This window comes from Burkholderia sp. Ed8 (assembly GCF_040761425.1).
Taxonomy (GTDB): domain Bacteria; phylum Pseudomonadota; class Gammaproteobacteria; order Burkholderiales; family Burkholderiaceae; genus Burkholderia; species Burkholderia seminalis.
On sequence record NZ_CP142886.1, the window covers coordinates 1 to 56,859 of the forward strand.

Sequence of the window (56,859 nt, forward strand, 5' to 3'; positions counted from 1 at the left end):
TTCCGTCGCCGAAATGCAAAAACCCCCGCCTTTCGGGCGGGGGTTCTTGGCTTAGGGAGCCTGACGATTACCTACTTTCACACGGGAATCCGCACTATCATCGGCGTAGAGTCGTTTCACGGTCCTGTTCGGGATGGGAAGGGGTGGGACCGACTCGCTATGGTCATCAGGCAAAGAGGGTTGTTGCGTTGCTTCGCAGCGCAACCAATCTTGGAAGAAGCAGTAATTTTGGTGTTGTGCGTATCAGCACATCGCGGTCATTCAACCGCTGTCTGTAAAACAGACTTGTTATAGGATCAAGCCTTACGGGCAATTAGTATCAGTTAGCTGAACGCATTACTGCGCTTACACACCTGACCTATCAACGTCCTGGTCTCGAACGACCCTTCAAGGGGATCTAGTCCCCAGGGATATCTCATCTTAAGGCGAGTTTCCCGCTTAGATGCTTTCAGCGGTTATCTCTTCCGAACATAGCTACCCGGCGATGCCACTGGCGTGACAACCGGTACACCAGAGGTTCGTCCACTCCGGTCCTCTCGTACTAGGAGCAGCCCCCTTCAAATATCCAACGCCCACGGCAGATAGGGACCAAACTGTCTCACGACGTTTTAAACCCAGCTCACGTACCTCTTTAAATGGCGAACAGCCATACCCTTGGGACCGGCTACAGCCCCAGGATGAGATGAGCCGACATCGAGGTGCCAAACACCGCCGTCGATATGAACTCTTGGGCGGTATCAGCCTGTTATCCCCAGAGTACCTTTTATCCGTTGAGCGATGGCCCTTCCATACAGAACCACCGGATCACTATGACCTGCTTTCGCACCTGCTCGACTTGTCGGTCTCGCAGTTAAGCACGCTTATGCCATTGCACTATCAGCACGATTTCCGACCGTACCTAGCGTACCTTCGTACTCCTCCGTTACGCTTTGGGAGGAGACCGCCCCAGTCAAACTGCCTACCATGCACTGTCCCCGACCCGGATCACGGGCCAAGGTTAGAACCTCAAACAAACCAGGGTGGTATTTCAAGGACGGCTCCACCGAAACTAGCGTTCCGGTTTCATAGCCTCCCACCTATCCTACACAGATCGGTTCAAAGTCCAATGCAAAGCTACAGTAAAGGTTCATGGGGTCTTTCCGTCTAGCCGCGGGTAGATTGCATCATCACAAACACTTCAACTTCGCTGAGTCTCGGGAGGAGACAGTGTGGCCATCGTTACGCCATTCGTGCAGGTCGGAACTTACCCGACAAGGAATTTCGCTACCTTAGGACCGTTATAGTTACGGCCGCCGTTTACCGGGACTTCAATCAAGAGCTTGCACCCCATCATTTAATCTTCCGGCACCGGGCAGGCGTCACACCCTATACGTCCACTTTCGTGTTTGCAGAGTGCTGTGTTTTTATTAAACAGTCGCAGCCACCAGTTTATTGCAACCCCTTCACCCTCCTGGCGCAGGCCAGTCAAGCTACAAGGGCGTACCTTATCCCGAAGTTACGGTACCAATTTGCCGAGTTCCTTCTCCCGAGTTCTCTCAAGCGCCTTAGAATACTCATCTCGCCCACCTGTGTCGGTTTGCGGTACGGTCATCGTTAGACTGAAGCTTAGAGGCTTTTCTTGGAACCACTTCCAATTGCTTCGCTCCCTAAGGAGCTCGCGCCACACCCTTGAATTGCGCACCCGGATTTGCCTAAGTGCCTTCTCCAATGCAGCGACCGGGACTTCCAACACCCGGACAACCTTCCGCGATCCGTCCCCCCATCGCATCTAACAATGGTGCAGGAATATTGACCTGCTTCCCATCAGCTACGCATTTCTGCCTCGCCTTAGGGGCCGACTCACCCTACGCCGATGAACGTTGCGTAGGAAACCTTGGGCTTACGGCGAGGGGGCCTTTCACCCCCTTTATCGCTACTCATGTCAGCATTCGCACTTCCGATACCTCCAGCACGCTTTTCAACGCACCTTCGCAGGCTTACGGAACGCTCTCCTACCATGCGAGCAAAGCTCGCATCCGCAGCTTCGGTATATAGCTTAGCCCCGTTACATCTTCCGCGCAGGACGACTCGATCAGTGAGCTATTACGCTTTCTTTAAAGGGTGGCTGCTTCTAAGCCAACCTCCTGACTGTTTTAGCCTTCCCACTTCGTTTCCCACTTAGCTATATTTGGGGACCTTAGCTGGCGGTCTGGGTTGTTTCCCTCTTGACACCGGACGTTAGCACCCGATGTCTGTCTCCCGTGATTGCACTCTTCGGTATTCGGAGTTTGCTATGGCGGGGTAATCTGCAATAGACCCCCCAACCATGACAGTGCTCTACCCCCGAAGGTGAGACACGAGGCACTACCTAAATAGTTTTCGGAGAGAACCAGCTATTTCCAGGTTTGTTTAGCCTTTCACCCCTATCCACAGCTCATCCCCTAACTTTTCAACGTTAGTGGGTTCGGACCTCCAGTACGTGTTACCGCACCTTCATCCTGGCCATGGATAGATCACCTGGTTTCGGGTCTACGCCCAGCAACTGAACGCCCTATTCGGACTCGCTTTCGCTACGCCTGCCCTATACGGTTAAGCTTGCTACTGAACGTAAGTCGCTGACCCATTATACAAAAGGTACGCCGTCACCCCTTACGAGGCTCCGACTGTTTGTATGCATGCGGTTTCAGGATCTATTTCACTCCCCTCCCGGGGTTCTTTTCGCCTTTCCCTCACGGTACTGGTTCACTATCGGTCGATCACGAGTATTTAGCCTTGGAGGATGGTCCCCCCATCTTCAGACAGGATTTCACGTGTCCCGCCCTACTTGTCGCACACCTAGTTCTTTCATACTGTTTTCGCCTACGGGGCTATCACCCGCTATGGCCGCACTTTCCAGAGCGTTCGGCTAACAATACAAATAAAGAGTGCAAGGCTCATCCCATTTCGCTCGCCACTACTTTGGGAATCTCGGTTGATTTCTTTTCCTGCGGTTACTTAGATGTTTCAGTTCACCGCGTTCGCTTCGCATGGCCTATGTATTCAGCCATGGATACTCCAAAAGGAGTGGGTTTCCCCATTCGGACATCTACGGATCAAAGCTCGTTTGCCAGCTCCCCGTAGCTTTTCGCAGGCTACCGCGTCCTTCATCGCCTGTGATCGCCAAGGCATCCACCACATGCACTTGTTCGCTTGACCCTATAACGAGTCTGTCTCTCGACAGCCGCTACAGGTTGAGTTCTCGCGTTGTGCCGTATTCCAATTGAGTCAAACATAGAGTTCGAATCATCTTGAGATACATCGATACAATCACAACCCGGATAGTTTCCACGTCCATCTCAAGACGCTTCCGCTATCCAAATTACTTACTTCTTCCAGATTGTTAAAGAACGACAGCCGATATCTGTTGATATCCTCTGACTGGCTCAATCGCCAATGCAAAATTCTCGGTTCAGCGTGTGAACCAAGCACTTAGCGTTGGTGATTGGTGGAGGCAGACGGGATCGAACCGACGACCCCCTGCTTGCAAAGCAGGTGCTCTCCCAGCTGAGCTATGCCCCCATTGAGTACAGATGCCTCAGGTACCTACCGCCAGACAATGGTGGGTCTGGTTGGATTCGAACCAACGACCCCCGCCTTATCAAGACGGTGCTCTAACCGACTGAGCTACAGACCCCTGAGTCTGTCTTTAAATTTACAGCCGATAAGCGTGAGCGCTCAACTTTGCGAGAAGCTCTGGAAAGGAGGTGATCCAGCCGCACCTTCCGATACGGCTACCTTGTTACGACTTCACCCCAGTCATGAATCCTACCGTGGTGACCGTCCTCCTTGCGGTTAGACTAGCCACTTCTGGTAAAACCCACTCCCATGGTGTGACGGGCGGTGTGTACAAGACCCGGGAACGTATTCACCGCGGCATGCTGATCCGCGATTACTAGCGATTCCAGCTTCATGCACTCGAGTTGCAGAGTGCAATCCGGACTACGATCGGTTTTCTGGGATTAGCTCCCCCTCGCGGGTTGGCAACCCTCTGTTCCGACCATTGTATGACGTGTGAAGCCCTACCCATAAGGGCCATGAGGACTTGACGTCATCCCCACCTTCCTCCGGTTTGTCACCGGCAGTCTCCTTAGAGTGCTCTTGCGTAGCAACTAAGGACAAGGGTTGCGCTCGTTGCGGGACTTAACCCAACATCTCACGACACGAGCTGACGACAGCCATGCAGCACCTGTGCGCCGGTTCTCTTTCGAGCACTCCCACCTCTCAGCAGGATTCCGACCATGTCAAGGGTAGGTAAGGTTTTTCGCGTTGCATCGAATTAATCCACATCATCCACCGCTTGTGCGGGTCCCCGTCAATTCCTTTGAGTTTTAATCTTGCGACCGTACTCCCCAGGCGGTCAACTTCACGCGTTAGCTACGTTACTAAGGAAATGAATCCCCAACAACTAGTTGACATCGTTTAGGGCGTGGACTACCAGGGTATCTAATCCTGTTTGCTCCCCACGCTTTCGTGCATGAGCGTCAGTATTGGCCCAGGGGGCTGCCTTCGCCATCGGTATTCCTCCACATCTCTACGCATTTCACTGCTACACGTGGAATTCTACCCCCCTCTGCCATACTCTAGCCTGCCAGTCACCAATGCAGTTCCCAGGTTGAGCCCGGGGATTTCACATCGGTCTTAGCAAACCGCCTGCGCACGCTTTACGCCCAGTAATTCCGATTAACGCTTGCACCCTACGTATTACCGCGGCTGCTGGCACGTAGTTAGCCGGTGCTTATTCTTCCGGTACCGTCATCCCCCGACTGTATTAGAGCCAAGGATTTCTTTCCGGACAAAAGTGCTTTACAACCCGAAGGCCTTCTTCACACACGCGGCATTGCTGGATCAGGCTTTCGCCCATTGTCCAAAATTCCCCACTGCTGCCTCCCGTAGGAGTCTGGGCCGTGTCTCAGTCCCAGTGTGGCTGGCCGTCCTCTCAGACCAGCTACTGATCGTCGCCTTGGTAGGCCTTTACCCCACCAACTAGCTAATCAGCCATCGGCCAACCCTATAGCGCGAGGCCCGAAGGTCCCCCGCTTTCATCCATGGATCGTATGCGGTATTAATCCGGCTTTCGCCGGGCTATCCCCCACTACAGGACATGTTCCGATGTATTACTCACCCGTTCGCCACTCGCCACCAGGTGCAAGCACCCGTGCTGCCGTTCGACTTGCATGTGTAAGGCATGCCGCCAGCGTTCAATCTGAGCCAGGATCAAACTCTTCAGTTTAAACCTGTTACTGTTTTCGGTTCGGTTAAGAACCGGTCGCTCACTCAAAGCTGACAGGAATATGAATCACTTCATAAACCTGACTTACTTTAGTGTGAGACTCTTGATACTTTCGCTATCTGATCCGAGGATCAGCTCGCTGTCATCAAGCGCCCACACTTATCGGCTGTTAATTTTTAAAGAGCAATCTGCGAGGAACTTCGTGTTTCCCGGCAGCGCTGCGTTTTCAGCAGCAGAGAAGCGAGATTATGAACCGTGTTTCGCAGCTCGTCAACAACTTTTTGCACTACGTCGTTGCGACCGCGGGGCTCAACTTCCGTACCGTCGGGGCCGTTCCTGCCAAGCCTCAACCGCACTGCTTCCCTTCCTTCCGCGCCGCGTTTCCGTGAGCGCGAAAGAGGCGTGATTCTATGCACCCGTCGGCAATCGCGCAAGGGGCTCGACGCAACTTTTTCTACGAAAGCCGCATTTCGGCCCGCCACGCATGTCCCGGCACGAGACCGCTTATGGTGCACAGAACGGACTAGAATGTGAGGTTCTTCGCCTCTTTCTATATACGTCTTTAATATGCGCCAGCGAATCGCCAAACGCCTCCCCCCCGATGCCGACAAACTGGTCGGTCTGTCGCTTGCGCTCTTCGCCTCGGGCAGCCGCATCGAGGATCGCTTCTGGGAAGCGAAGCTCGATGCGCTGCTCGCCAAGATTGTCCGCAACGGCAACCAGACCACGCTCGACGCAGCACTCGATCATCTTCAGCAGAATCACCCCGATGCGTACGGTGCACTGGCCGACATGGCCGAGACGCACAGCGAGTCGATGGTGATCGAGCACGACGGCCAGCCGTACGATGCGCTGCTGGTCGCGGTTCCGGTGCTCGCGTGGACGCGCTACATGATTCCGTCGGGTCCGCTCAAGGGCGACGTTACCGACGCGCTGCGAACGCACCTGCAGGCACACGTCCTCGCGAACGGCACGCTCGTCGGGCTGGCGCCGTTCCTCTACAGCATCGACCAGCTGCCGCGGCACCACGTCGAGACCTACCGCCTTGCGCAGCAGCTCGCGCATGCGGCGATCGGCCAGCACACGCCCAAACTGGGCTTCGGCGACCTGCCCGAAACGTCGCCGATCCTGGCCGATCCCCGCTTCCTCCTTGCGGTCGTCGCCGCGCCTGCCGGCGCGCCGCTGTTCCGCTGGCAGGAAGAGGAGAACGGCAGCCGGATCGAACGCGGCCAGTGTCTCGAGCAGTGGACGGCCCAGGGCGGCCCGAACCTGTCGATCGCCCTGCCCGGCTGCGAATTCGAATGCCTGCTTCCGGACGCGTACTACTCGGCCTGCCGCGATGCGGACGAGCGTATCCGTCCGCACACGGTACGAACGGCCATTCGTTATCTGTTTGACACACTTGGTGCGGCGCCGCAGGAGTTGCGCGCGGTGGTCGCCGGCTTCGGCGAACGCCGCATCGACGAGTATCGCGTCGGCTTCACGCGGCGCGCCAGCAACGACGTGATCTACGGCGTCGTCTGGCCGCTGTACGGCCGCGAAAACGGCGACGTGTCGATCGACAACGCGACGCTCGAAGACGAAGCGCCGATGGAAGGACCGCTCGAGGAAATCGTGAGCCTGCTGAAGGAATGCGGCGTAACCGACGTCCGCAGGCACGCGGGCCGCTTCGAACCGGAATACTGCGACGACTGCGGCGTGCCGCTCTACGCGGATCCGCTCGGCGAAATCGTCCATGCGGAAATGCCGGAAGACGCATCGCCCGCCCAGCCGCACTTCCACTGATCCGACGCCGCAGGCCGCCACGCGCCTGTCGGTCCGAAGCCGCTCCCGGTTCCCGCCGGAGCGGCTTTTTTTCTTGTCCGATCCTTTTCCGCCCGAAATTTCGGACAACTCCTAAGCCTTTCAGCCTAGCAGACATCGTGTAAGGTCTTTGTCATGATCGGAATCAACGCATGCCCGACAGCAATCAATGACTCAACCTAACGGAGATTGAATATGCGGTTCCTGATGCTCAATTCAGACGCCGAGCGGCGTGATGGACTGAAGGCCCTGCTGCGGCAGATCGACCGTCACGCCAGCATCAACGATGCGCCCGACAGTTTCCAGGCGCGCCGCCTGCTGCGTGCCCAGCGCTTCGACCTCGTCGCGATCGACTGGCTCGACGTAGGCCGGCTCGGCGAGCTTCAGGCGATCTGCAGCGCGTGCTCGCCGACACCGGCCGCCGTACTGGTCGACGAAGCGCCACCCGATGCCGTCCAGCGCTTCTTCAACCATGGTGTCGCGGGCGTGATCCCGCACTCCACGCGGCCGCACCTGATCGTGCGGGCGCTCGAGATCGTGCTGCTGGGCGGGCACTACATTCCGCCGAGCGCGCTGAGTCTGCTGCCCTCCGTGGCCGCGGCACGCCACGATGCCCATTTCCAGACGCTTGCCGGATCGCTTCCCCGCCGCCCGCCCAGCGGCCTCCTGTCGCCGCGGCAAGCGCAGATCATGCGCTTCGTCCACATGGGCAGCACGAACAAGATGATCGCCCGGACGCTCGGCATCAGCGAAGGCACCGTGAAGATCCACCTCGCCAGCATCTTCCAGCAGCTCGGTGCCGCAAACCGCGCCGCCGCGGTCGCGATCTACAACGGCTGGCTCTCGCCGCACCTCGAGGTGCTGCTGGCGAACCGCAACCGCGCACGCAAACCGAACATCGGCGAACGCGGTCCGGTTCCGCTGCGTGCACAACGGAACGACCATCCGTACCCATTGCCGGCCGTAAACGCCGGCACGCAAGACCTGCCACTCGCCGCCGAGCCACCGGCATGGTTCCGGCGCGGGCGCTAGGCAAACAGTCTCGATATTGCGACGGTCGGTATGTGTGGATTCCCACCTTTGATGCTCAACGAGTAATATGAACGCATGGGTTTTCTTTTCACACCGCTTCCGCTCTGGGTTGGCATCGGTGGCTGGATCGCCGCCGCGGCCCTGCTCGCGCTCGCGATCTGGAATCGCCCGTTCGTACGCCTGCAGGATGCCACGCTGCAGCACGTGTGGCTCGCGCTCGTCACCGCAATTTCGGTCCTCTGGGCATCGAATGCCTGGCTCGAAGACGGCATCGTCATGCATCTGCTTGGCGCCACGCTGCTCGTCACACTGTTCGACTGGACACTCGCGCTGATCGCAATGGGCGCCGTCACGGCGGTTGCCGCGATCATCTTCGACGCGCCGTGGCAGGGCATTGGCCTGACCTATCTGATCTACGGGGCGCTCCCTGTCGCCGTGTCGGCGTTGCTGCAGCGCGCCGCGCTCGCGTGGTTGCCGCACAATCTCGCATCGTTCATCACCGGGCAGGGGTTCCTGTCGCCGGCCATCGCGATCGTCGCGGTCGCCGCAGCGGCGGCCGGTGTCCAGCTCGCGCTCGCGGACGGCGTGCCCGTCGTCATTCCGGCCGGCTATCTGCTGAACACCGCGCTGCTCGCGCTCGGCGAAGCGTGGTTCACCGGCATGGCGACGGCACTCATCGCCGTCTACCGCCCTGCGTGGGTCACGACCTTCGACGTCCGGCGCTATCGCCTCGGCGGCCCGCGCGCCTGAATTTCCTCCGGATTCACACACGGTCCACGCATGCCGCACGCCTCTTCCGCGGCGCGGCAGAACAGGCCGTCTACTGCCGCACAACTTTTTTACGCTAAGATTGAACTCCTGTTCTTCATCGGGCATCTATAGGAGCCCGATGTCTCATTCGCTCCTCACCAATAACCAGATGGACAGCTCACCTGCCTCGCTCCGGATTTTCCGGGCGCTCGGCAAGCTGGCAGCCTGTATCGCGGGCCTGTCGCTTGCGCTTCCCACACCGGCATTCGCCGACCTGCTCGACCAGCGCTCCGAACTGATCAACAAATTCGTCAACGAGATGCATGCCGATCCGCTCGCCGCCGATTGTGCGGCGCACGGCAGCTTCATCGCCAGTACCTCGACAGCGTTCGACCGCGTCGACTTCGCGCCGAACGCATTCGACAGCGGCAACGCGACGATCACGCCGTGGAACGACTCGTTCGACCAGGGCAAGCAGCGCGTGAAGGTCGACAACATCGTCACGGTCGACGGGCAAGGCATTCACAGCGACGGCAGCGACCCGACGCCGCTGAAATTCCGTTGCGGTTATGTCGGCCAGCAAATGCTCGCGTTCAGCTGGAACGACCCCGTCCCACCGCTGAAGCCGCGCGTGGAACGCTCGTCGTCGACGAAGAAGTTCAAGGGCAAGTCGCACCGCGGCAAGGCCAAGGCGAAGGCATCGGGCCGCACCGGCAAGAAGGCCGTGACCACGAAGAAATCGAGCGGCCAGAAGAAAGCCGTCAAGAAAAAAACCGCGAAGAAGTCCTGATACGACCGAGCGGCAACGACAGACGCAAAAAAGCCGGGGCATCCTGTGATGCCCCGGCTTTTTTCATATGACGACGATACGCTTACGCGAACGTGTCGACGTGCACCAGAATCGCGGCCAGCATCGCCGCGCCAAGCGCCGCGCTGCGCTCGCCGTTCCAGCCGACGCGCTCGTCGGGCAGGTTCGCGTTGTCCTTGAACGGCATCTCGAGCGTCAGCGACAGGCAACCGAACTGGTGGCCGATGTATTTCGACGCCAGCTTGAGCGCATCTTCCTTGTACTTGCTTGCCGCATAGCCGTGCTCGGTCTGGAAGTCGGGACTCGCGACCTTGAACGCGTCGATGAACGCGGCCTGTTCCTTGCCCTGCTGCGCGGTAAAGCTCGGCAGCATCTCCGAACCGGCGACGAACACGTACGGCAGATCCTCGTCGCCGTGAATGTCGAAGAACATGTCGCAGCCGATCGCATGGATCGCGTCACGCACGGCCAGCACTTCGGGGCTGCGCTCGGCATCCGGCGCCATCCACTCGCGATTCAGGTTCGCGCCTGCCGCATTGGTGCGCAGGTTGCCATACACGCTGCCGTCCGGGTTCATGTTCGGGACGATGTGGAACGTCACGCGATCGTAGAGCTTGCGCGCGACCGGATCGCCAGCCCAGTCGCCCCATCCCGCCAGCCGCTTGACGAGGCCCTCGACGAACCACTCGGCCATCGACTCGCCCGGATGCTGGCGCGCGATGATCCATACCTTCTTCTTCGGCGCGTCGCCGGTTTCCGGCGTGCCGAGCGTCAGCAGCGACATCGGACGGCCTTCGACCGTACGGCCAAGTTCGACGACGCTCGCCTGCGGCAGCTGCTGGACCGCGCCGAGAAACGCCGCATGACGCTCTTCCGAATACGGCTCGAAATACGCGTAGTAGATGCTGTCGAACTCCGGCGTATGGTCGATGGTCATCGTCTTGCCGTCGAACGTCGTCGGCACGCGAAACCAGTCGACCCGATCGTAGCTCGCCACCGCCTGGTAGTTGCGCCAGCCCGACGGATACGCGCATTCGGCCGCGTTCTCGAACGTCATCACGCACCGCTCGCCGCGCGCGCCCGTCAGCCGGTAGTAAAACCATTGCGCGAATTCCGAGCGATTGTCGCCGCGCACGCGCAGCCGGATCGCGTCGGGGCTGTCGCACGACACGACGTCGATCGCGCCTGCGTCGAAATTGCTGGTGATCGAAAGGGCCATCTGTCTCTCCTTTGTCGATCGGCGTGAGCGCTTTGACGCTCGCACCGGTCCCATGTAAAGCGGGCGGCCGAACGCACGGTATGCCGCGCGCCGGGCCTCATGCATGTGCCGGCCGTCTCGTGAACGGCCGGCCGGGTCACTCGCCGACTCGCCGGCGATATACGTACGTCGAATCGTTCGACGCAGCCGCGTCGAACGCATAGCCTTCCGTCGCAAAATCCTTCAGTGCCTTCGGGTCGGCAATCCGGTTCTCGACGACAAAACGCGCCATCAGCCCGCGCGCGCGCTTCGCATGGAAGCTGATGATCTTGTAGCGGCCGCCCTTCCAGTCCTCGAACACCGGCGTGACGACCGGCGCGGCCAGCAGCTTCGGCTTGACCGACTTGAAGTATTCGGTCGACGCGCAGTTGACCAGCACACGCGCCGCGCCGCTGCGCGTCTCGAGCTGCTCGTTCAGCGCCCGCGTGATGCGGTCGCCCCAGAACGCGTACAGATCCTTGCCGCGCGCGTTCGCGAAGCGCGTGCCCATCTCGAGCCGGTACGGCTGCAGCAGGTCGAGCGGACGCAGCAATCCGTACAGGCCCGACAGCACGCGCACGTGCTGCTGCGCATAGTCGAGATCGGCCGACGACAGCGATTTCGCGTCGAAACCTTCATAGACGTCGCCGTTGAACGCGAGCACGGCCTGCTTCGCATTGGCCGGCGTGAAGGACCGCGACCAGTCGGCATAGCGCTGGAAATTCAGGCGCGCAAGCGGATCGGAGATATCCATCAGCGTCGCGATGTCCTGCGGCGACAGCTTGCGCAGGCCGTCGATCAGCTCGGACGCGTCGTCGACGAATGCAGGCTTCGTGTAAGACTGGACGTGCGCGGGCGTATCGTAGTCGAGGGATTTGGCTGGAGAGAGAACGATTATCATAGAGGCTCGCTGGCACGCCGTGCCTTGCGGTCAGACGAAAACCACCGATTGTAACGAATGACCCGCTCTCTCGCCCCGCACGCCGCGCATCGCGTCGTGCTCGACTCGAACGTCTGGATCGACATCCTCGTATTCGACGACCCCGCTACGCGCCCGATCCGGGCCGCGCTGGAAAGCGGCGCGCTTGCCGCCGTGATCGACGGCCGCTGCCTGACCGAGCTCGAATACGTGCTCGACTATCCGCAGTTCCAGTCGCGCGCGATCGACAAGGCGGCCGCACTCGCGACCGTCGCCCGCCTCGCGAGCCTCGTCGAGCCGCCGCCTGTCGACGCCGACGCGCCGCCGCTGCCGAAGTGCAAGGACCGCGACGACCAGAAGTTTCTCGAACTTGCCCGCGCCGCACAGGCCGAGTGGCTCGTATCGAAAGACCGCGCGCTGCTGAAACTCGCGAAGCGCACCGCACGCGACTTCGGCTTCCGGATCGCGCAGCCCGCGCCGTTTGCCGAGGCCTGCGCGCTCGACGCCGCACCGGACACGACGACCACGCCGGCCTGACCTGCGCCGCACCACCCGAATCCGACCGTATCGATGAACGCTCCTTCAGACATGCCAACGACTCCCGTTTTCCCCTCGCGCCTGCCGAACGTCGGCACGACGATCTTCACGGTCATGAGCGCGCTTGCCGCCGAAAAAGGCGCGGTGAACCTCGGCCAGGGCTTCCCGGATTTCGATTGCGATCCGCGCATCGTCGATGCGGTCGCGACCGCGATGCGCAACGGGCACAACCAGTATCCGCCGATGGCCGGCGTCGCACCGCTGCGCGACGCGATCGCCGACAAGATCGCGCAGGTCTATGGCCGGCGCTACGATCCGGCCACCGAGATCACGGTGACGGCCGGCGCGACGCAGGCGCTGCTGACGGCGATCCTGTGCGCGGTGCATCCGGGCGATGAAGTGATCGTCGTCGAACCGACCTACGACAGCTACCTGCCGTCGATCGAGCTCGCGGGCGGCAAGCCCGTGTTCGTCACGCTCGAGGCGCCCGATTATGCGATCCCGTTCGACCGCCTCGCGGCCGCGATCACGCCGAAAACGCGAATGATCCTGATCAACACGCCGCACAACCCGACGGGTACCGTGTGGCGCGAGGCGGACATGCGCAAGCTCGCGGACATCGTGCGCGGCACCAACGTGCTGATCCTGTCCGACGAAGTGTACGAGCACATGGTCTACGACGGTGCACGCCACGAAAGCGTTGCGCGCTACCCGGAACTCGCCGCACGCAGCTTCATCGTGTCGAGCTTCGGCAAGACCTATCACGTGACGGGCTGGAAGGTCGGCTACGTCGCGGCGCCTGCCGCGCTGACCGCGGAATTCCGCAAGGTCCACCAGTTCAACGTCTTCACGGTGAACACGCCGATGCAGATCGGGCTCGCCGACTACCTGCGCGACCCGGCACCGTATCTGTCGCTGGCCGGTTTCTACCAGAAGAAGCGCGACTTCTTCCGTGCGGGCCTCGAGCGCACGCGCTTCAAGCTGCTGCCGTGCACGGGCACGTACTTTCAGTGCGTCGATTACTCGGCGATCAGCGACCTGCCCGAGGCGGAATTCTCGAAGTGGCTCACGTCGGAGATCGGCGTGGCCGCCATTCCGGTGTCGGCGTTCTATCACGAGCCGCATGAATCGGGCGTCGTACGCTTCTGCTTCGCGAAGCAGGAAAGCACGCTCGCGTCCGCGCTCGAACGGCTCGCCCGCCTGTAAACCCCGTATGGGCGGCCCCCGCCGCCCTGCCGGAACCGCGCTTACGAGCGCGCGACGCGCGTCGCTTCGATATATGCCTTGCGCTCGGCGGCCACGCGCTGCGCGGCCGGACGCTCGCCGACCTGCTTCGCGTGCGCCTTCCAGTCGATGCCGGCGTCGAGCAGGAAATCGCGCCCGAATATCGCCTTCGTCGCCATCCCGATGACCGGCAGATGAACCCACGCGGCGATGTCCGCGAGGCCGAACGTCTCGCCGAGCACATACGGCGAAAACCGCGTCATCTGCTTGAACGCATCGATCGCACGCGGCAGGCGCTTCTCGACGTGCGCCTTCGTCCCGTCGCTGACCTTGCCGCCGAAAAATGCCTCCGTATAGACCTCGCGCGTCATCCATTCGAGATACAGCTCGAGCGTCTCGACCAGTTCGCGCACCTTCGCGGCCGCGAACGGACTCGCCGGGAAAATGCCTTTTTCGGGATAGCGCGCGGCCAGGTATTCGACGATCGCCTGCGACTCGAACAATGCGCCTTCCTCGGTCTTCAGGAACGGAATCTTGCCGAGCGGCGAATCGACGAGCCGGGCCGGATCGCTGATCGGCAAACCGCACACCGACTCCTCGAACGGAATGTCGTGCTCGAGCAGCACGAACTTCACCTTGTTGTAATAGTTGGACAACGGCATACCGCACAGCTGTAGCATCAGGGTCTCCTTCCTTGCTGAAGCGCGGCCGTAACGGTGCCGGCCGCATCGAGATTCGTCGCGCCGAAAAGCACGTTCGTGCTAGTCTAAAGCAAGTTTTGCGTTCGTCACGACAACATTACATCCGCTGCGGCAGCCATTCCGGCTGTTCGCGCAACATGCGCGGCGCAGCCGCCCCGCCATCCGATGGAGACACGCTCGCATGAGTGCTGAACTGCTGGCCTCGCGTCCGCCCGAGAGCGATTCGACGCTCGTCCTCACGCTGTCCAATCCCGGCGCGCGCAATGCGCTGCATCCCGACATGTACGCGGCCGGCATCGAGGCGATTGCCACCGCCGATCGCGATCCCGCGATTCGAGCAGTCGTCCTGACCGGTGCCGATCGCTTCTTCTGCGCGGGCGGCAACCTGAACCGGCTGCTCGAGAACCGTTCGAAGGATCCGTCCTACCAGGCCGACAGCATCGACCAGCTCGCCGCTTGGGTCACGGCGATCCGCGCGTCGACGAAACCGGTGATCGCAGCCGTCGAAGGCGCCGCGGCCGGCGCGGGTTTCTCGCTCGCGCTCGCGTGCGACCTGATCGTCGCCGCGCACGACGCGAAATTCGTGATGTCGTATGCGCGTGTGGGCCTCACGCCGGACGGCGGCGGTTCGTGGTTCCTCGCGCGCGCACTGCCGCGCGCGATGGCGGCCGAACTTCTGTTCGAAGGCAAGCCGGTCACGGCCGAACGCCTGCATGCGCTCGGCGTCGTCAACCGGCTCGCCGTGCCCGGCGCGGCACTGACCGACGCGCTCGCGTGGGCCGACGCACTCGCCGGCATCTCGCCGAACGCCCTCACACGCATCAAGTCGCTGCTCGACGATGCGACGACGCAATCGCTCGAACCGCATCTCGGTACCGAGCGCGATCATTTCGTCGCGTCGCTGCATCATGCGGACGGGCTCGAAGGCATCACCGCGTTTCTCGAGAAACGCCAGCCGCGTTACAAGCGCTGATCGAGCCAGCCTTCTCCCGTGACGACGCGACGCCGCCCGGTCGTAACGGCGCTCGATACCGCGCAAGAAATGCACTGACGCACGTCGCGCCCGACGTCGGCGGCGCGCTTCACGCCGCCTGCGCACACGCATCGCCAGGCACGTTTCCGTCGCCAGCAGCCCGCGTCGATCCATGCTCTAATGTCCGCCTGTCGCGGCGCCCCCGGCGCCGTTTTCGCGCATGCAACCGAGGAGTTGACGATGATCGACGTCTATAGCTGGGCGACCCCGAACGGCCACAAGGTGCACATCATGCTCGAGGAAACGGGCCTCGCATACCGTGCACATCCGGTCGATATCGGCGCAGGCGACCAGTTCAAGCCCGACTTCCTGAAGATCAGCCCGAACAACAAGATCCCGGCCATCGTCGATCCGGACGGTCCCGGCGGCAAACCGATCTCGCTGTTCGAATCGGGCGCGATCCTGATCTATCTCGCGGAGAAGACCGGCAAGTTCCTGCCGACCGATCCGGCCGCGCGCTATGCAACGCTCGAGTGGCTGATGTTCCAGATGGGCGGCGTCGGCCCGATGCTCGGGCAGGCGCACCACTTCCGCCTGTACGCGCCGGAGAAGATCGAATACGCGGTCAACCGCTACACGAACGAAGCGAAACGCCTGTACAACGTGATGGACAAACGCCTCGGCGAATCCGAATATCTCGCGGGCGACGCGTACACGATCGCAGACATTGCGACGTTCCCGTGGACGCGTTCGTGGCAAAACCAGGGCATCGTGCTCGACGAGTTGCCGAACGTGAAGCGCTGGTACGACGCGATCGCCGCGCGACCCGCCGTGCAGCGCGGCGTCGAGGTGCTCGCGTCGATGCGCAAGGCACTGCAGGACGACAAGGCTCGCGAAGTGCTGTTCGGCGCGACGCAGTACGCGAAGCACTGACACGCAGGGACGGACGGGGCGGCAAGCGTGCCTGCCGCCCCGCGCGTCAGAAGTAGTGCAGCGTGATGAACTCCGCCGCGCACACCAGCAGCGGCGCATCGGGACGCTCGACCTGGATCGACACCGACCACGTCACCTGCACCCCGCCCTGCGCGGCGCCGGCGGTTTCCTTCACCGCGAACAGCGCACGCACGCGTGCACCGACCGGCACCGGCTTCAGGAATCGCACGCGATTCAGCCCGTAGTTCACGCCCATCTTCTGCTCGAAGCACATCGCATCGGTCATCAACGCGGGAATCAGCGACAGCGTCAGGAACCCGTGCGCGATCGGTCCGCCGAACGGCGACTCGCGTCGGGCGCGCTCGGGATCGACGTGAATCCATTGATGATCGCCGGTCGCGTCGGCGAAACCGTCGACGCGATGTTGGTCGATCGCGATCCAGCCGCTCGCGAGCGGCTCCGCGCCGACCCGTGCCTGCAACGCCTCGGCCGACGCGATCAGCGGCAAGGTCACGTCCGTCATGCGCTCGCCCCTCCCGGATGGCGCAGCCCGAAAAGCACCTTCGTATGCACGCTGATCACCGTCTCGCCGGCTTCGTTCACGCCGACCCACTCCGTCGACACGATGCCGCAGTCGGGCTTGCTCTCCGACACCCGCTTGTCGTGAACCTTCTGGTACATCGTGATCGTGTCGCCGGCCCGCACCGGCTTGAGCCAGCGGATCGAGTCGATGCCCGGCGAGCCCATGCTGGTCGAATCCGGCCCGAGCTTCCGGACGAGCAGGCTCATGAACACCGAGCACGTATGCCAGCCGCTCGCGACGAGGCCGCCGAAATGCGATGCCTTCCCGGCCGCCTCGTCGAGATGGAACGGTTGCGGATCGTAGCGCTGCGCGAACGCCTTGATGTCGTCGGGCTCGAACGTGTAGCGGCCCACTTCGGTCGTGCTGCCGACCACCAGGTCTTCGTAACTGATACCCACTTGCAAGTCTCCTTGTCTGGCGCGCTCGCGCGTCGCCGTCATGCCGCGTCGGCCTGCGCGAAATCGGGCAGCGCCGCGATCCGGGCAAGATGATGGTCGGTGTCGCCGAGCGTCGTCTCGATGATCGTCAGCCGCTTGAACAAATGCGCGGCGGCGACCTCGTTGGTCACGCCCATGCCACCATGCAACTGAATGGCCTGCTGCCCGACGAAACGCGCGGCCGCGCCAACACGTGCCTTCGCGGCGGACACGGCCTTGCGCCGCGCATCGGCGTCGCCGCTCGCGTAGCGCACCGCCGCCAGATAGGTCAGCGAGCGCGCCTGCTCCGCATGGATCAGCATGTCGACCATCCGGTGCTGCAGTGCCTGAAAACGCGCGATCGGCACGCCGAACTGCTCGCGCGTCTTCGTGTATTCGACCGTCGCGCGATTCAGCTCGTCGAGTGCGCCGACCGCTTCCGCGCACAGCAGGAACGTCGCGTAATCGGCAACCTGCTCGAGCGCCGCCGCGTCGCGCGCACCGCCCGTCAGCAGCCGGGCCGGCGTTGCGTTGAATTCGATCGTCGCGGCACGCTGGCCGTCGATCGTCCGGTAGTCGGTCACCTTCGCGTTCGCCGCGTCGCGTTCGACGACGAACAGGCCGATGCCGCCGCCATCGACACGCGCGGGCACGATCCACGCATGCGCCTGTGCGCCGTGCTGAACGACCGACTTGATGCCGGTCAGCCGGTACGTGCCGCCGTGCTCGCGCGCATGCGTGTCGAGCTCGTACAAATCGTAGCGCGCCTGCGGCTCATGGAACGCAACCGCCAGCCGTTTCTGTCCCTGCGCCACCGCCTCCAGCAACGCGGCATCGTCGCCCGCGCCGGAGCCGGCGATGCGCAGTGCCTCGACGCCGACCGCCGTGGCCCAGTACGGCTCGATCACGAGCGCGCGGCCGAGCTCCTGCATCACGACCAGCATGTCGACCGGACCGCCGCCGAAGCCGCACTGGGCGTCGGGCACCGGCAATGCGGTCAACCCCAGTTCGGTGAATGCGCGCCATTGCGCGTCCGAGACGCCCGTGTCGCCGCGCACGATCGCCTGACGCGCGTCGAAGCCGTATTGCTCGCCGAGATACCGGCGCAGCGCGTCGGCGAACTGCTGCTGCTCATCGGTAAAGCTGAAATCCATGGTTGTCTCCGTTCCCTGATCACAGCCCCAGAATCATCTGCGCGATGATGTTCTTCTGGATCTCGTTCGAGCCACCGTAGATCGACGTCTTCCGGTAGTTGAAGTAGTACGCGGCAAGCGGCGCCGCATCGTCGTCGCCCGCGATGCTGTGCTCGCGCTCGCCGTCGAGGAACGGCACGTCGAACGGCGCGGCGAGCGGGCCGATCGCATCGACCATCAGTTCGGTGAGCGCCTGCTGCACCTCGGTGCCCTTGATCTTCAGCATCGATGCCTCGGGGCCGGGCCCCTTGCCGCTCGTCTCGCGGCTGACGACACGCAGCACCGTCACCTCGAGCGCCATCAGCTCGACTTCGAGCGCCGCGACCTTCGCGGCAAATACCGGATCGGCGAGCAACGGCTTGCCGTTCTTGCGCTGGTTCGACGCCACGCGCTTCAGGAACGCGAGCTCGCGTTTCGACGCGCCGACGCGTGCGATGCCGGTGCGCTCGTGGCCGAGCAGGTATTTCGCGTAGGTCCAGCCGCGGTTCTCGTCGCCGACGAGGTTCTCGACCGGCACCTTCACGTCCTCGAAGAACACTTCGTTGACCTCGTGGTCCTCGTCGAGCATGACGATCGGGCGCACGGTGATGCCGGGCGTCTTCATGTCGATCAGCAGGAACGAGATGCCCTCCTGCTTCTTCGCGGCCGGATCGGTCCGGACGAGGCAGAACATCATGTCGGCGTGCTGGCCGAGCGTCGTCCAGGTCTTCTGGCCGTTGACGACGTAGTGGTCGCCATGGCGCTCGGCGCGCGTGCGCAGCGATGCGAGATCGGATCCCGAACCGGGCTCCGAGTAACCCTGGCACCACCAGTCGGAACCGTCGAGTATGCGCGGCAGATAGTGGCGTTTCTGCGCCTCGCTGCCGTACTTCATCAGCACCGGTGCGACCATCGACACGCCGAACGGCAGCACGGTCGGCGCGCCGATCCGCGCGCACTCCTCATCCCAGATGTGTCGCTGCGTCGCGTTCCAGCCCGGGCCGCCGTATTCGACGGGCCACGCGGGCGCGGACCAGCCGCGCTGGCCGAGAATCCGGTGCCAGCTCGCGAAATCCTCGCGGTCGAGTCGTTTGTGATCGAGTACTTTGGCGCGCAGCGCGTGAGGCAGGTTGGCCTCGAGCCAGGCGCGGACGTCGGCGCGGAACGCGTCGTCGGCGGGGGAATAATCCAGATCCATGCGCAGTGTCTCCTGTCGGCCGGAGTGCGCGCTTCAGCGGTTGCTCCGGTCTCATGCAGACGCTCGCCGCGGCCGTCCGCCCCGGCAAGGATCCGCTGCATGCGTCATTGCAGCGGTTCTTTCAGCGCGGCAGGAATCGGCAGCGGCATCACGTCGATGCCTTCTTCGGCCAAGGATTGCGCATCTTCCGGCGTCGTGACGCCACGAATGCTGCGTGCGGGCGCCTCGTTGTAATGGATGCGCCGCGCTTCCTCGGCGAAGCGCTCGCCCACATTCTCGGTTTTCTCCAGCACCTCGCGCAGCGCACGCATCACCTGCGCCTGCAGCGCACGCGGGTCGGCCGGCCGGGCCTGCGTCGCGCCCGACAAGTTCAGGCGCGGCGCCGACGGCAGACGGTTGACCTCGGTCGTTCCGCACACCGGACATTCGACCAGCTTGCGGGACAACTGCGCTTCGAATTCATCGGCGGAAGCGAACCAGCCTTCGAACCGATGACCGTGCGGGCACTGTAAATCGAGGACCTTCATGCTGAATCAGGGCGTGTGACGAGTGTAGCGCAAATTGCGGTTTTGTGAACGATCGTGCTAAATCGCGATCGCGCGGGACGAATGCACCGCGTCACCGGATTGTAACGCGGCGCCCCGCTCGCCGTTGGCGCGACGCTCAGGGCGTCAGGACCGGCCCGAGCGGCCAGGCGCCGGACAGCACCTTGTCGAGCCACATCATGCCGATGATCGTCTTCACGTCGGTGATCTGGCCCGTGCGCACCCACTCCTGCAGGTCCGCCTGCGTCGCGGTGAAGGTCTCGAGGAATTCGCCTTCGTCGAGCTTGCGCTCGCCGGCCGTCAGCCCACGCGCAAGGTACAGGTCGATGAATTCGGTCGAATAGGAAATGATCGGGTGAATGCGGGCCAGGAACACGTATTCACGCGCCGTGTAGCCCGTTTCCTCGCGCAGTTCGCGCACCGCGCACGCGAGCGCGCCTTCGTCCGGATCGAGCTTGCCGGCCGGGAATTCGGCCATCACCTTGCCGATCGGATAGCGATACTGGCTTTCCATCAGCACGCGGCCGTCGTCGAACAGCGGGATCACCATCACCGCGCCCGGATGCTGGACGTATTCGCGCGTGGCCTTCTTGCCGTCCGGCAGACGGACGGTGTCGCGCTTGAGCTTGAGGAACGCGCCTTCGAAAATCGCCTCGCTCTCGAGGCAGGTTTCGGTCAGTGCGGCGTCGTGATTGGGTAGTTCGGCCATCGGCGGCTCCTGGATGAGCACGACGGACGGCCGGGGGCCGTCAGCGTCGTTTGACGAGATACTGGAACGTGAAGCCGGGGAACGCGAACACGACGAACAGACTGAACGTGATCGCGTAAAACTGCCAGCCCTGTTCAAAGCGGTTGCCGGCACGCGATTCGAGCCAGAAGCCGAGCGCGCCGACGATGAAATACAGCACGATCAGCTCGCCGATCCGCACCCACGCGCTCTTCTTCGCCGCGCCGAACGGCACGACGGCGAAGAGGCGTTGGTTCAGGAACGGGAGGTTGGCGCATACGAGCGCCAACAGCACGATAAACCAGCCGGCTGCCGACATTACAGCGGCAGCGTGTGACGAATTGCCTGCAGGCAGGCCGTCAGCAGCGGGCTCGGAATCAGGCCGAGCACGACGACCGCCAGGCCGTTCAGCACGAGGATCGTGCGCTTGCAGAAATCACCCGTGATCGGCGTCGAATCCTGCGGTGCATCGAAATACATCAGCTTCACGATGCGCAGGTAGTAGAACGCGCCGAACAGCGACGTGATCACGGCCAGCACGGCCAGCCACGTGAGGCCCGCGTTGACGGTCGCCTCGAGCACGGCCAGCTTCGCATAGAAGCCGACGGTCGGCGGGATGCCGGCCAGCGAGAACATCATGACCATCATCACGAACGCGAACACCGGGCTGCGCTTGTTGAGGCCCTTGAAGTCGTCGATCGTTTCCGCTTCGAAATCGCGGCGTGCGAGCAGCATCACCACGCCGAACGAGCCAAGCGTCGTGATCAGGTAGACGATCGCGTAGAACATCGCCGAGCTGTAGGCGTTCGCCGGTGCCGCCGCGTCGCCCTTCACGATGCCCGCGAGCAGGCCGAGCAGCACGAAGCCCATGTTCGAGATCGCCGAGTAGGCGAGCATCCGCTTGATGTTGCGCTGGACGATACCGGTGATGTTGCCGACGATCAGCGACAGCGCGGCGAGGATCACGAGCGCGGTCTGCCAGTTCTGAGCGAGCGGCAGCAGGCCCATCACCAGGAAACGCAGGCCCCACGCGAACGCGGCAACCTTCGGGCCGCCGCCGACGAACAGCGTCATCGCGGTCGGTGCGCCCTGGTAGACGTCCGGCACCCACATGTGGAACGGCACGGCACCCAGCTTGAACGCGATACCGGCGACGATGAAGACCACGCCGAACATCAGCACGGCTGCGTCGGTGTTGCCGCCGACGGCCTTGTACACCTCGCCCAGCTCGAGCGAGCCGGTCGCGCCGTAGAGCATCGAGATGCCGTACAGCACGAAGCCCGACGCGAGCGCGCCCAGCACGTAGTACTTCATCGCGGCTTCGCTCGACTGCGCGGCGTCGCGGCGCAGCGCGATCACGGCATACAGCGACAGCGACATCAGTTCGAGACCGAGGTACAGCGTCAGGAAGTTGTTGCCCGACACCATGACCAGCTGGCCGAGCAGCGAGAACATGCCGAGCAGGAACACGTCGCCGCGGAACATGTCGCGATCTTCGAGGTACTTGCGCGAATAGACCAGCGAGACCGCGAAACCGAACGACACGACGGCCTTCATCGTGCTCGCGAACGAGTCGACGACGACCATCTTCGAGAAGAAGTAGTACTGCTGCGGGTCGAGTGCCTGCACCGCGAACCACACGCCCGCGACGACCGACGAAACGACCGCGATCAGATAGGTCAGGCGGCGGCCGGAAGCACCGGTAAAGGTGTCGTTCAGCCATGCGACGACGATGGCGGCCATCACCAGCGCGTCAGGCAACAGGACATTCATAGGAGCATTCATGATCTTGGTTTCCTCCGCTCGCGATTACTGGGCCAGCGGCAGCTTCGACTGCGCGACGTGGGAGAGGAGGTTTTCCACGGAAACGTGCATCACGTCCGTGAAAGGCTTCGGATAAAGACCCATCAGCAGCGTGAACGCGGCGAGCACGGCCAGCATCAGGAATTCGCGACGGCCGATGTCCTTCAGCTTGGCAACGTGATCGTTCGCCACCGCGCCGAAGTACACGCGCTTGTACATCCACAGCGTGTAGGCCGCACCGAGGATCAGCGTGAACGCCGCGCCGAAGGCGATCCAGAAGTTGTACTGGACGGCCGCGAGAATCACCATGAACTCGCCGACGAAACCCGACGTACCCGGCAGGCCGCAGTTGGCCATCGAGAACAGCATCGCGAATGCCGCGAACTTCGGCATCACGTTGACGACGCCGCCGTAATCGGCGATCTGGCGCGAGTGCACGCGGTCGTACAGCACGCCGATGCAGAGGAACATCGCGCCCGACACGAAGCCGTGCGAGATCATCTGGATGATCGCGCCTTCGACGCCGAGCTGGTTGAAGATGAAGAAGCCGAGCGTGACGAAGCCCATGTGCGCGATCGACGAATACGCGACCAGCTTCTTCATGTCGGCCTGCACCATCGCGACGAGGCCGATGTAGATCACCGCGATCAGCGACAGCGTGATCACGACCGGTGCCAGGAAGTGGCTCGCGTCAGGCGTGATCGGCAGCGAGAAGCGCAGGAAACCGTAGGCGCCGAGCTTCAGCATGATCGCGGCCAGCACGACCGAGCCGCCCGTCGGCGCTTCCACGTGCGCGTCCGGCAGCCACGTGTGCACCGGCCACATCGGCACCTTCACCGCGAAGGCGAGGAAGAAGGCGATGAACAACAGGATCTGCGGCGTCATCGCGATCTTCGCGTTCTGCCACGTCGCGAGGTCGAACGAGTGCGTTTCCGTGTACAGGTAGATCAGCGCGACCAGCATCAACAGCGAGCCGGCCAGCGTGTACAGGAAGAACTTGAACGCCGCGTACACGCGGTTCGGGCCGCCCCACACGCCGATGATGATGTACATCGGGATCAGGGTCGCCTCGAAGAACACGTAGAACAGCAGGCCGTCGGCCGCCGAGAACACGCCGATCATGATCCCGGACAGGATCAGGAACGCCGCGAGGTACTGCGCGACGTTCTCGGTGATCACTTCCCACGCGGCGATCACGACGATCACCGTGATCAGCGCGGTCAGCACGACGAACCACATCGAGATGCCGTCGACGCCGAGGTGATACGCGATGTCGAAGCGTTCGATCCAGGTCGACTTCTCGACGAACTGCAGCGCGGCCGTGCTCGAGTCGAAGCCCGTGATCAGCGGGATCGTGACCGCGAGACCGAGCAGCGAGCCGATCAGCGCGATCCAGCGGGCCGTCCCCGGATTTTTGTCGTTACCTACCGCGAGTACCAGGAGGCCGAAAACGATCGGCAACCAGATCGCGGTACTGAGAATCGGAAAAGCGTGCATTGTTCTTGTCCCCTCGCCTTATTTGCCGCCGAGCGTTACAAACAGGGTCAGGAGCCCCAGCATGCCGATGATCATGGCGAACGCGTAGTGATAGATGTAACCGGATTGGAGGAAGCGGATCACGCCGGCGAACCAGCCGATGAACCGGGCGCTGCCGTTGACGAGGCCGTCGATCACCACGACGTCGCCTTCCTTCCACAGGCCGCGGCCGATCGCCACCGAACCACGGGCGAACACCACTTCGTTGATCTTGTCCAGGTAGTACTTGTTGTCCAGCAGCGTGTAGATCGGGCCGAACGCGCGGCGGATCGACGCCGGCAGTTCCGGACGCTTCAGATACAGGAACCAGGCGACCACGACGCCGGCGAGCGCGAGCCAAACCGGCAGGCCCGACACCGAGTGCAGGCCCATGCCCACCCAGCCGTGGAACTCTTCGGCCATCTCGGCGAGCGCCGGGTGGTTTTCGCCGATGAAGATCACCTTGTCGAAGGCGACGCCGTGCTGGAAGAAATCGCCGAACAGCATCGGGCTGATCGCGATCGCACCGATGATCACCGACGGGATCGCCAGCAGGACCAGCGGCACCCACACGACCCACGGGGTCTCGTGCGGCTCGTGCGCGTGGTCGTCATGACCGTGGCCATGGCCGTGATCGTCGTGGCCGTGCGCGGCCGCCATGCCCATCGGCGACTCCGGATGCTTCGGCTTGCGGAAGCGCTCTTCGCCGTGGAACACCAGGAAGTACATGCGGAACGAGTACAGCGCCGTGACGAACACGCTCGCGACGACCGCGAAGTACGCGAAGCCCGAACCCGGCAGGTGCGACAGCTTCACCGCGTCGATGATCGAATCCTTCGAGTAGAAGCCCGAGAAGAACGGCGTGCCGATCAGCGCGAGCGAACCGACGAGCGACGTGATCCACGTGATCGGCATGTACTTGCGCAGGCCGCCCATGTTGCGCATGTCCTGGTCGTGGTGCATGCCCATGATGACCGAGCCGGCGCCGAGGAACAGCAGCGCCTTGAAGAACGCGTGCGTCATCAGGTGGAACACGGCGACCGGGTAGGCGGACACGCCGAGCGCGACGGTCATGTAGCCGAGCTGCGACAGCGTCGAGTACGCGACCACGCGCTTGATGTCGTTCTGGACGATGCCGAGGAAGCCCATGAAGAGCGCCGTGATCGCGCCGATCACCGTGATGAACGACAGCGCGGTATCCGACAGCTCGAACAGCGGCGACATGCGCGACACCATGAAGATACCGGCCGTCACCATCGTCGCCGCGTGAATCAGCGCCGAAATCGGCGTCGGGCCTTCCATCGAGTCCGGCAGCCACACGTGCAGCGGGAACTGTGCCGACTTGCCCATCGCGCCGATGAACAGGCAGATACAGGCCACGGTCAGCAGGCCCCAGTCGGTGCCCGGGAAGTGCAGGCTCGCGAGTTCCGCGCGCTTCGCGAACACTTCGCCGTAGTTCATCGAGCCGGCGAACGCGAGCAGCAGGCCGATGCCGAGCAGGAAGCCGAAGTCGCCCACGCGGTTCACGAGGAACGCCTTCATGTTCGCGTAGATCGCGCTCTCACGCGTGAAGTAGAAGCCGATCAGCAGGTACGACACCAGACCCACCGCTTCCCAGCCGAAGAACAGCTGCAGGAAGTTGTTGCTCATCACGAGCATCAGCATCGAGAACGTGAACAGCGAGATGTACGAGAAGAAGCGCTGGTAGCCGTCTTCTTCCGCCATGTAGCCGATCGTGTACACGTGCACCATCAGCGAGACGAAGGTCACGACGACCATCATCATCGCGGTCAGCGAATCGACGAGGAAGCCGACTTCGAGTTTCAGCGAGCCGACGTTCATCCATTCGTAGACGGTCGCGTTGAAGCTTGCGCCGCCCATCACGTCGAGGAAGACTTTCGCCGACAGGAGGAACGCGATCATCACGCCGAGGATCGTGATCCGGTGTGCGCCCTTGCGCCCGACTGCGTTCCCGAACAGCCCCGCAATCAGCGAGCCGACCAGCGGAGCGAGCGGAATCGCCAGCAGCAGGTTTTCATTGAGTGTCGTTGACATAACAGCGTTGCCTGAAATTAACCTTTGAGCTGATCGAGATCCTCGACATTGATCGTGTCGAGCTTACGGAACAGGGTCACCAGAATCGCAAGACCGATCGCGGCTTCCGCTGCCGCGACGGTCAGCACGAAGAACACGAAGATCTGGCCGTGCACGTCGCCGAGGTAATGCGAGAACGCGACGAAGTTGGTATTCACCGCCAGCAGCATCAGTTCGATCGACATCAGGATGATGATGACGTTGCGGCGGTTCAGGAAGATCCCGACGATCGCGATCGCAAACAGGATCGCGCCGAGCACAAGGTAGTGAGCAAGAGTCAGCATGATTTTCTTTTCCTCCGCTTAGCCGTTGGTGCCCGAACCGGCTTCGCTCTGCGCCGTTTCCGGCTGCGGCTTGTCCGCTTCCATCTTCACGAGGCGCACGCGGTCGTTGCGGCGCACCTTGACCTGATCCGACACGCGCTGGCGCTTGCTGTCCTTGCCCTTGCGCTCGGTCAGCCCGATCGCGGCGATGATCGCGACCAGCAGCACGAGACCGGCGATTTCGAACGCGAAGATGTAGTCGGTGTAGATGACCTTGCCGATCAGGCGCGTGTTCGACCAGTTGGCCATCTCGCCCGTCGCCATCGCATGCACGGTGTGCGTGTCGCCGTAACCGCGCCACAGGATCAGCGCGGTCTCGATCACGATGATCGCGCCGACCACGGTCGCCATCGGCACGAAGCGCTTGAAGTCGCGGCGCAGGTAGTCGATGTTGATATCCAGCATCATCACGACGAACAGGAACAGCACCATCACGGCGCCCACGTAGACCAGCACCAGCAGGATCGCGAGGAACTCCGCTTCCAGCAGCATCCAGATCGCGGCGGCGTTGAAGAACGCCAGCACAAGGAAAAGCGCAGACGCCACCGGGTTGCGCGAAGTGATCACCTTCAGCCCTGATACCACCAGGAGCAGCGCGAAGATGTAGAACAGTACGGTCGTGAATTCCATGATTACCGGTTCATCGTTAGGCCATAGTCAGGCGCGGCTTGCGGGACGCTCTCGCGTGCCGCACCCGTCGCGGCGGCTCGGCCCTGGCTGCGGGCCGGCACTGCAAACACAATCAACGATACGGCGCGTCGGCAGCCTTCGCCGCGGCGATGTCCTTCTCGTAGCGATCGCCCACCGCGAGCAGCATTTCCTTCGTGAAATACAGGTCGCCGCGCTTTTCGCCGTGGTACTCGAGAATCTGCGTCTCGACGATCGAGTCGACCGGGCAGCTCTCTTCGCAGAAACCGCAGAAGATGCACTTCGTCAGGTCGATGTCGTAGCGCGTCGTGCGGCGCGTGTTGTCCGCGCGCGTTTCCGATTCGATCGTGATCGCCATCGCGGGGCACACGGCCTCGCACAGCTTGCACGCGATGCAGCGCTCTTCGCCGTTTTCGTAGCGGCGCAGTGCATGCAGCCCGCGGAAACGCGGCGAGATCGGGGTCTTCTCTTCCGGGAACTGCACGGTGAACTTGCGCTTGAACGTGTAACGACCGGTCAGCGCGAGCCCCTTCAGCAGCTCGGTCAGGAAGAAGGTCTTAAAGAAGTGTTGGATAGCCGTCATGATTTCGTCCTTACTTCACCCAGATGTTCAGCGGCGACATCATCCAGCAGCCGACCACGACCACCCAGATCACCGTGACGGGCAGGAACACCTTCCAGCCCAGACGCATGATCTGGTCGTAACGGTAGCGCGGGAACGTCGCGCGGACCCAGATGAACACCGACAGCAGTGCGAATACCTTCAGCACCAGCCAGAAGATGCCCGGGATGAACGACAGGAATTCGAACGGCGCATCCCAGCCGCCGAGGAACAGCGTCGCAGCCAGCGCCGAGATCACGATCATGTTGATGTACTCGGCGAGGAAGAACAGCGCGAACGCCATACCCGAGTAGTCGATCATGTGACCCGCGACGATTTCCGACTCCCCTTCCACCACGTCGAACGGGTGGCGGTTCGTTTCGGCGATGCCCGAGATGAAGTACACGACGAACGCCGGCAGCAGCGGCAGCCAGTTCCACGACAGGAAGTTCACGCCGTGGCCGGCGAAGAAGCCGTGCTGTTGCGAACCGACGATCTCCGACAGGTTCAGGCTGCCGGCCGTCATCAGCACGAGCACCAGCGCGAAGCCCATCGAGATTTCGTACGACACCATCTGTGCCGCGGCGCGCATCGCGCCGAGGAACGCGTACTTCGAGTTCGATGCCCAGCCCGCGAGAATCACCGCGTACACGCCGATCGACGAGATCGCCATCGCGTACAGCAGGCCCGCGTTCACGTTCGCGAGGACCGCTTCGGCCTGGAACGGGATCACGGCCCACACGGCGAATGCCGGCACGACGGTCATCACCGGCGCGATCAGGTACAGCCAGCGGCTGGCGGCGCTCGGCTGAATGACTTCCTTCAGCAGCAGCTTCAGCACGTCGGCGATCGGCTGCAGCAGGCCGCCGGGGCCGACGCGGTTCGGGCCGAGACGCACGTGCATCCAGCCGATCAGCTTGCGTTCCCACAGAATCAGGTACGCGACGCACAGCAGGATGACGACGGAGACGACGAGGATGCGCACGACTGCCCACACCGTCGGCCACGCGAAGCCGAGAAGCTCGGCCCCGCCCGCGTTGATCGTATCGAACAAGCTCATTTACGCCTTCTCCACCACCAGTTCACCGGACAGGCTGCCGAGCGCTGCGCCGGCAGGCGTCGCCGCCGACACGCGAACGACCGTCTCCGCAAGATTCGCGTCGCGCACGGCCGGCAACTGCACCGCACGCTCGCCCTGGCGCACGCGCACGGCGTCGCCTTCCTTCAAGCCCAGCTTGTCGAACAGCGCGGCCGGCAGGGCTGCGGCATTCGCCGCCTTCGCGGCAGCCGTCAGGTGCAGCGCACCCGCGCGGCGCACGAGCGCGTCGGCGTGATAGATCGGCACATCGGCCAGGCGCTCGAAACCGCCGTTCGCGGCATTCGCCGCGGCACGCACCGGCGCGACCGACGTCTGGTTCGACAGACGGCCCGCGACGCCGGCGTCGCCGAGCGCGGCGAGACGCACTTCTTCCGCGGTCTCGTATTCGAAGTTCGGCAGGCCGAGCAGGCTGCCGAGCACGCGCAGCACCTTCCAGCCCGGACGCGTGTCGCCGAGCGGGCGCACGACGCCGTTGAAGCTCTGCACGGTGCCTTCCGCGTTCACGTACGTGCCGGCCGTTTCGGTGAACGGCGCAACCGGCAGCAGCACGTCGGCGTAGTCGAGACCGTGCTTGAACGGCGACATCACGACGACCATTTCCGCCTGGTTCAGCGCGGCCAGCGCCTGGGCCGGATCGGCCGTGTCGAATTCCGGCTCGACGTTCAGCAGCACGTAGCCCTTGCGCGGCTGCGCGAACGCTTCGCGTGCGTTCAGGCCGCCTTCGCCCGGCAATGCGCCGACGACGTGCGCGCCGACCGTGTTCGCCGCTTCCGTCAGGAAGCCGAACGTGGCGCCGGTGTTGTCGGCGATCCACTTGGCGACGGCATGCAGCTTCGCGAATTCGGGGTGGCGGACCGCGACGTTGCCGAGCAGCACCGCGCGGCGTTCGCCGTTCGACAGCGACTGCGCGACAGCCTGCGCGGCCGGCGACGCGGTGACGCCTGCCAGCGCGTCGGGCAGCGCGACGCCGCGCAGTTGCGCGACGGCCGCGGCGATGCCGGCCAGCTCGTCGAGCCACGCGGACGGTGCGGCCACGATGCGTTGCGCGGTCGGGATCAGTGCGTCGTCAGCGGTCGCGTGCAGGAAATGCAGCTTCGCGCCGTTCTTCGCGGCCTGACGCAGGCGCGACGCGAACAGCGGGTGGTCGCGGCGCAGGAACGAACCGACGACGAACGCGGCGTCCACGTTCGACAGGTCGGCGATCGGCATGCCGAGCCACGGCGCGCCCTGGACCGGCGCCGAGAAATCCTGCTGACGCAGACGGAAGTCGACGTTCGGCGTCTTCAGTTCGTTGGCGAGCTGCTTCACGAGGAACAGCTCTTCAGCGGTGCTGTGCGCGCTCGCGAGCATCGCCAGCGCGTTCGCGCCGTGATCCGCGGCGATGCCCTTCAGGCCCTTCGCGACGTATTCGAGCGCGGTCTGCCAGTCGGTTTCGATCCACTGGCCGCCCTGCTTCAGCATCGGCTTCGTCAGGCGCTCTTCGCTGTTGAGGCCTTCATACGAGAAGCGGTCCTTGTCCGAGATCCAGCATTCGTTGATCGCTTCGTTCTCGAACGGCAGCACGCGCATCACGCGGTTGTTCTTCACCTGCACGACGAGGTTCGCGCCGACGGAATCGTGCGGGCTCACCGACTTGCGGCGCGACAGCTCCCACGTACGGGCGCTGTAGCGGAACGGCTTGCTGGTCAGCGCACCGACCGGGCACAGGTCGATCATGTTGCCCGACATTTCGGAATCGACCGTCTTGCCGACGAACGTCGTGATTTCCGAGTGCTCGCCGCGGCCCAGCATGCCGAACTCCATCACGCCGGCGATTTCCTGGCCGAAGCGGACGCAGCGCGTGCAGTGGATGCAGCGCGACATTTCTTCCATCGAGATCAGCGGGCCCACGTTCTTGTGGAACACCACGCGCTTTTCTTCCGAGTAGCGCGACGACGACTTGCCGTAGCCGACCGCCAGATCCTGCAGCTGGCATTCGCCGCCCTGATCGCAGATCGGGCAATCGAGCGGGTGATTGATGAGGAGGAATTCCATCACCGACTGCTGCGCCTTCACGGCCTTGTCGGACTGCGTGTGGACGATCATGCCGGCCGACACGGGGGTCGCGCAGGCAGGCACGGCCTTCGGCATCTTCTCGACTTCGACGAGACACATCCGGCAGTTGGCCGCAACCGACAGTTTCTTGTGATAGCAGAAGTGAGGAATGTACGTATCCGCCTTGTGCGCAGCCTGGATCACCATGCTGCCTTCGGGCACCTCGACCTTCTTGCCGTCTATTTCAAGTTCAACCATGATGGTGAATGGTCCTTAACCTATTTCCGCCCGTTCGCGCCTTGGCCCGACCGTGCGCTCAAATTCCGCAACCGGGTTCGCTTCAGGCCGCCGCCGCGTGCGCGTGGCCGCCGACCATGCAGTGCTTGTGCTCGACGTGGTACGCGAATTCGTCCCAGTAGTGCTTGAGCATCCCGCGTACCGGCATCGCCGCCGCATCGCCGAGCGCACAGATCGTGCGGCCCATGATGTTCTCGGCCACCGAGTTCAGCAGGTCCAGATCTTCCTGGCGGCCTTCGCCGTGCTCGATACGGTTCACGACGCGATACAGCCAGCCGGTGCCTTCACGGCACGGCGTGCACTGGCCGCACGATTCCTCGTAGTAGAAGTACGACAGGCGCAGCAGCGAGCGCACCATGCAGCGCGTCTCGTCCATCACGATCACCGCGCCGGAACCGAGCATCGAGCCCGCCTTCGCGATCGAATCGTAGTCGAGATCCGTCTGCATCATGATGTCGCCCGGGATCACCGGCGCCGACGAGCCGCCCGGAATCACGGCCTTGATCTTCTTGCCGCCGCGCATCCCGCCGGCGAGCTCCATCAGCGTCGCGAACGGCGTGCCGAGCGGCACTTCGTAGTTGCCCGGACGCTCGACGTCGCCCGACACCGAGAAGATCTTCGTGCCGCCGTTGTTCGGCTTGCCGATCTCGAGGTAGTTCTGCGGCCCGATGGACAGCAGGAACGGCACCGCGGCGAACGTCTCGGTGTTGTTGATCGTGGTCGGCTTGCCGTACACGCCGAAGCTCGCCGGGAACGGCGGCTTGAAGCGAGGCTGGCCCTTCTTGCCTTCGAGCGATTCGAGCAGCGCCGTTTCCTCGCCGCAGATGTACGCGCCGTAACCGTGGTGCGCGTGCAGCTGGAACGAGAATTCCGAGCCCATGATGTTGTCGCCGAGGAACCCGGCCGCACGCGCTTCGTCGAGCGCGGCTTCGAAGCGTCGATACACTTCGAAGATTTCGCCGTGGATGTAGTTGTAGCCGACGGTGATGCCCATCGCGTATGCGCCGATGGCCATGCCTTCGATCAGCGCGTGCGGGTTCCAGCGCAGGATGTCGCGATCCTTGAACGTGCCCGGCTCGCCTTCGTCCGAGTTGCAGACGAGGTACTTCTGCCCCGGGAACTGGCGCGGCATGAAGCTCCACTTCAGGCCGGTCGGGAAGCCCGCACCGCCGCGGCCGCGCAGGCCCGACGCCTTCACGTCGGCGATCACCTGCTCGGGCGGAATCTTTTCTTCGAGAATGCGGCGCAGCTGCTTGTAGCCGCCGCGCGCGACGTAATCTTCGAGATGCCAGTTCTCGCCGTTCAGACCAGCGAGGATCAGCGGTTTGATGTGACGGTCGTGGAGGGACGTCATTTCGAGAGCTCCTCAAGCAGCTGGTCGATCTTCTCGCGGCTCATGAAGCTGCACATTCTGTGATTGTTCACCAGCAGCACCGGCGCATCGCCGCACGAGCCCATGCATTCGCCTTCCTTCAGCGTGAACTTGCCGTCGGGCGTCGTCTCGCCGAAGCCGATGCCGAGCTTCTGTTTCAGGTAGTCGGCAGTCGCTTCCGCGCCGCCGTGCGGGCCGAGCTGGCACGGCAGGTTCGTACAGAGCGTGATCTTGTGCTTGCCGACCGGGTTGAGCTCGTACATCGTGTAGAACGTCGCGACTTCCTGCACGGCAACGGCCGGCATGCCGAGATAGTCCGCGACGAACTGCATCAGTTCGGGCGACAGCCAGCCGTGCTCTTCCTGAGCAACGGCCAACGCCGACATCACGGCGGACTGTTTCTGATCGGCGGGATACTTCGTCAACGCTCGATCGATTTCCTTCAGGCCTTCAGCTGAGATCATTTTCAGACACGACTCTTTCAATTCCTACCGAACGAACAACCTGCCGCACACTGGGGTGCATGGACGGCAGACCTGGCGCTCACTCTGTTGACAGCTTGCGAAGCCGCGCCGGTTCAGCGCGCATCGCGTGTGACTTACTGCTTCGCCGCCCGCTCGCGCGGGCGGCGCAACCATTAGCGATCGATCTCGCCGAACACGATGTCCTGCGTACCGATGATCGTGACGGCGTCGGCGATCATGTGACCGCGCGCCATTTCGTCGAGCGACGCCAGGTGCGCGAAACCCGGCGCGCGAATCTTGAGGCGATACGGCTTGTTGGCGCCGTCCGACACGAGGTAGATGCCGAATTCACCCTTCGGATGCTCGACCGCCGCGTACGCTTCGCCTTCCGGCACATGGAAACCTTCGGTGAAGAGCTTGAAGTGGTGAATCAAGTCTTCCATGTTGGTCTTCATGCCGACGCGCGACGGCGGGGCAACCTTGTGATTGTCCGTCATCACCGGGCCCGGATTCTTGCGGAGCCACTCAATACACTGTTTCGCGATGCGGATCGACTGGCGCATTTCCTCGACGCGCACCAGATAGCGGTCGTAGCAATCGCCGTTCACGCCGACCGGCACGTCGAAATCCATGCGATCGTACACTTCGTACGGCTGCTTCTTGCGCAGATCCCAGGCGATACCCGAGCCGCGCAGCATCGGGCCCGTCAGGCCCATCTGCAGCGCACGTTCCGGGCTGACCACGCCGATCCCGACCAGGCGCTGTTTCCAGATCCGGTTGTCGGTGAGCAGCGTTTCGTATTCGTCGACGCACTTCGGGAAGCGCGTGAAGAAGTCGTCGATGAAGTCGAGCACCGAGCCGCTGCGCGCTTCGTTCATCTTCGCGAGCGCCTTCTCGTTGCGAATCTTCGACGCCTTGTATTGCGGCATCACGTCAGGCAGGTCGCGGTAGACGCCGCCCGGACGGTAGTACGCCGCGTGCATCCGGGCGCCGGACACCGCTTCGTACACGTCCATCAGGTCTTCGCGTTCGCGGAAGGCGTACAGGAACACGGCCATCGCGCCGACGTCGAGCGCATGCGCGCCGATCCACATCAGGTGGTTCAGCACGCGCGTGATCTCGTCGAACAGCACGCGGATGTACTGCGCGCGCTCCGGCACTTCAATGCCGAGCAGCTTCTCGATCGCGAGCACGTAGCCGTGCTCGTTGACCATCATCGACACGTAGTCGAGACGGTCCATGTACGGCACGGACTGGATGAAGGTCTTGGATTCCGCGAGCTTTTCCGTCGCGCGGTGCAGCAGGCCGATGTGCGGATCGGCACGCTGGATGACTTCGCCGTCGAGCTCGAGCACGAGGCGCAGCACGCCGTGCGCTGCCGGGTGCTGCGGGCCGAAGTTGAGCGTGTAGTTCTTGATTTCTGCCATGACGCCCCCTTAATGTTTCAGACCGCCATAGCGATCCTCGCGGATCACGCGCGGCGTGATTTCGCGCGGCTCGATCGTCACCGGCTGGTACACGACCCGCTTCTCTTCCGGGTCGTAACGCATTTCGACATAGCCCGACACCGGGAAGTCCTTGCGGAACGGGTGGCCGATGAAGCCGTAGTCGGTGAGGATGCGGCGCAGGTCGGGGTGGCCTTCGAACACGATGCCATACAGGTCGAACGCTTCGCGCTCGTACCAGTTCGCGGAGGTCCAGGTGTCGACCAGCGATGCCACGATCGGCAGGTCGTCGTCCGGCGCGAATACGCGCAGGCGCAGGCGCCAGTTGTTCGTGACCGACAGCAGGTGCGACACGGCCGCGAAGCGCGGGCCGTCGTAGGCACCGTCGCCGAAGGTCTGGTAATCGACACCGCAGAGGTCGAGCAACTGCTCGAATCGGAGCTTCGGATCGTCGCGCAGCGTCTTTGCGACTTCGAGGTAATCGCTCGCCTTCACGACGAGCGTCAGTTCACCGATCGCTTCGGTGAGGCTCACCACGCGCGCGCCGAGCGCGGCTTCGAGGTTTGCCTTGAGGGTCTCGATTTTGCTTGCCATATTGAGGGGACGCTCGGGGCTTTATTGACGGGCAATGGTGTTGGTGCGACGGATCTTCGCCTGAAGCTGGATCACGCCGTAGACCAACGCCTCGGCCGTGGGCGGACAGCCCGGCACGTAGACGTCGACCGGCACGATCCGGTCGCAGCCGCGAACCACCGAATACGAGTAGTGGTAGTAACCACCGCCGTTCGCGCACGACCCCATCGAGATCACCCAGCGCGGCTCGGCCATCTGGTCGTACACGCGGCGCAGCGCGGGCGCCATCTTGTTGCAGAGCGTGCCGGCGACGATCATCACGTCCGACTGACGCGGACTCGGACGGAACACGACGCCGAACCGGTCCAGGTCATAACGGGCCGCGCCCGCATGCATCATCTCGACGGCGCAACACGCGAGCCCGAACGTCATCGGCCACAGCGAGCCGGTACGCGTCCAGTTGATCAGCTTGTCAGCCGTCGTGGTGACAAACCCTTCCTTCAAGACCCCTTCGATACTCATTTGCTTTCCACTCCAGACGAGCGACCGAGCGTGGCCGCCCATGCAAACCGGCGATTAACCCATCACTCCCAGTCGAGCCCGCCTTTCTTCCAGATATAGGCAAAGCCCAGCAGGAATTCGAGCAGAAAAATCATCATTGCGATGAAACCCGGCCAGCCGATGTCCCGGAGCGCGACGCCCCACGGGAACAGGAATGCGGTTTCGAGATCGAAGATGATGAACAGGATGGCGACGAGGTAATACCGGACGTCGAATTTCATCCGGGCGTCTTCAAAGGCTTCGAAGCCGCACTCGTATGGTGCGTTCTTCTCGACGTCCGGCTTGTTGGGACCCAGGAGCTTGCCGATGCTGACCAGCGCTATACCTAAACCAGTGCCCACGAGAAGGAACAACAAGACGGGGTAATAGGCTGCGAGGTTCAAGGCAATCCTCTATCGGTTGGTTCTGAGCGTCCGGAGAATACCACTTCCGGCGGAAGGAATCATTTCGGAGTGCAGGCGATCGCAAGACAACCGCAAGCACACCCCAGAAATGAAAAATGCCAGCCACTAGAAGCGGCTGGCATTGAGTAACTTTGGTGCCGACGGCGAGACTCGAACTCGCACAGCTTTCGCCACTACCCCCTCAAGATAGCGTGTCTACCAATTTCACCACGTCGGCACTGCATGCAACTCGGGTTGTGCTGCTTGTTTCCCGCGAATCGCTTCAAGAATTAAATTCTAACCCGAGTTCCAGATTTGTTCAACGCACAACCGCAAAAAAATTAACTTTTTATTTCGGGACATCCTGGCCCGGCGCGCTTGCCGCCGAGCCCGCGACGGCCGCGGATGCCGCGACGGCCGGCGTCGATGCTGCAGGTGCCGGCGCGGTCGCTGCCGAGCCGAGCACGCCGGCCGACGGCGTCGATTTGTACGAACCGAGATACGTCAGCGCGAGCGTCGCGACGAAGAAAATCGTCGCGAGGATGCCCGTCGTGCGCGACAGGAAGTTCGCCGAGCCCGTCGCACCGAACAGGCTGCCCGACGCGCCGCTGCCGAACGCGGCGCCCATGTCGGCACCCTTGCCGTGCTGCAGCAGCACGAGACCAATCACACCGAGTGCAGACAGTACCTGCACCACAATAATCAGCGTCTTGAATAACAGCATCACACCCACCCGATTGGATCGGGCGACCGGACCGTCCGGCCGCCGTCATGGTTCAATTCGATCTCGGACCGCTTATCGCGCGGCCCGGCAGATCGCCAGGAAATCTTCCGCCTTCAGCGACGCGCCGCCGATCAGGCCGCCGTCGATGTCCGGCTGCGCGAACAGCTCTTCCGCGTTGTCCGGCTTCACGCTGCCGCCGTACAGCACGGACACGTCCTCCGCCCCCTTCGCCGCGAGACGCGCGCGCAGGAACGCGTGCACGTCCTGCGCCTGCGCCGACGTCGCGCTCCTGCCCGTGCCGATCGCCCAGACCGGTTCGTACGCGACGACGATGCGTGCGGCCTCGTCAGCCGTCAGCACGGCCAGCACCGCGTCGAGCTGCGCACCGACGACCTGCTCGGTCGCGCCCGATTCGCGCTCGTCGAGCGTCTCGCCGACGCACACGACCGGCGTGAGCCCGGCAGCGAGCGCGCGCCGCGTCTTCGCCGCGACCGTCTCGTTGCTTTCGCCGTGATACGCGCGACGCTCCGAGTGACCGACGATCGCATAACGCGCGCCGAACTCGGCGACCATCGCGGCCGCCACTTCGCCGGTGAACGCGCCCTGTTCGTGCGCGGACACGTCCTGCGCGCCGAAGACGACACGACCGTCACCCAGCTGCGCCTGAACCTGCGCGAGATACGGGAACGGCACGCACACGCCGACCGACGTATCGGCCGCCACCGCGCCCGCGCCCTGCACCACTTCGTTCAGCAACGCCTGGTTGCCGGCCAGCCGGCCGTGCATCTTCCAGTTGCCGATCACCCGCTTCGTTCTCTGTTTCGACATCGTGTCTGTCTCGTCACCGCTGTGTCATTGACGCGCCGGAAACCGGCCATCAGGTTTGATCTGGCGAAGCAAACCCGCGATTTTACTGCGCACGGCTTGAACCGGTCAAACCGCGCATGTCAAGTCCGGCCACGCGGGCCGTCAGGCGTTCGTACCCCAATCGAGCACGATCTTGCCGGTGTGCTCGCTGCTTTCCATCAGCGCATGCGCCTGCGCGGCGTCCGCGGCCGGCAACACGCGGTAGATCACCGGCTTGATGCGCCCGTCGGCGATCAGCGGCCACACGCGCGCCTTCAGTTGCGCGGCGATGCGCGCCTTGAACTCGACCGGACGCGGGCGCAGCGTCGAACCCGTGACGGTCAGCCGGCGGCGCAGGATCTCGCTCAGGTTGACGTCGGCCTTCGCGCCGCCGAGCAGCGCGATCAGCACGAGACGGCCGCCGTCCGCGAGCGCCGACAGCTCGCGCGGCACGTACGAGCCCGCCACCATGTCGAGGATTACGTCGACGCCGCGATCGTGCGTCAGCGACTTCACGACCTCGACGAAATCCTCGGTCTTGTAGTTGATCGCGCGTTCGGCGCCGAGCGCCTCGCACGCGCGGCACTTGTCGGCAGTGCCAGCCGTCGCGAACACGCGAAAGCCGAGCGCGTGCGCGATCTGGATCGCCGTCACGCCGATGCCGCTCGAGCCGCCCTGCACGAGCAGCGTCTCCTGCTCGCCGCCCTCGCCCGCGCCGAGCCGCGCACGGTCGAACACGTTGCTCCACACGGTGAAGAACGTCTCGGGCAGCGACGCGGCCTCGATATCGGTGAGCCCGTCAGGCACCGGCAGGCACTGCGGCAGCGGCGCGACCGCGTATTCGGCATAACCACCGCCCGCGAGCAACGCGCACACGCGATCGCCCAGCTTCAGGCCGAACGGGTTCAGCGCGGCATCGGACAGGTCGCCGCCGACGATCTCGCCCGCCACCTCGAGGCCCGGCAGATCCGACGCCCCCGGCGGCGGCGCATAGCCGCCCTTGCGCTGGAACACGTCGGGCCGGTTCACGCCGGAAGCCGCCACCTTGATCAGCACCTCGCCGCGCTTCGGTTCGGGGCGCGGGCGCTCCGCGAGCTTCAGCACGTCGGGGGCGCCGAATTCGGTGATTTCGATGGCTTTCATGGTGAAGGAGGCTCCAGGATCGGAATCGGATGGCCCGCCCGCGCACGCGGCACGGACGCCTTGCCGGCGCTGCTGCGCCGCACAACGATGCTACAGAAAAAACGGCCGGCACGCTTTCGCACTGCCGGCCGCTGGTCCGCCCGTCCGCTTACTGCTGCGGCGGCGTATCCGACTGCGCTGCCGCGGCGGCTTCGTTCAGCAGCGCCTTGGCCGACAGGCGCACACGGCCCTTCTCGTCCGTCTGAATGACCTTGACCTTGACCTGCTGACCTTCCTTCAGGTAGTCGTTGATGTCCTTCACACGCTCGTTGACGATTTCCGAGATGTGCAGCAGGCCGTCCTTGCCCGGCAGCAGGTTCACGATCGCGCCGAAATCGAGCAGCTTGAGCACCGTGCCTTCGTACACCTGGCCGACTTCGATCTCGGCCGTGATTTGCTCGATGCGCTTCTTCGCTTCGGCCATGCCTTCGCTGCTGGTGCTCGCGATCGTCACGACGCCGTCATCCGAGATGTCGATGGTCGTGCCCGTTTCTTCCGTCAGCGCGCGGATCACCGAACCGCCCTTGCCGATCACGTCGCGGATCTTTTCCGGGTTGATCTTGATCGTGATCATGCGCGGCGCGAATTCCGACAGCTGCGTGTTCGCACCCGAGACCGCCGAGGTCATCTTGCCGAGGATGTGCATGCGGCCTTCCTTCGCCTGCGCGAGCGCGACCTGCATGATTTCCTTCGTGATGCCCTGGATCTTGATGTCCATCTGCAGCGCCGTCACGCCTTGTTCCGTGCCGGCCACCTTGAAGTCCATGTCGCCGAGGTGATCTTCGTCGCCGAGGATGTCGGTCAGCACCGCGAACTTGTTGCCTTCGAGGATCAGGCCCATCGCGATACCCGCGACGTGCGCCTTCATCGGCACGCCGGCGTCCATCAGCGCGAGGCAGCCGCCGCACACCGACGCCATCGACGACGAACCGTTCGACTCGGTGATTTCCGACACGACGCGGATCGAGTAGCCGAATTCGTCGGCGCTCGGCAGGCACTTGACCAGCGCGCGCTTCGCGAGGCGGCCGTGGCCGATTTCGCGGCGCTTCGGCGAGCCGACGCGGCCCGTTTCGCCGGTGGCGAACGGGGGCATGTTGTAGTGGAGCATGAAGCGCTCGCGGTATTCGCCTTCGAGCGCGTCGATGATCTGCTCGTCACCCTTCGTGCCGAGCGTCGCGACGACCAGCGCCTGCGTCTCGCCGCGGGTGAACAGCGCGGAGCCGTGGGTGCGCGGCAGCACGCCGGTGCGGATTTCGATCGGGCGCACGGTGCGCGTGTCGCGGCCGTCGATACGCGGCTCGCCGTTCAGGATCTGCGAACGGACGATCTTTGCCTCGATGTCGAACAGCACGTTGCCAACGGTGGCCTTGTCGGCCGCAGCCGTACCGGCCGCCAGCGCTTCTTCCTCGAGCTTCGCCGAGGTGGCCGAGTAGACTTCCTTCAGCTTCGCCGAACGCGCTTGCTTGTCGCGGAGCTGGTAGGCGGCGAGCAGGTCGTTCTGCGCCAGTTCGGTCACGCGGGCGATCAGCGCCTCGTTCTTCGGCGCCGGCTGCCAGTCCCACTCGGGCTTGCCGCCTTCGCGCACCAGTTCGTGGATCGCGTCGATCGCGACCTGCATCTGCTCGTGACCGAACACGACCGCGCCCAGCATCACTTCTTCCGACAGCTGGTCGGCTTCCGATTCGACCATCAGCACGGCGCGCTCGGTACCCGCGACGACGAGGTCGAGGCTCGATGCCTTGATCTGGTCACGCGTCGGGTTCAGCACGTACGCATTGTCGATGTACGCCACGCGTGCGGCACCGACCGGGCCGTTGAACGGCAGGCCCGACACGGCGAGCGCGGCCGATGCGCCGATCAGCGCGGGGATGTCCGCCGGGATATCCGGGTTCACGGACAGCACGTGGATCACGACCTGGACTTCGTTGTAGAAGCCTTCCGGGAACAGCGGGCGCAGCGGGCGGTCGATCAGGCGCGACGTCAGCGTCTCATGCTCCGACGGACGGCCTTCGCGGCGGAAGAAGCCGCCCGGGATCTTGCCGGCCGAGTAGGTCTTCTCGAGGTAATCGACGGTCAGCGGGAAGAAATCCTGACCCGGCTTCGCCGACTTCGCGCCGACGACGGTTGCCAGCACGACGGTGTCTTCGACGTCGACGATCACCGCACCGCTCGCCTGGCGAGCAACTTCACCGGTTTCGAGGCGCACCTTGTGCTGGCCCCACTGGAATTCCTTCACGACCTTGTTGAACATGGACATGGTTGCTCCTTTGTATTCATGCATTTCATTCGCCGCGCCGGCCATCCGGCACGGCGGCGTCTCGACCGAATCACCCGGAGCAAGGTGTGTTTTTTATGCCATTCCAGCGCGGCGCTCGTGCAGCAGCGCGCTGGAATGACACAAATCCTGCCCCGGAATCAGTCGTTGCGGCGGCCCCGCACGAACGTGCCGGACAGCCTGCGATGCGCGTGACGCTACGCACCGCGCAAAAACAAAATGCCTGTATCAGCGGACTGACACAGGCATCTTGCTGGCGGCAATCGCCTCGATTACTTACGCAGACCCAGCTTCTCGATCAGTGCGCGGTAACGGTCGGCATCCTTGCCCTTGAGGTAGTCGAGCAGCTTGCGGCGGCGGCTCACCATGCGCAGCAGGCCGCGGCGGCTGTGGTGATCCTTCGCGTGGGTCTTGAAGTGACCCGTCAGTTCGACGATACGTGCGGTCAGCAGTGCGACCTGGACTTCGGGCGACCCCGTGTCGTTGGTACCGCGGGCGAACTGAGCAACAACTTCCGACTTCTTGATATCTGCAACAGACATGTGATTTCCTTTCTAACTGAACAGGCGGACACGGAAGAATGGCCGTGCCGTGACTTACAACCGGCGGGCATTGTAGCACAACTCCCCGCCGTTCTTACCGCCTCCTGTCACGGACGCGTCATCGCGCACGCCGACGGCATCTCCGTGCGCTGCGCCGGCACCGCCAGCACCGTCCGGAAGCCATAACCCGACCCCTCGTTGTCGAAGCGCACGCCCGGCGCGCCGGCCTTGTCCATCTCCATCACGTAAAGGGGCTGGATCAGCTGGTGATCCTGCGCGCGCATCCGCGACGCATGGAAACCGTCGTCGAACGACAGGCCCTCGAGCGACCGCGCGACCGCGACGGGGTCGGCCGACCCCGCCCGGTTCATCGCCGCGGCCAGCATCTCGATCATCAGGCTCATGCGCCGCACCGGATAGTCGTCCTGCGCGGCCGGGAAACGGGTCCGGAACGCGCGGTAGAACGCGTCGGATTTCGCGCCGCCCGCATTCGGATGCCAGTCGGCCACGGCCACGACGCGCCCGACGCCGGCATCGCCAAGGGCGGCCGGCGCACCGAGGCTGTTGCCGTAGAACGTGTAGAACTTCGCGTTCAGCCCCTGCTCGCGCGCCGCCTTCACGAGCAGCGTGAGGTCGTTGCCCCAGTTGCCGGTCACGACGGCATCCGCGCCGCTCGCGCGGATTTTCGCGATGTACGGCGAGAAATCCTTGATCCGGCCGATCGGGTGGAATTCGTCGCCGGCGATCGTCACGTCCGGGCGCCGCGCGGCCAGCGCCTGCCGCGCGAGCGTGCTGACGTCGTGACCGAAGCTGTAGTCCTGGTTCAGCAGGTAGACCTTGCGCAGCGCGCGGTCGCGCGCCATCACGTCCGCGAGCGCGGCCATCCGCATCCCCGCGTGCGCGTCGAAGCGGAAATGCCAGAAGCTGCAGCGCGCGCCGGTGAGCGCCGGATCGTCGGCCGAATAGTTCAGGAACAGCATCCGGTTGTCGGGGTCGCGCGCGTTCAGCTTGTCGAGCGCCGCGACCAGCGCGGCCGCGACGGCCGAGCTGTTGCCCTGCGCAACGAAGCCGATATGGCGGTCCGCGGCCGCGCGCAGCTGCACGAGCGCCTCCTCCGGGCTGCCCTTGCTGTCGAGCACGACGAGTTCGAGCGGGTGTGCGCCGTCGCGCAACTTCACGCCGCCCGCCGCGTTGACCTGCTCGACGCCGAAGCGCAGGTTGCGCTCGACCGCCGCGCCCGCGTTCGCGAACGGGCCCGACATCCCTTCGATCAGCGCGATCCGCACCGGCTCGCCGCCGGCGAACGCGGACGCAGCCAGCACCCATCCTGCGCTCAACGCGAGCGCGTACCGCTTCCACCCCTGCATCGGCCACCTGCCCTTCGATTTGCCCGAGAAGCGCGGATCATAGGCCGGCGCGCCCGCCGCCCGCAAGCCTCGCCGCGCCGCCGATCCGCACCGATTTTTTCCGCGCGATGCACCGGCACGCGCCGTCCGTGATACAACGGGGCCTGTTTCCGTGTTCTGGAGGATCCCATGCGCATTCGCATTCCCGCGCGCCTGCCGGTGCTGGTCGCCGGCGCCGCGGCACTGCTGGCCGGTTGCGCGCAACCGTGGCAGCAATACCAGGCCGGCCAGGACGAATCGGCGATCGTCGCGCGCATGGGCCCGCCGCGCGAGATCTACGACCTGCCCGGCGGCGGCAAGCGGCTGATGTGGCCGACCCAGCCGATGGGCGAAATCACGATCGCGGCCGACGTCGACGCGGCCCACAAGATCGTCAACGTGCGCCAGGTGCTGCAGCCGAGCGAGTTCTATCGCGCGGAGATCGGCAAGTGGACGAAGACCGACGTGCTCGTCAATTTCGGACGCCCGGTCGAGACGTCCTACTTCCCGCTGATGAAGCGCGAGGTATGGACGTACCGGTATCTCGAGGACAACGTCTGGTACATGATGTACAGCTTCTATTTCGATCCGCAGGGCATCCTGCGCATCACGCAGAAAACACCGGACCCGATGCACGATCCCGATCGTCGCAACCTGTTCTGACCGATTACGCATTTACGCGCAATTTTCACCATGGCCATTCACGAATTATTGCGTGAATGGCCATTTCGTTTTTTCCGATCCGCTATTTAATTCACGGAATATGACGGAAAACTTTTCCGGTCGATGACATCCCGATGACAATCCGCTGAACGCCCCGTCATGCGGTCGTCTGCGCGGATACTGTCATTCCCGGTGCCTGTCGTGCGTCGGGTTGGTGCAAGCAATGCACTGCGCCAAATCAATTTGAAACAATTTGTTTCAATGCCCCCGGAATGCTAGGGCATACCCCTAATATCAGTCGAAATCCAACCTTTCAATTTAGAAAGAATGGGGTTGCGTCATTTCGATCGATATTGATTTGCCTTTATTACAAAGGAGTCCTCATGAATCGCCCCAAGAGCATGCTGGTTGCCAACATTGCCTGGGCCCGCGAGACGCGTGAACACACGCCCGGTTTCTTCGACGCGCTCGCGCGCGGCCAGAACCCGCGCGTGCTGTGGATCGGCTGCGCCGACAGCCGCGTGCCGGCCGAAACCATCACGCACTGCGCGCCCGGCGAACTGTTCGTCCATCGCAACATCGCGAACCTGTTCCACCCCGACGACGACAACTCCGCCAGCGTGCTCGAGTACGCGGTGCGGGTGCTGAAGGTCGACCACGTGATCGTGTGCGGGCACTACGGCTGCGGCGGCGTGCGCGCATCGCTGCTGCCGCCGCCGGCCGACCTGCCGCACGTCGCGCGCCGCATCGCGCCGCTCTGCGCGCTCGCGCGGCGCCATCGCGACACGCTCGACGGCCTCGACGACACGGCCGCCGCCGACCGCCTCGCCGAACTGAACGTCCTCGAACAGGTGCGGCTGCTGCGCGCATCGCCGATCGTGCGCGGCCGCGAACGGCCGCCGCTCGTGCATGGCTGGATCTTCTCGCTCGCCGACGGTCGCCTGCTGGAGCTCGATTCCGGCTACGCGGCCCCGCCCGTCGACGTCGAACCCGCGCTGGCCACGACCGCCGCCGCGCTCGGCTGATTCATCCCCCGCCCCAACGCCCACGAAAACGCCCCAACCATGAAACTGAACGAGCGCCTCTCCACCCTGCCGCGCGACATCGTCGCCGGCATCGTCGTTTTCCTCGTCGCGCTGCCGCTCTGTCTCGGCATCGCCAACGCCTCCGGCGTCGAGCCGTTCGCCGGGCTCGTGTCCGGCATCGTCGGCGGCATCGTCGTCGCGCTGCTGAGCGGCTCGTCGCTGTCCGTCAGCGGGCCGGCCGCCGGCCTCGTCGTGATCGTCGTCGAAGGGATCGCGCAACTCGGCAGCTTCTCCGCGTTCCTGCTCGCGGTGCTGCTGTCCGGCGTGCTGCAGTTCGGGTTCGGCATGCTGCGCGCCGGCCGTTTCGCCGCCTACGTGCCGTCGCCCGTCATCAAGGGCATGCTCGCCGCAATCGGCCTGCTGCTGATCGTGAAGCAGATGCCGTTCGCGTTCGGCATCGGCGGCTCGGCCGCGCAATCGTTTGCGAATTGGCCGAGCCTGCCGGTCGCCTGGGCCGCCACGGCCATCGCGCTCGCATCGCTCGCGCTGCTGATCGCCTGGGACACGCCCGCGCTGCGCCGCTTCGCGCTGGTGCGCGCGGTGCCCGCGCCGCTCGCGGTCGTCGTGCTCGGGATCGGCGCGACGCTCGTGCTGGGCTTCGTCGCGCCGGCCGTTGCGCCGGGCGCGGCCCATCGCGTGACGCTGCCCGAGCTCGGATCGTTCGCGGCGTTCGCGGCCTCGCTCAAGCACGCGGAGCTCGGCCCGAACTTCGCGCAGCTCGTCAATCCGGACGTGTGGCGCGTCGCGATCACGCTCGCGGTCGTCGCGAGCCTCGAGACGCTGCTGAGCCTCGAAGCGGTCGAGCAGATCGACCCGAAGCGCCGGCCGACCCAGCCCGATCGCGAGCTGAAGGCGCAGGGCGTCGGCAATCTCGTCGCGGGCGCGGTCGGCGGACTGCCGATCACGTCGGTGATCGTGCGCAGCTCGGTGAACGTCAACGCGGGCGCGCAAAGCCGGATGTCGGCCATCGTCCACGGGATGCTGCTGCTCGCGAGCGTGTTCGCGCTCACCGGCCTCATCAACCTGATCCCGCTCGCGAGCCTGGCCGCGATCCTGATCCATACGGGCTTCAAGCTCGCGAAGCCGGCGCTGTTCCGTTCGGTGATGAAGCAAGGGCCGGCCGCCTTCGTGCCGTTCGCGGCGACGATCGTCGGCGTGCTCGCGGTCGACCTGCTGTTCGGCATCGCGCTCGGCCTCGCGTGCAGCGTGCTGGCCGTCGCGGTCGCGAACCTGAAGAGCCCCGTCACGCTCGCGCAGCACGACGACCACTTCCTGCTGTCGTTCCGCAAGGACGTGTCGTTCCTCGGCAAGGTGCAGGTCAAGCACCACCTGCGGCACATTCCGGATCGCGCGGCCGTGATCATCGACGCGACGCGCGCCGACTACATCGATCACGACGTGCTCGAACTGCTCGACGCGTTCGTCGCCGACGCGCCGCGGCGCGGGATCGCGGTCGAGTTCCGCCGGCGCAGCCCGGTGCAGCGCCCCGCCGCGCGCCGCTGGCTGTTCCGCGCCCCCGCGGCCGAATGAGCGGCCGATGAAAAAACGCCCCGGCGGCACACGGCCGCGCGGGGCGTTTCGGTGGTGCGCTGCGCGCGGCGCTTACGCGCGCTGCGGGTTGAGCTTGTCGTCCTTCGAGTGCAGCTTGTTCAGCGCGGAAATGTACGCCTTCGCCGATGCGGCGACGATGTCCGGATCGGTGCCGACGCCGTTGACGATCCGCCCGCTCTTCGACAGCCGGACGGTCACTTCGCCCTGCGCCTGCGTGCCGGTCGTGATCGCGTTCACCGAGTACAGCAGCAGCTCGGAACCGCTGCCGACTTCACCCTCGATCGCATTGAACGTTGCGTCGACCGGGCCGTTGCCGCGTGCCTCGCCCGTCACTTCCCGGCCTTCGACCGCGAACACGACCTTCGCCTGCGGCTGCTCGCCGGTTTCCGAGCGCTGCGCCAGCGACACGAACTTGTAGTGCTCCTGCTCGTGCGCGAGTGCCGACTCCTCGGAGACGATCGCGATGATGTCCTCGTCGAAGATCTCGGCCTTGCGGTCGGCCAGGTCCTTGAAGCGCATGAATGCGGCATTCAGTTCGGCCTCGCTGTCGAGCGACACGCCGAGCTCCTGCAGGCGCTGCTTGAACGCGTTACGGCCCGACAGCTTGCCGAGCACGATCTTGTTCGCGGTCCAGCCCACGTCTTCCGCGCGCATGATCTCGTAGGTGTCGCGCGCCTTCAGCACGCCATCCTGGTGAATGCCCGACGCGTGCGCGAACGCGTTCGCGCCGACCACCGCCTTGTTCGGCTGCACGACGAAGCCGGTGATCTGCGACACGAGCTTCGACGTCGGCACGATCTGCGACGTGTCGATGCCGACGTCGAGACCGAAGTAGTCCTTGCGCGTCTTCACGGCCATCACGATTTCTTCGAGCGACGTGTTGCCCGCGCGCTCGCCGAGACCGTTGATCGTGCACTCGACCTGACGCGCGCCGCCGATCTTCACGCCGGCGAGCGAGTTCGCGACGGCCATGCCGAGGTCGTTGTGGCAGTGCACGGAGAAGATCGCCTTGTCCGAGTTCGGAATGCGCTCGCGCAGCGTCTTCACAAGGTTGCCGTAGAGCTCGGGCACGCCGTAGCCGACCGTGTCGGCGATGTTGATCGTCGTCGCGCCTTCGGCGATCACGGCTTCCAGCACGCGGCACAGGAAATCCATGTCGGAGCGGCTGCCGTCTTCCGGCGAGAACTCGACGTTGTCGGTGAACTTGCGCGCGAAACGCACCGCGAGGCGCGCCTGCTCGAACACCTGGTCGGGCGTCATCCGCAGCTTCTTCTCCATGTGCAGCGGCGACGTCGCGATGAACGTGTGGATCCGGAAGCTGTTGGCCGGCTTCAGCGCGTCGGCCGCGCGCTGGATGTCCTTGTCGTTGGCCCGCGCCAGCGAGCAGATCGTGCTGTCCTTCACCAGACCGGCGATCGTGTGGATCGCGTCGAAGTCGCCGTTCGAGCTGGCCGCGAAGCCGGCCTCGATCACGTCGACCTTCATCCGCTCGAGATTCTTCGCGATGCGGATTTTCTCTTCCTTCGTCATCGACGCGCCGGGCGATTGTTCGCCGTCACGCAACGTCGTATCGAAAATGATCAGCTTGTCTGTCATGGGGGGCTCCAGGGCTCTTTATACGGAAGTCAAACGTAATGAGATCGCGCCACCGCTGGCGACGCTCAACAACAGACGAGGCTTGACGGAGGGCGAGAACGGTCAGCGCGGCAGGCGCGCCAAAGCTAGCGCGCGTAGCGGCGCACCGGCTAGAAGGAGGGAGAGGCGGGAAAATGCAGTCATGCCAAAGACTATAGCGGCATTCCGCTGGCCGCGCAATCGGACGCCGCCCGGGGATTCCGGCCGCCCGGCGCGGAAAAGGGGCAAATGAAAACGGCGGCCGTGAGGCCGCCGTTTCCGGTCGATCGCACGTCAGTGATCGCGCTGAGACGAGCGCGCCGGATTCGCGCGCCCGCGGACGGCCATGTAGGCCCAGAACACGTAGCCGGACAGCCCGTACAGCACGAACAGGCAGAACAGCATCAGCGGCGGATCGGACGACACGAGCACGAACGCGACGACGACCAGCAGGATCGCCGCGAACGGCACGCGGTGCCGCACGTCGAGCGCCTTGCCGCTGTAGAACGGCGCGTTCGACACCATCGTCACGCCGGCGTAGATCGTCAGCACGAACGCGACCCACGGCAGCCAGCCGAGCTTCATCGGCACGCGGTTGTCGGTCGCGAGCCACACGAAGCCCGCGATCAGCGCGGCGGCGGCCGGGCTCGGCAGCCCCTGGAAGAAGCGCTTGTCGACCACGCCGATGTTCGTGTTGAAGCGCGCGAGGCGCAGCGCGGCACCCGAGCAGTAGACGAACGCGGCAAGCCAGCCCCAGCGGCCGAGATCCTTCAGCACCCACTCGTACATCACGAGCGCGGGCGCGACGCCGAACGACACCATGTCCGACAGGCTGTCGAACTGCTCGCCGAACGCGCTCTGCGTGTGCGTCATGCGCGCGACGCGCCCGTCCATCCCGTCGAGCACCATCGCGACGAAAATCGCGATCGCGGCGATCTCGAAGCGCACGTTCATCGCCTGCACGACCGCGAAAAAGCCGCAGAACAGCGCGGCGGTCGTGAATGCGTTCGGCAGCAGGTAGATGCCGCGCGTCTTCAGGAACCGCTGGCGCGCGGCGCGACGGCTCTCGAGCGGCGCCGGATCGGGCGCCATCCCCTTGTTGCGGCGGAACGGTCGTGGCGTCTGGCCGGAGCCGTTACGCGGCCGACGCGGTTTGAATGCGGCCATCGTGCGCCCCGCCGCTTACTGCTCGAGCTCGGCGAGGATCGTCGACGACGCGTAGACCTTCTCGCCGATCGACACCTTCGCGCGGCTGCCGAGCGGCAGGTACACGTCGACGCGCGAGCCGAAGCGGATGAAACCGTAGCGCTGCCCGCGCGACAGCGGCTCGCCGGCACGCACGTAACAGAGAATCCGGCGGGCGACGAGGCCCGCGATCTGCACGGCGGTGACGGTCTTGCCGCCCGCCGTCTGGATCACGACCGCATTGCGCTCGTTCTCGGTCGAGGCCTTGTCGATCGCCGCGTTCAGGAACGCGCCCGGGAAGTACTCGACCTTGGTGATCGCGCCGTCGACCGGCGAACGCTGCGAATGGACATTGAATACGTTCATGAACACGCTGATCTTCAGCGCTTCACGGTTCGCGTACGGGTCTTGTGCGGTCTCGACCGCGACGATGCGGCCGTCTGCCGGGCACAGCACCGCATTCGGCTGCGCGGGGATCGGGCGCTGCGGATCGCGGAAGAACTGGACGACGAAGACGAGCAGCAGCCAGAACGGCCACGCGAAGCCGAAGCCCCCGACGGCGTGGATCAACAGCGCGATGACGGCAGCAATCGCGATGAACGGCCAGCCTTCGCGCGCGATGATCGGATGAGGATAGTTCATGGATTCGTTCTGTGTTCGGTGAATTGCAAAGCCCGTAGGATAGCAAAAGCCGCCCGGGGCACTGCTGCCTTCGGACGGCTTTTTGAAACCGACCCTCCACTCGAAGGGCCGGAACAGCTCGCGGAGCTTAGTTCTTCGTCTGGTCGACGAGCTTGTTCTTCGCGATCCACGGCATCATCGCACGCAGCTTCGCACCGACCTGTTCGATCTGGTGCTCGGCCGTCAGGCGACGGCGCGACTGCAGCGTCGGGGCGCCTGCCTTGTTCTCGAGAATGAAGCTCTTCGCGTACTCGCCGGTCTGGATGTCGGTCAGGCACTGCTTCATCGCCTTCTTCGTCTCTTCCGTGACGACGCGCGGGCCCGTCACGTACTCGCCGTACTCGGCGTTGTTCGAGATCGAGTAGTTCATGTTCGCGATGCCGCCTTCGTAGATCAGGTCGACGATCAGCTTCAGTTCGTGCAGGCACTCGAAGTACGCCATTTCCGGCGCGTAGCCTGCTTCGACCAGCGTCTCGAAGCCCGCCTTGATCAGCTCGACGGTACCGCCGCACAGCACGGCCTGCTCGCCGAACAGGTCGGTTTCGGTCTCTTCACGGAAGTTCGTCTCGATGATGCCGGCACGGCCGCCGCCGTTCGCCGCCGCGTACGACAGCGCGATGTCGCGTGCCGCGCCCGACTTGTTCTGCGCAACCGCGATCAGGTGCGGCACGCCGCCGCCTTGCGAGTACGTGCCGCGCACGGTGTGGCCCGGTGCCTTCGGCGCGATCATGATCACGTCGAGATCGGCGCGCGGGATCACCTGGCCGTAGTGGACGTTGAAGCCGTGCGCGAATGCCAGCGCCGCGCCTTGCTTGATGTTCGCGTGCACTTCCTTCGCGTACACGTCGGCGATCTGCTCGTCCGGCAGCAGCATCATGACGACGTCCGCGCCCTTCACCGCTTCCGCGACTTCCTTGACCGACAGGCCGGCGTTTTCGGCCTTGCTCCACGACGCGCCGTCCTTGCGCAGGCCGACCGTCACGTTCACGCCGCTTTCCTTCAGGTTCAGCGCGTGCGCATGGCCTTGCGAGCCGTAGCCGATGATCGTGACTTGCTTGCCCTTGATGAGGGAGAGGTCGGCGTCTTTGTCGTAGAAAACGTTCATGATGGTTCCTTCGCTAATTCAAAAATTCAACAATTCGTTCGGATGGAGTACTGCGGGCCGGGACATGACGGCGCACCCGGCGTGCCTGTCTGGCAAATTCGGCATCACACCTTCAGGATGCGCTCGCCGCGTCCGATGCCGGAGCTGCCGGTGCGCACGGTCTCTAGGATCGCGCTCGCGTCCAGCCCCTGGATGAATGCGTCGAGCTTGTCGCTCGCGCCCGTCAATTCGATCGTGTAGGTCTTCTCGGTCACGTCGATGATGCGGCCGCGGAAAATATCCGACATCCGCTTCATTTCTTCGCGCTCCTTGCCCACTGCACGTACCTTGATCAGCATCAGCTCGCGTTCGATGTGTGCACCGTCGGTCAGGTCCACCACTTTCACCACCTCGATCAGGCGGTTCAGATGCTTCGTGATCTGTTCGATCACGTCGTCGGAGCCAATGGAAACGATGGTGAGCCGCGACAGCGATTGGTCTTCGGTCGGCGCCACCGTCAAGGTTTCGATGTTGTAGCCGCGTGCGGAAAACAGACCGACCACGCGCGACAGCGCGCCCGGTTCGTTCTCCAGCAGGACGGAAATGATGTGTCTCATGTTCGCTTCTTCCAGAATGTGTCCGTGTCGATTCACTCGCGCCGCGCGCCGCCGCGTGCCGCACCGCCCTTCGTGAAGGCGGCCGCCCCGGGCCAGGCGCGCGTCGCGCCGTTACAGATCTTCCGATCCGAGCAGCATCTCGGTGATGCCCTTGCCGGCCTGTACCATCGGCCAGACGTTTTCGGTCGGATCGGTCTGGAAGTCGAGAAACACGGTGCGGTCCTTCAGGCGCAGCGCTTCCTTCAGCGCCGGCTCCACATCCGAGGTCTTTTCGATCCGCAAGCCGACATGGCCGTACGCTTCGGCGAGCTTCACGAAATCGGGCAGCGCATCCATGTACGAATGCGAATAGCGCTTGCTGTATTCGATCTGCTGCCACTGGCGGACCATGCCGAGGTAGCGGTTGTTCAGCGAAATGATCTTCACGGGCGTGTCGTACTGCAGGCAGGTCGACAGCTCCTGGATGCACATCTGGATCGAGCCTTCGCCCGTGATGCACAGCACGTCGTCGTCCGGGTGCGCCATCTTGACGCCCATCGCCGCCGGCAGGCCGAAGCCCATCGTGCCGAGGCCGCCGGAGTTGATCCAGCGACGCGGCTTGTTGAAACGGTAGAACTGCGCGGCCCACATCTGGTGCTGGCCGACGTCCGAGCACACGAACGCATTGCCGTCCGTCAGCTCCCACGCCTTCTCCACCACGTACTGCGGCTTGATGATCTCGCTTTCGCGGTCGTACTTCAGGCAGTCCTTCGCGCGCCAGCCCTCGATGTCCTTCCACCATTGCGCGAGCGCCTCGGTGTCGGGGCCGTGCTCGGCCGTCTGCAGCTGCTCGATCAGCTCCTTGAGCACTTCCTTCACGTCGCCGACGATCGGGATGTCGACCTTCACGCGCTTCGAGATCGACGACGGGTCGATGTCGATGTGGATGATCTTGCGCGGACGCGACGCGAAGTGCGCCGGGTCGCCGATCACGCGGTCGTCGAAGCGGGCACCGATCGCGATCAGCACGTCGCAGTGCTGCATCGCCATGTTCGCTTCGTAGGTGCCGTGCATGCCGAGCATGCCGAGGAATTTCTTGTCCGACGCGCGATAGCCGCCGAGGCCCATCAGCGTGTTCGTGACCGGGTAGCCGAGCAGGTCCGCGAACTGGTTCAGTTCACGCGACGCGTCGGCGAGGATGATGCCGCCACCCGTGTAGATATAAGGACGCTTCGCCGTCAGCAGCAGCGACACGGCCTTGCGGATCTGGCCCGAATGGCCCTTCGTGACGGGGTTGTACGAACGCAGCGACACGCTCTTGACGGGCTCGTACTGGCACGGCGTCTTCGAGATGTCCTTCGGGATGTCGATCAGCACCGGGCCCGGACGGCCGGTGCGGGCGATGTAGAACGCCTTCTTGACGGTTTCCGCGAGGTCGCGCACGTCCTTCACGAGGAAGTTGTGCTTCACGCACGGACGCGTGATGCCGACGGTGTCGCACTCCTGGAAAGCGTCCTGGCCGATCGCGGCAGTCGGCACCTGGCCGCTGATCACGACCATCGGGATCGAATCCATGTAGGCCGTTGCGATGCCGGTCACCGCGTTGGTGACACCGGGGCCCGACGTCACGAGGCAGACGCCGACATTGCCGGTGGAACGCGCATACGCATCGGCTGCGTGCACGGCCGCCTGTTCGTGGCGCACCAGCACGTGCTGAATCTTGTCCTGCTTGTACAGCTCGTCGTAAATATAGAGAACCGAGCCGCCGGGATAGCCCCAGATGAATTCGACGTTTTCGTCGGCGAGTGCCTTCATCAGCACGGTGCCGCCGATGGAGTCGCTATCGGGAGGGGAAAGGGGTTCCGACGTGGAGAATTCCGCGCTGGGCATGTTCATTTTGACCTTTCGAATTTTCGGCAAAAAATTGATCGGGTGCTCTCTGCCGGGCTTGTGGCTCGGGTTCAAGCGGCGCGTCCAGTTTGAAGGGCGGGCTTCTTGGGCCAGCCTCAAATGAGACCATCACTTCATGTTGCGAATCGTTGACGATAGCGGGTCGTGGTTGGGTCGTCAAGCAAAATATCCCGCACCGCATCATGCGCGCCGCCCGGCGCCCCGCCGCCGCGGCTCGCGCGCAACGTGCGGCGCCCGACCCGGTGCCAAGCGGCACGAAAATTTGATAGCATCCGCGGGTTTTACGAAATTTTTCGACCTTTTACACCACGCAGCGGCCCGCAGCGCATACCTTCACGGAATGGCATCAGACAAGGAACTCGCCGACTTTCTGGCGGGCGTCGAAAGGCGCGCGTTCAAGCAGGCTGCGTACGCCGTGCGTGACGACGATGCGTCGCTCGACATCGTGCAGGACGCGATGATCAAGCTTGCGGAAAAGTACGGCGACCGGCCGGCGGCCGAATTGCCGCTGCTTTTTCAGCGAATCCTGCAGAATACGGTCCACGACTGGTTTCGCCGGCAGAAGGTCCGCAACACGTGGGTCACGCTCTTCTCGTCGCTGAACAATACCGACGACGAAGACTTCGACCCGCTCGAAACACTCGAATCCGCGGACGACAACGCGGGCGTCGAGAGCAGCGAGCACCGCCTCGAAAGAGAGCAGGTTCTGGCCCTGATCGACGAAGAAATCCAGAAGCTTCCGGCGCGTCAACGGGAAGCGTTCCTGATGCGTTATTGGGAAGATATGGATGTCGCCGAGACTGCCGCCGCAATGGGGTGCTCCGAGGGCAGCGTGAAGACGCACTGCTCGCGGGCCACCCATACCCTGGCGCAAGCGCTCAAGGCCAAAGGAATCACGCTATGAGCTCCGCTCCCGCAAACCGAGAACACGAATTCGCGCTGAAGGTGCGCCGCGCGCTTGACGAGCGTGCGGCCGCGCTGCCTGCCGCGACCACCGATCGTCTGGCCGTCGCCCGCCGGGCCGCGCTCGCGCGCAAGAAGCCCGAAGCCGCGACCGCGCCGGTGTTCGTGCCGGCCTTCGCCGGCGCGGCCGGCGCCTACGGACCGGCGCCCGTGAACCGCCCGAAAGCGTCGTTCGCGCGCCGCCTGCTGCGCGCGTGGCCGCTTGCGCTGCTGCTCGCGGGGCTCGTCGGCATCGCTTACTGGGAAGACATGCAGCGCACCGCCGAACTCGCCGACATCGACGCGGCGATGCTCAGCGACGACCTGCCGCTCAACGCGTATCTCGATCACGGGTTCAACGCGTATCTTTCGCGCGCTCACTAACAGACAATAACGAGGGGATCGCACGGGTGAGTCAGAAGCGCGGCCTGGCCGTATTTTTCGGATGCGTGATCGCGATCGCCGTTTCCTACGTCGCCACCTATTCCCGATTTCACCCGCCCCCCGCGACGACCACCGTCGCGGCCGTCAGCCCCGCCGCGCCTGCCTCGGCCGCGACCGGGCTGGCCACCGAACTCCCGCCGCTGCCCCTGCCGCTGCCGGCCGCCACCGGCCCGCTGTCGTGGGCACGCCTCACGCCGGCGCAGCACGCGGCACTCGCGCCGTTCGCCGATCAGTGGGATGGCTTCAGCGACGCCCGCAAGCGAAAATGGCTGAAGATCGCGTCGCGTTTCGCGAAGTTGTCGCCCGATGACCAGAAGCGCCTGCAGGACCGGATGGCCGAATGGGCCAAGATGACGCCCGAGCAGCGCCGCGTCGCGCGCGAAAACTACCAGAGCGCGAAAGAGCTGTCCGCGCAGGCGCGCGAGCGCGCGTGGAAGGCCTACCAGCAACTCCCCGAGGAGCAGAAGGAACGTCTCGCGGCCGCCGAGCGCCGCCGCAGGCCGAGCGTCGTCAGCGCACCGCCGACCGTCGCCGACCGTGACGTCCGCCGCCTCGTCAATTCGCACGAACATCCGGCAAGCGGCGCCGCAGCCGCACCGGCGCCTGCCTCGGGCGGCGCCGCCGCGCAGCCGGTGCCCGCGTCGTCGACGGCCGGCACCGCGTCCGCGCCGGCCGCCGTGGCGCCGGTGTCGCCCGCCGACGCACCGTCGCTGTTCAAGGGCTCCTGAGCGGCCGTGGCAGACGCCCGCGCCCCCGAGATCCCGGCCGCCGCGCCCTCCGTGCGGCGGCGCCTCGCCGCGCTGCTCTACGAAGGCGTGCTGCTGTTCGGTGTCGTGTTCTTCGCCGGGCTCGCATTCGGCCTCGCGACGCAGCAACGCAACGGCCTCGTCCATCACAACCTCCTCGCCGCGTGGATCGCGCTCGTCGTCGGCGCGTACTTCGTCTGGTTCTGGACCCACGGCGGCCAGACGCTGCCGATGAAGACCTGGCGGCTGCGCCTCGAATCGTCGAACGGCCGGCCGCTGAGCGCCGGCCACGCGCTCGTCCGCTATGCGCTCGGCTGGCTGTGGTTCCTGCCTCCGCTCGCGCTGCATCCGCTCCTCGGCCTGTCGGTGCCCGTCACGCTCGCGCTCACGGCCGCGTGGATCGTCATCTGGGCCGGCGCGGCCCGGCTGCATGCCGGCCGCCAATTTCCGCACGACCGGATCGCGCGCACCCGCGTCGTCGCGATACCGCGCTGACGCGCCGCACTCCTCAGACGAAAACCGCTCGTCCCGCCTTCCCTCATCCGGCCAGACGGCGCTGCCGGACAACCGCCGGCCGTTCCGTGCGGCAGGTCACGCAAGGGCCGTGATTCACTGCTAAACACCCGACAGCGGTCGTAATAAGAACGTCTCGTGACTGTCACGGCACAGTCATGCCCGCATGGCGGAATGCCGGTAATGTCAACCGGCGCGAGTCATGCATGGGCCAGAAAACGTCCGCGACCTCCCTGTTCCGTCACCCTATCGGCGCCCGCGCCGCCACCGCCTTCCTGTCCGGCTCGGCTGCAACCGATGACCTGGCGTCGCAAGAACCGCCTGCCACGCATCCCGCGCGGCACGACGATCCCGACCCGTCCGCCCATCGCTACCGCACCATCTGGCTGTCCGACATCCACCTCGGCTCGAGCGGCTGCCAGGCGCCGTACCTGCTCGACTTCCTGCGCCACAACGATTCGGAATACCTGTATCTCGTCGGCGACATCATCGACGGCTGGCAGTTGAAGAAAGGCTGGTACTGGCCGCAGGCGCACAACGACGTCGTGCAGAAGATCCTGCGCAAGGCGCGCAAGGGCACGCAGGTCGTCTACATCCCCGGCAATCACGACGAGGGCGCGCGGCAGTTCTGCGATCTCGCGTTCGGCGACATCCAGGTGCGCGGCGAGGCCTTCCACACGACGATTGCGGGCAAACGTTTGTGGATCGTGCACGGCGACCTGTTCGACGGCGTGATCCAGCACGCGAAATGGCTCGCGTATCTCGGCGACACGCTGTACACGCTGATCCTCGTGCTGAACCGCTGGTTCAACCGGATCCGCAGCCGGCTCGGCTTCCAGTACTGGTCGCTGTCGCAGTACCTGAAGCACCAG

Annotated in this window: 52 protein-coding genes, 3 tRNA genes and 3 rRNA genes (1 of these 58 only partly in view); 16 read left to right on the forward strand and 42 right to left on the reverse strand. The window is 64.1% G+C overall.

The genetic code is table 11. The features are described from left to right. Positions 1-58 precede the first annotated feature (58 nt). The 5 genes from rrf to VXM69_RS13810 form a co-directional block, all read right to left on the reverse strand. Positions 59-171: ribosomal RNA gene (rrf, locus tag VXM69_RS13790) — 5S ribosomal RNA — on the reverse strand. 121 nt (positions 172-292) lie between these two features. Further along, a 23S ribosomal RNA gene (locus VXM69_RS13795) occupies positions 293-3,174 on the reverse strand. 287 nt (positions 3,175-3,461) lie between these two features. Then, positions 3,462-3,537: transfer RNA gene (locus tag VXM69_RS13800), tRNA-Ala, on the reverse strand. A 38-nt stretch (positions 3,538-3,575) separates the two neighbouring features. Further along, positions 3,576-3,652 (reverse strand) — tRNA-Ile (locus tag VXM69_RS13805). 63 nt (positions 3,653-3,715) lie between these two features. Further along, positions 3,716-5,248, reverse strand: a 16S ribosomal RNA gene (locus tag VXM69_RS13810). The 16S, 23S and 5S rRNA genes sit together here with 2 tRNA genes alongside, the layout of an rRNA operon. A 567-nt stretch (positions 5,249-5,815) precedes the next feature. On the opposite strand from VXM69_RS13810, the gene VXM69_RS13815 reads away from it, so the two are divergent. The 4 genes from VXM69_RS13815 (at position 5,816) to VXM69_RS13830 (ending at position 9,623) form a co-directional block, all read left to right on the forward strand. After that, positions 5,816-7,033, forward strand: coding sequence for a DUF2863 family protein (locus VXM69_RS13815; RefSeq protein ID WP_034190826.1), 1,218 nt, complete (start codon positions 5,816-5,818; stop codon positions 7,031-7,033). 213 nt (positions 7,034-7,246) lie between these two features. After that, on the forward strand, positions 7,247-8,083 hold the full coding sequence (locus VXM69_RS13820; RefSeq protein WP_367189758.1) for a LuxR C-terminal-related transcriptional regulator: 837 nt from the start codon (positions 7,247-7,249) through the stop codon (positions 8,081-8,083). A 75-nt stretch (positions 8,084-8,158) separates the two neighbouring features. Continuing rightward, positions 8,159-8,833: an energy-coupling factor ABC transporter permease gene (locus tag VXM69_RS13825; protein ID WP_034190824.1), complete on the forward strand. Its 675-nt coding sequence runs from the start codon at positions 8,159-8,161 to the stop codon at positions 8,831-8,833. A 139-nt stretch (positions 8,834-8,972) separates the two neighbouring features. After that, entirely contained in the window at positions 8,973-9,623 is a 651-nt protein-coding gene (locus VXM69_RS13830) for a hypothetical protein (protein WP_049028785.1), read from the forward strand. 82 nt (positions 9,624-9,705) lie between these two features. Here VXM69_RS13830 and VXM69_RS13835 read toward each other — a convergent pair whose 3' ends face one another. Together VXM69_RS13835 and yaaA are read right to left on the reverse strand one after the other, a co-directional pair. Further along, positions 9,706-10,860, reverse strand: a complete 1,155-nt coding sequence (locus tag VXM69_RS13835; RefSeq protein ID WP_367189759.1) for a M14-type cytosolic carboxypeptidase — start codon at positions 10,858-10,860, stop codon at positions 9,706-9,708. A gap of 136 nt (positions 10,861-10,996) precedes the next feature. Beyond that, complete coding sequence (yaaA, locus tag VXM69_RS13840; RefSeq protein ID WP_034190821.1) at positions 10,997-11,779, reverse strand: peroxide stress protein YaaA; 783 nt, start codon at positions 11,777-11,779, stop codon at positions 10,997-10,999. A 57-nt stretch (positions 11,780-11,836) separates the two neighbouring features. Here yaaA and VXM69_RS13845 point away from each other — a divergent pair, with 57 nt between their 5' ends. Then, positions 11,837-12,334: a putative toxin-antitoxin system toxin component, PIN family gene (locus VXM69_RS13845; protein WP_034190820.1), complete on the forward strand. Its 498-nt coding sequence runs from the start codon at positions 11,837-11,839 to the stop codon at positions 12,332-12,334. Positions 12,335-12,367: 33 nt separating this feature from the next. After that, positions 12,368-13,540, forward strand: coding sequence for a pyridoxal phosphate-dependent aminotransferase (locus tag VXM69_RS13850; protein WP_034190819.1), 1,173 nt, complete (start codon positions 12,368-12,370; stop codon positions 13,538-13,540). Positions 13,541-13,581: 41 nt separating this feature from the next. On the opposite strand, the gene VXM69_RS13855 is transcribed toward VXM69_RS13850, so the two are convergent. Further along, positions 13,582-14,238 carry a glutathione S-transferase gene (locus VXM69_RS13855; protein ID WP_059558091.1) on the reverse strand — a complete coding sequence of 219 codons (657 nt, stop codon included), beginning with the start codon at positions 14,236-14,238 and terminating at the stop codon, positions 13,582-13,584. 202 nt (positions 14,239-14,440) lie between these two features. Here VXM69_RS13855 and VXM69_RS13860 point away from each other — a divergent pair, with 202 nt between their 5' ends. Together VXM69_RS13860 and VXM69_RS13865 are read left to right on the forward strand one after the other, a co-directional pair. Further along, positions 14,441-15,232, forward strand: a complete 792-nt coding sequence (locus tag VXM69_RS13860) for an oxepin-CoA hydrolase, alternative type (protein ID WP_034190817.1) — start codon at positions 14,441-14,443, stop codon at positions 15,230-15,232. Positions 15,233-15,472: 240 nt separating this feature from the next. After that, on the forward strand, positions 15,473-16,165 hold the full coding sequence (locus VXM69_RS13865; RefSeq protein WP_034190816.1) for a glutathione binding-like protein: 693 nt from the start codon (positions 15,473-15,475) through the stop codon (positions 16,163-16,165). A 46-nt stretch (positions 16,166-16,211) separates the two neighbouring features. Here the strand turns inward: VXM69_RS13865 and VXM69_RS13870 are convergent, their stop codons facing one another. The 28 genes from VXM69_RS13870 to VXM69_RS14005 form a co-directional block, all read right to left on the reverse strand. Continuing rightward, on the reverse strand, positions 16,212-16,688 hold the full coding sequence (locus VXM69_RS13870; RefSeq protein WP_049028277.1) for a MaoC family dehydratase: 477 nt from the start codon (positions 16,686-16,688) through the stop codon (positions 16,212-16,214). After that, positions 16,685-17,146, reverse strand: coding sequence for a MaoC family dehydratase (locus VXM69_RS13875; RefSeq protein ID WP_367189760.1), 462 nt, complete (start codon positions 17,144-17,146; stop codon positions 16,685-16,687). The genes VXM69_RS13870 and VXM69_RS13875 overlap by 4 nt, the downstream gene beginning before the upstream one ends. 38 nt (positions 17,147-17,184) lie before the next feature. After that, positions 17,185-18,318: an acyl-CoA dehydrogenase family protein gene (locus tag VXM69_RS13880; RefSeq protein WP_367189761.1), complete on the reverse strand. Its 1,134-nt coding sequence runs from the start codon at positions 18,316-18,318 to the stop codon at positions 17,185-17,187. Between the two features lie 19 nt (positions 18,319-18,337). Continuing rightward, positions 18,338-19,534 (reverse strand): acyl-CoA dehydrogenase family protein, encoded by a 1,197-nt coding sequence (locus tag VXM69_RS13885; protein WP_034190813.1) that lies wholly within the window; start codon positions 19,532-19,534, stop codon positions 18,338-18,340. Between the two features lie 104 nt (positions 19,535-19,638). Beyond that, complete coding sequence (locus VXM69_RS13890; RefSeq protein WP_034190812.1) at positions 19,639-20,061, reverse strand: DUF1178 family protein; 423 nt, start codon at positions 20,059-20,061, stop codon at positions 19,639-19,641. 136 nt (positions 20,062-20,197) lie between these two features. Then, a complete protein-coding gene (locus VXM69_RS13895) occupies positions 20,198-20,788 on the reverse strand; it encodes an NUDIX domain-containing protein (protein ID WP_034190811.1) in 591 nt (196 codons plus the stop codon). Between the two features lie 40 nt (positions 20,789-20,828). After that, complete coding sequence (locus tag VXM69_RS13900) at positions 20,829-21,125, reverse strand: DUF2818 family protein (protein ID WP_034190810.1); 297 nt, start codon at positions 21,123-21,125, stop codon at positions 20,829-20,831. Continuing rightward, the gene (nuoN, locus tag VXM69_RS13905) at positions 21,125-22,579 is read right to left on the reverse strand and encodes an NADH-quinone oxidoreductase subunit NuoN (protein WP_175028768.1); all 1,455 of its coding nucleotides are present in this window, start codon (positions 22,577-22,579) and stop codon (positions 21,125-21,127) included. The genes VXM69_RS13900 and nuoN overlap by 1 nt, the downstream gene beginning before the upstream one ends. 36 nt (positions 22,580-22,615) lie before the next feature. Further along, the gene (locus tag VXM69_RS13910; protein WP_021162817.1) at positions 22,616-24,106 is read right to left on the reverse strand and encodes an NADH-quinone oxidoreductase subunit M; all 1,491 of its coding nucleotides are present in this window, start codon (positions 24,104-24,106) and stop codon (positions 22,616-22,618) included. Between the two features lie 18 nt (positions 24,107-24,124). After that, on the reverse strand, positions 24,125-26,179 hold the full coding sequence (gene nuoL / locus VXM69_RS13915; RefSeq protein ID WP_367189762.1) for an NADH-quinone oxidoreductase subunit L: 2,055 nt from the start codon (positions 26,177-26,179) through the stop codon (positions 24,125-24,127). A gap of 17 nt (positions 26,180-26,196) precedes the next feature. Then, positions 26,197-26,502, reverse strand: a complete 306-nt coding sequence (gene nuoK / locus VXM69_RS13920) for an NADH-quinone oxidoreductase subunit NuoK (RefSeq protein WP_006478272.1) — start codon at positions 26,500-26,502, stop codon at positions 26,197-26,199. An 18-nt stretch (positions 26,503-26,520) separates the two neighbouring features. Continuing rightward, entirely contained in the window at positions 26,521-27,171 is a 651-nt protein-coding gene (locus tag VXM69_RS13925; protein WP_011545812.1) for an NADH-quinone oxidoreductase subunit J, read from the reverse strand. 112 nt (positions 27,172-27,283) lie between these two features. Next, complete coding sequence (gene nuoI / locus VXM69_RS13930) at positions 27,284-27,772, reverse strand: NADH-quinone oxidoreductase subunit NuoI (protein ID WP_009691265.1); 489 nt, start codon at positions 27,770-27,772, stop codon at positions 27,284-27,286. A 10-nt stretch (positions 27,773-27,782) separates the two neighbouring features. Further along, complete coding sequence (gene nuoH, locus VXM69_RS13935; RefSeq protein WP_034190807.1) at positions 27,783-28,850, reverse strand: NADH-quinone oxidoreductase subunit NuoH; 1,068 nt, start codon at positions 28,848-28,850, stop codon at positions 27,783-27,785. Continuing rightward, the gene (gene nuoG, locus VXM69_RS13940) at positions 28,851-31,181 is read right to left on the reverse strand and encodes an NADH-quinone oxidoreductase subunit NuoG (protein ID WP_034190806.1); all 2,331 of its coding nucleotides are present in this window, start codon (positions 31,179-31,181) and stop codon (positions 28,851-28,853) included. An 82-nt stretch (positions 31,182-31,263) separates the two neighbouring features. Next, positions 31,264-32,574, reverse strand: a complete 1,311-nt coding sequence (gene nuoF, locus VXM69_RS13945) for an NADH-quinone oxidoreductase subunit NuoF (RefSeq protein WP_006478267.1) — start codon at positions 32,572-32,574, stop codon at positions 31,264-31,266. Continuing rightward, positions 32,571-33,056, reverse strand: coding sequence for an NADH-quinone oxidoreductase subunit NuoE (gene nuoE / locus VXM69_RS13950; protein WP_006756903.1), 486 nt, complete (start codon positions 33,054-33,056; stop codon positions 32,571-32,573). The genes nuoF and nuoE overlap by 4 nt, the downstream gene beginning before the upstream one ends. Before the next feature lie 173 nt (positions 33,057-33,229). Beyond that, positions 33,230-34,483 (reverse strand): NADH-quinone oxidoreductase subunit D, encoded by a 1,254-nt coding sequence (locus VXM69_RS13955; protein WP_034190805.1) that lies wholly within the window; start codon positions 34,481-34,483, stop codon positions 33,230-33,232. Between the two features lie 9 nt (positions 34,484-34,492). Continuing rightward, positions 34,493-35,095, reverse strand: a complete 603-nt coding sequence (locus VXM69_RS13960; protein WP_034190804.1) for an NADH-quinone oxidoreductase subunit C — start codon at positions 35,093-35,095, stop codon at positions 34,493-34,495. Between the two features lie 21 nt (positions 35,096-35,116). Further along, a complete protein-coding gene (locus VXM69_RS13965) occupies positions 35,117-35,596 on the reverse strand; it encodes an NADH-quinone oxidoreductase subunit B family protein (protein ID WP_006398799.1) in 480 nt (159 codons plus the stop codon). A gap of 62 nt (positions 35,597-35,658) precedes the next feature. Beyond that, positions 35,659-36,018: an NADH-quinone oxidoreductase subunit A gene (locus VXM69_RS13970; protein ID WP_006398798.1), complete on the reverse strand. Its 360-nt coding sequence runs from the start codon at positions 36,016-36,018 to the stop codon at positions 35,659-35,661. Between the two features lie 153 nt (positions 36,019-36,171). Further along, positions 36,172-36,256: transfer RNA gene (locus VXM69_RS13975), tRNA-Leu, on the reverse strand. A 111-nt stretch (positions 36,257-36,367) separates the two neighbouring features. Then, on the reverse strand, positions 36,368-36,742 hold the full coding sequence (gene secG, locus VXM69_RS13980) for a preprotein translocase subunit SecG (RefSeq protein WP_034190803.1): 375 nt from the start codon (positions 36,740-36,742) through the stop codon (positions 36,368-36,370). A 72-nt stretch (positions 36,743-36,814) separates the two neighbouring features. Continuing rightward, a complete protein-coding gene (gene tpiA / locus VXM69_RS13985; RefSeq protein ID WP_124609493.1) occupies positions 36,815-37,570 on the reverse strand; it encodes a triose-phosphate isomerase in 756 nt (251 codons plus the stop codon). A 141-nt stretch (positions 37,571-37,711) separates the two neighbouring features. Further along, positions 37,712-38,731 carry an NAD(P)H-quinone oxidoreductase gene (locus VXM69_RS13990; RefSeq protein ID WP_034190801.1) on the reverse strand — a complete coding sequence of 340 codons (1,020 nt, stop codon included), beginning with the start codon at positions 38,729-38,731 and terminating at the stop codon, positions 37,712-37,714. 148 nt (positions 38,732-38,879) lie between these two features. Beyond that, positions 38,880-41,027: a polyribonucleotide nucleotidyltransferase gene (gene pnp / locus VXM69_RS13995; RefSeq protein WP_034190837.1), complete on the reverse strand. Its 2,148-nt coding sequence runs from the start codon at positions 41,025-41,027 to the stop codon at positions 38,880-38,882. Between the two features lie 290 nt (positions 41,028-41,317). Next, positions 41,318-41,587 (reverse strand): 30S ribosomal protein S15, encoded by a 270-nt coding sequence (rpsO, locus tag VXM69_RS14000; RefSeq protein ID WP_006398792.1) that lies wholly within the window; start codon positions 41,585-41,587, stop codon positions 41,318-41,320. A 107-nt stretch (positions 41,588-41,694) separates the two neighbouring features. After that, the gene (locus VXM69_RS14005) at positions 41,695-42,954 is read right to left on the reverse strand and encodes a branched-chain amino acid ABC transporter substrate-binding protein (protein ID WP_124609492.1); all 1,260 of its coding nucleotides are present in this window, start codon (positions 42,952-42,954) and stop codon (positions 41,695-41,697) included. A gap of 168 nt (positions 42,955-43,122) precedes the next feature. On the opposite strand from VXM69_RS14005, the gene VXM69_RS14010 reads away from it, so the two are divergent. The 3 genes from VXM69_RS14010 to VXM69_RS14020 all read left to right on the forward strand — a co-directional run bounded on the left by VXM69_RS14010 (position 43,123) and on the right by VXM69_RS14020 (position 46,250). After that, the gene (locus VXM69_RS14010) at positions 43,123-43,635 is read left to right on the forward strand and encodes a hypothetical protein (protein ID WP_034190799.1); all 513 of its coding nucleotides are present in this window, start codon (positions 43,123-43,125) and stop codon (positions 43,633-43,635) included. 383 nt (positions 43,636-44,018) lie between these two features. Further along, positions 44,019-44,660 carry a carbonic anhydrase gene (locus VXM69_RS14015; RefSeq protein WP_034190798.1) on the forward strand — a complete coding sequence of 214 codons (642 nt, stop codon included), beginning with the start codon at positions 44,019-44,021 and terminating at the stop codon, positions 44,658-44,660. Positions 44,661-44,699: 39 nt separating this feature from the next. Next, positions 44,700-46,250 (forward strand): SulP family inorganic anion transporter, encoded by a 1,551-nt coding sequence (locus VXM69_RS14020; protein ID WP_226227984.1) that lies wholly within the window; start codon positions 44,700-44,702, stop codon positions 46,248-46,250. Between the two features lie 72 nt (positions 46,251-46,322). Here the strand turns inward: VXM69_RS14020 and VXM69_RS14025 are convergent, their stop codons facing one another. The 6 genes from VXM69_RS14025 to VXM69_RS14050 all read right to left on the reverse strand — a co-directional run bounded on the left by VXM69_RS14025 (position 46,323) and on the right by VXM69_RS14050 (position 53,327). Next, positions 46,323-47,867 carry a 2-isopropylmalate synthase gene (locus tag VXM69_RS14025; protein ID WP_034190796.1) on the reverse strand — a complete coding sequence of 515 codons (1,545 nt, stop codon included), beginning with the start codon at positions 47,865-47,867 and terminating at the stop codon, positions 46,323-46,325. Positions 47,868-48,179: 312 nt separating this feature from the next. Then, complete coding sequence (gene pssA / locus VXM69_RS14030) at positions 48,180-49,052, reverse strand: CDP-diacylglycerol--serine O-phosphatidyltransferase (RefSeq protein WP_034190795.1); 873 nt, start codon at positions 49,050-49,052, stop codon at positions 48,180-48,182. 15 nt (positions 49,053-49,067) lie between these two features. Then, positions 49,068-49,712, reverse strand: a complete 645-nt coding sequence (locus tag VXM69_RS14035; RefSeq protein ID WP_367189763.1) for a phosphatidylserine decarboxylase — start codon at positions 49,710-49,712, stop codon at positions 49,068-49,070. 127 nt (positions 49,713-49,839) lie between these two features. Then, complete coding sequence (gene ilvC / locus VXM69_RS14040) at positions 49,840-50,856, reverse strand: ketol-acid reductoisomerase (protein WP_034190794.1); 1,017 nt, start codon at positions 50,854-50,856, stop codon at positions 49,840-49,842. Positions 50,857-50,960: 104 nt separating this feature from the next. After that, positions 50,961-51,452, reverse strand: a complete 492-nt coding sequence (gene ilvN, locus VXM69_RS14045) for an acetolactate synthase small subunit (protein ID WP_006750445.1) — start codon at positions 51,450-51,452, stop codon at positions 50,961-50,963. Positions 51,453-51,563: 111 nt separating this feature from the next. Further along, complete coding sequence (locus VXM69_RS14050; protein WP_034190793.1) at positions 51,564-53,327, reverse strand: acetolactate synthase 3 catalytic subunit; 1,764 nt, start codon at positions 53,325-53,327, stop codon at positions 51,564-51,566. Between the two features lie 355 nt (positions 53,328-53,682). On the opposite strand from VXM69_RS14050, the gene VXM69_RS14055 reads away from it, so the two are divergent. The 5 genes from VXM69_RS14055 to VXM69_RS14075 form a co-directional block, all read left to right on the forward strand. Beyond that, the gene (locus tag VXM69_RS14055; RefSeq protein WP_034190792.1) at positions 53,683-54,246 is read left to right on the forward strand and encodes an RNA polymerase sigma factor; all 564 of its coding nucleotides are present in this window, start codon (positions 53,683-53,685) and stop codon (positions 54,244-54,246) included. Continuing rightward, entirely contained in the window at positions 54,243-54,668 is a 426-nt protein-coding gene (locus VXM69_RS14060; protein WP_059558108.1) for a DUF3619 family protein, read from the forward strand. Before VXM69_RS14055 ends, VXM69_RS14060 begins: the two co-directional genes overlap by 4 nt. 26 nt (positions 54,669-54,694) lie before the next feature. Continuing rightward, positions 54,695-55,456: a DUF3106 domain-containing protein gene (locus tag VXM69_RS14065; protein WP_367189764.1), complete on the forward strand. Its 762-nt coding sequence runs from the start codon at positions 54,695-54,697 to the stop codon at positions 55,454-55,456. Between the two features lie 6 nt (positions 55,457-55,462). Beyond that, entirely contained in the window at positions 55,463-55,969 is a 507-nt protein-coding gene (locus tag VXM69_RS14070; protein WP_034190789.1) for an RDD family protein, read from the forward strand. Between the two features lie 224 nt (positions 55,970-56,193). After that, positions 56,194-56,859 carry the 5' portion of a UDP-2,3-diacylglucosamine diphosphatase gene (locus tag VXM69_RS14075; RefSeq protein ID WP_034190788.1) on the forward strand. 273 nt of this gene lie beyond the right edge of the window, so the window shows 666 of its 939 coding nt (coding positions 1-666); its start codon is at positions 56,194-56,196; the stop codon falls past the right edge of the window.

Excerpts from the sequence above, each read along its gene's own strand:
- VXM69_RS13815 (WP_034190826.1), top strand. The coding sequence starts at position 5,816 with ATGCGCCAGCGAATCGCCAAACGCCTCCCCCCCGATGCCGACAAACTG.
- VXM69_RS13820 (WP_367189758.1), top strand. The coding sequence starts at position 7,247 with ATGCGGTTCCTGATGCTCAATTCAGACGCCGAGCGGCGTGATGGACTG.
- VXM69_RS13825 (WP_034190824.1), top strand. The coding sequence starts at position 8,159 with ATGGGTTTTCTTTTCACACCGCTTCCGCTCTGGGTTGGCATCGGTGGC.
- VXM69_RS13830 (WP_049028785.1), top strand. The coding sequence starts at position 8,973 with ATGTCTCATTCGCTCCTCACCAATAACCAGATGGACAGCTCACCTGCC.
- VXM69_RS13835 (WP_367189759.1), bottom strand. The coding sequence starts at position 10,860 with ATGGCCCTTTCGATCACCAGCAATTTCGACGCAGGCGCGATCGACGTC.
- yaaA (WP_034190821.1), bottom strand. The coding sequence starts at position 11,779 with ATGATAATCGTTCTCTCTCCAGCCAAATCCCTCGACTACGATACGCCC.
- VXM69_RS13845 (WP_034190820.1), top strand. The coding sequence starts at position 11,837 with ATGACCCGCTCTCTCGCCCCGCACGCCGCGCATCGCGTCGTGCTCGAC.
- VXM69_RS13850 (WP_034190819.1), top strand. The coding sequence starts at position 12,368 with ATGAACGCTCCTTCAGACATGCCAACGACTCCCGTTTTCCCCTCGCGC.
- VXM69_RS13855 (WP_059558091.1), bottom strand. The coding sequence starts at position 14,238 with ATGCTACAGCTGTGCGGTATGCCGTTGTCCAACTATTACAACAAGGTG.
- VXM69_RS13860 (WP_034190817.1), top strand. The coding sequence starts at position 14,441 with ATGAGTGCTGAACTGCTGGCCTCGCGTCCGCCCGAGAGCGATTCGACG.
- VXM69_RS13865 (WP_034190816.1), top strand. The coding sequence starts at position 15,473 with ATGATCGACGTCTATAGCTGGGCGACCCCGAACGGCCACAAGGTGCAC.
- VXM69_RS13870 (WP_049028277.1), bottom strand. The coding sequence starts at position 16,688 with ATGACGGACGTGACCTTGCCGCTGATCGCGTCGGCCGAGGCGTTGCAG.
- VXM69_RS13880 (WP_367189761.1), bottom strand. The coding sequence starts at position 18,318 with ATGGATTTCAGCTTTACCGATGAGCAGCAGCAGTTCGCCGACGCGCTG.
- VXM69_RS13885 (WP_034190813.1), bottom strand. The coding sequence starts at position 19,534 with ATGGATCTGGATTATTCCCCCGCCGACGACGCGTTCCGCGCCGACGTC.
- VXM69_RS13890 (WP_034190812.1), bottom strand. The coding sequence starts at position 20,061 with ATGAAGGTCCTCGATTTACAGTGCCCGCACGGTCATCGGTTCGAAGGC.
- VXM69_RS13895 (WP_034190811.1), bottom strand. The coding sequence starts at position 20,788 with ATGGCCGAACTACCCAATCACGACGCCGCACTGACCGAAACCTGCCTC.
- VXM69_RS13900 (WP_034190810.1), bottom strand. The coding sequence starts at position 21,125 with ATGTCGGCAGCCGGCTGGTTTATCGTGCTGTTGGCGCTCGTATGCGCC.
- nuoN (WP_175028768.1), bottom strand. The coding sequence starts at position 22,579 with ATGAATGTCCTGTTGCCTGACGCGCTGGTGATGGCCGCCATCGTCGTC.
- VXM69_RS13910 (WP_021162817.1), bottom strand. The coding sequence starts at position 24,106 with ATGCACGCTTTTCCGATTCTCAGTACCGCGATCTGGTTGCCGATCGTT.
- nuoL (WP_367189762.1), bottom strand. The coding sequence starts at position 26,179 with ATGTCAACGACACTCAATGAAAACCTGCTGCTGGCGATTCCGCTCGCT.
- nuoK (WP_006478272.1), bottom strand. The coding sequence starts at position 26,502 with ATGCTGACTCTTGCTCACTACCTTGTGCTCGGCGCGATCCTGTTTGCG.
- VXM69_RS13925 (WP_011545812.1), bottom strand. The coding sequence starts at position 27,171 with ATGGAATTCACGACCGTACTGTTCTACATCTTCGCGCTGCTCCTGGTG.
- nuoI (WP_009691265.1), bottom strand. The coding sequence starts at position 27,772 with ATGACGGCTATCCAACACTTCTTTAAGACCTTCTTCCTGACCGAGCTG.
- nuoH (WP_034190807.1), bottom strand. The coding sequence starts at position 28,850 with ATGAGCTTGTTCGATACGATCAACGCGGGCGGGGCCGAGCTTCTCGGC.
- nuoG (WP_034190806.1), bottom strand. The coding sequence starts at position 31,181 with ATGGTTGAACTTGAAATAGACGGCAAGAAGGTCGAGGTGCCCGAAGGC.
- nuoF (WP_006478267.1), bottom strand. The coding sequence starts at position 32,574 with ATGACGTCCCTCCACGACCGTCACATCAAACCGCTGATCCTCGCTGGT.
- nuoE (WP_006756903.1), bottom strand. The coding sequence starts at position 33,056 with ATGATCTCAGCTGAAGGCCTGAAGGAAATCGATCGAGCGTTGACGAAG.
- VXM69_RS13955 (WP_034190805.1), bottom strand. The coding sequence starts at position 34,483 with ATGGCAGAAATCAAGAACTACACGCTCAACTTCGGCCCGCAGCACCCG.
- VXM69_RS13960 (WP_034190804.1), bottom strand. The coding sequence starts at position 35,095 with ATGGCAAGCAAAATCGAGACCCTCAAGGCAAACCTCGAAGCCGCGCTC.
- VXM69_RS13965 (WP_006398799.1), bottom strand. The coding sequence starts at position 35,596 with ATGAGTATCGAAGGGGTCTTGAAGGAAGGGTTTGTCACCACGACGGCT.
- secG (WP_034190803.1), bottom strand. The coding sequence starts at position 36,742 with ATGCTGTTATTCAAGACGCTGATTATTGTGGTGCAGGTACTGTCTGCA.
- tpiA (WP_124609493.1), bottom strand. The coding sequence starts at position 37,570 with ATGTCGAAACAGAGAACGAAGCGGGTGATCGGCAACTGGAAGATGCAC.
- VXM69_RS13990 (WP_034190801.1), bottom strand. The coding sequence starts at position 38,731 with ATGAAAGCCATCGAAATCACCGAATTCGGCGCCCCCGACGTGCTGAAG.
- pnp (WP_034190837.1), bottom strand. The coding sequence starts at position 41,027 with ATGTCCATGTTCAACAAGGTCGTGAAGGAATTCCAGTGGGGCCAGCAC.
- rpsO (WP_006398792.1), bottom strand. The coding sequence starts at position 41,587 with ATGTCTGTTGCAGATATCAAGAAGTCGGAAGTTGTTGCTCAGTTCGCC.
- VXM69_RS14005 (WP_124609492.1), bottom strand. The coding sequence starts at position 42,954 with ATGCAGGGGTGGAAGCGGTACGCGCTCGCGTTGAGCGCAGGATGGGTG.
- VXM69_RS14010 (WP_034190799.1), top strand. The coding sequence starts at position 43,123 with ATGCGCATTCGCATTCCCGCGCGCCTGCCGGTGCTGGTCGCCGGCGCC.
- VXM69_RS14015 (WP_034190798.1), top strand. The coding sequence starts at position 44,019 with ATGAATCGCCCCAAGAGCATGCTGGTTGCCAACATTGCCTGGGCCCGC.
- VXM69_RS14020 (WP_226227984.1), top strand. The coding sequence starts at position 44,700 with ATGAAACTGAACGAGCGCCTCTCCACCCTGCCGCGCGACATCGTCGCC.
- VXM69_RS14025 (WP_034190796.1), bottom strand. The coding sequence starts at position 47,867 with ATGACAGACAAGCTGATCATTTTCGATACGACGTTGCGTGACGGCGAA.
- pssA (WP_034190795.1), bottom strand. The coding sequence starts at position 49,052 with ATGGCCGCATTCAAACCGCGTCGGCCGCGTAACGGCTCCGGCCAGACG.
- VXM69_RS14035 (WP_367189763.1), bottom strand. The coding sequence starts at position 49,712 with ATGAACTATCCTCATCCGATCATCGCGCGCGAAGGCTGGCCGTTCATC.
- ilvC (WP_034190794.1), bottom strand. The coding sequence starts at position 50,856 with ATGAACGTTTTCTACGACAAAGACGCCGACCTCTCCCTCATCAAGGGC.
- ilvN (WP_006750445.1), bottom strand. The coding sequence starts at position 51,452 with ATGAGACACATCATTTCCGTCCTGCTGGAGAACGAACCGGGCGCGCTG.
- VXM69_RS14050 (WP_034190793.1), bottom strand. The coding sequence starts at position 53,327 with ATGAACATGCCCAGCGCGGAATTCTCCACGTCGGAACCCCTTTCCCCT.
- VXM69_RS14055 (WP_034190792.1), top strand. The coding sequence starts at position 53,683 with ATGGCATCAGACAAGGAACTCGCCGACTTTCTGGCGGGCGTCGAAAGG.
- VXM69_RS14060 (WP_059558108.1), top strand. The coding sequence starts at position 54,243 with ATGAGCTCCGCTCCCGCAAACCGAGAACACGAATTCGCGCTGAAGGTG.